The following is a 53,755-nucleotide window of genomic DNA, read 5'->3' as shown; positions in this document are numbered from 1 at the left end:
CTTCCGTCCGCAGCCGTGCCCGCCGGCGCAGGTAGCCGGCAACGAGCAGGCCCTGCCCGGCGCAGTAGGTCAGCATCACCAGGGCGCTGGTCCAGGCCGGCATGGCCCCGGGAGTAAAGATGCGAAAGGCCAGCACGGTGTCCGATGCCAGGAAGAGCAGCCCGCCGACGGCGACCAGCGGCCCGCAGCGCGCCGCCGTCGCCGCCGTGCCGCCCAGCACCAGGCCGTAGAGGGCCACCGCAGCGGTCAGGGAACCCAGCGAGGGCCACAGCGCCGCAAGCATGCCCGCCCACCAGACCGGAAACACCAGCGCCCAGCGCGGCAACGGCCCCGGCGCCGCATGTTTGAACAGCAGGCGGATCCAGCAGAGATGGGCGACGCCGAAGGCGGCGATCATCACCGGCACCTCCGGCGCCTGCGGGAAGAAGGCCCCGGCGCCGTCGCCGATCCAGGAGAAGGTCAGGGCACCGAGCAGCAGCACCGACGCGCCGTCGACCTTCCGCCCGCGCAGGGTCCAGAGCGCCGCGCCGGCCAGCAGCGGCATCAGCACCAGTTTGGTGGGGCCGGCGACGTCGTCGGCTTCCACGAAGCGGGCCGTGACGTGGACCGCGGAGGCGGCCGCGAACGGGGCGAAACCCCACCACGGGTTCGTCGGCGGGTCCGCCGGCACCTCACGGGCAGGCACTGAGCTCACGGCACTCCTTCGGGTCGGTTGTGCCCCATCCTAGGCCGGGCGTCGCGCACGCGCAGTGAGGATCGTGGCGGGACACGCCACGGGCGCGCCGCTGTGATCGTTCCCACCTGTAGAGACGTTCCCATCTGCAGACACAAGGAATGAAACCGGCAGGTGCCCGCGTTACGGTTGAGGAGCCTGGGCCGGAACGGTCCCTGAGCCGTCACGACGGTCCCGCCGCCCAGCCGGCGCCCGCCCGCCATTTTCGACCCTGAGAAGGACAGTTCCCCCTTTGAGTACCGATACACATCCCGACGCTTCGCCCGTGCCCGGAGCCGCGGCGCCGGCGCCGGCCCCTGCGCCGGACACCATGGACGCCCGCACCAAGACCGTCATCGGCCTGCTGCTGGTCTCCTCCTTCGTGGTGATCCTCAACGAGACCATCATGAGCGTGGCGCTGCCCCGGCTGATGGCTGACCTGCAGATCACCGCCGCAACGGCCCAGTGGCTCACCACCGGCTTCATGCTGACCATGGCCGTGGTGATTCCGGCCACCGGCTTCCTGCTGCAGCGCTTCACCATGCGTGCCCTGTTCATCGCCGCGATGTCCCTGTTCAGCGCGGGCACCCTGCTCGCCGCCCTGGCCCCGGGCTTCGAGACGCTGCTGGCGGGCCGGATCATCCAGGCCAGCGGCACCGCCATCATGATTCCGCTGCTGATGACCACCGTGCTCAACACGGTGCCGGCACACAAACGCGGCCGCATCATGGGCACCATCTCCATCGTCATCGCCGTGGCTCCGGCCATCGGCCCCACCGTCTCCGGGCTGATCCTGAACGTGCTGGACTGGCGCTGGATGTTCTGGCTGGTGCTCCCGATCGCGCTGGCCTCCCTGGTCCTCGGGGCCCTGAAGGTGCAGAACCTGACCGACACCAAGCGGGTGCCCTTCGACATCCTCTCGATCGTGCTCTCCACGTTCGCCTTCGGCGGGCTGATCTTCGGGCTGAGCAGCATCGGCGAGGCCGCCGCCGGCGAGGCCCCGATGCCGCTGTGGATCCCGCTGTCGGTCGGCGCTGCCGCACTGGCCGCCTTCGTTGTCCGCCAGCTGGTGCTGCAGCGCGCCGACCGGGCCCTGATGGACCTGCGCACCTTTGCCAGCCGCCCCTTCGTGGTGGCCATCCTCATGGTGCTGATCAGCATGATGGCGCTCTTCGGCTCGCTGATCGTCCTCCCGCTCTACCTGCAGAACGTCCTGGGCCTGAGCACGCTGAACACCGGCCTGCTCCTGCTGCCCGGCGGAGTCGTCATGGCGATCCTGTCGCCGATCGTCGGCGGCCTGTTCGACCGGTTCGGTCCCCGCCCGCTGGTCGTCCCCGGTGCGCTGCTGCTCAGCGCCTCGCTGTGGGGGATGACCCTGCTGGACCAGGACAGCCCCGTCGGCCTGGTCATCGCCCTGCACTGCGTGCTGAACTCCGGACTTGGATTCATCTTCACGCCGCTGTTCACCTCGGCGCTCGGCTCGCTGGACCGTTCCCTGTACTCGCACGGCAGCGCAATCCTGAACACGCTGCAGCAGCTGGCCGGCGCCGCCGGTACGGCTGTCTTCATCACCCTGATGACCGCCGGTACGACGGCGGCGGCGAACAGCGGCGCCGATGCCGTCAGCGCGGCCGCCGACGGCGTGCACACGGCGTTCTTCTGGGGCGCCGTCGTCTCGCTGCTGGCCCTGGCCGCATCGTTCCTGGTGCGCCGGCCCACCAATGAGCTGCCCGAGGGTGCCCTCGCGCACTAGCTTCAGCCGCCGGACGCGGCCATGACGGCGACGCGTCGGACGGCAGGACGGCGGTGCCCGGGTTTCCCGGGCCCCGCCGTCTGTGTCTTCGGTGTCGCTTCGGTGCCGGGCGGAGACCCTGCGTGCGAGGATCCCAAGCGCTCCGGCCCGGCCCTTGACCCCGGGTGTGACGGTCGTCATACTAACTAAGCGATCAGTTACCTTAGCCGGCAGGAGCCTTCGATGACCGTCACCCAGACCGCCCGCCCAGTCTTCGATCCCGCCGCCGCCGGCGACGTCGACTCCGACCTCTACCTGCTCGATGACCAGCTCGATGACGAGACCCGGGCGCTTCAGGCCAAGGTGCGGGCCTTCGTGGACAACGAGCTGCTGCCGGTGATCAACGGCTACTGGGAGCGGGCCGAGTTCCCCGCCGAACTGGTGCCTAAGCTCGCGGCCCTGAACATCACCGGCGGCACCATCAGCGGCTACGGCTGCCCCGGCCTGAGCCGGCTGGCGACGGCGGTGACCGCGGCCGAGCTGGCCCGTGGAGACGGGTCCATCTACACCTTCTTCGGCGTCCACTCCGGCCTGGCCATGGGCAGCATCGACATGCTCGGCAGCGAAGAGCAGAAGCAGCGCTGGCTGCCGGCCATGGCGCGGCTGGAGAAAATCGGAGCCTTTGCCCTCACCGAGCCGGACCACGGATCCGACTCCGTGTCGCTGGAGACGACCGCCCGACGGGACGGGGACGAGTATGTCCTCAACGGACGCAAACGCTGGATCGGCAACTCCAGCTTCGCCGACGTCGTCATCATCTATGCCCGGGACGAGGCCGACGGCGCGGTCAAGGGCTTCGTCATGGAAAAGGAGGCGGACGGCAGCCACCCCGCGGGATTCTCGCCCACGGTGATCACCGGCAAGATGGGCAAGCGGGCTGTGCTGCAGCCGGACATCGTGATTGAGGACCTGCGGATTCCGGCCGGGAACCGGCTCGAAAACAGCAACAGCTTCAAGGACGTCAACACCGTGCTGACCTCCACCCGCGGGGGAGTGGCGTGGGAGGCGCTGGGCCACGCCCAGGCCGCCTACGAGCTGGCCGTGGCCTACGCCAAGCAGCGCACCCAGTTCGGCGCCCCGATCGCCGGCTTCCAGCTGGTGCAGAACAAGCTGGCGAACATGCTGGCGCAGCTGACGGCGATCAAGCTCACCTGCTTCCGGCTCAACGACCTCGCCGAGCAGGGAAAGCTGACCTCTCCCATGGCGTCCATGGCCAAGATGTTCGCCGCCCGCCAGGGCCGCTGGATCTGTTCCGAAGCCCGCGACATCATGGGCGGCAACGGGCTGCTCTTGGAAAACCACGTGGCCCGGCACCTGACCGACATGGAGGTCGTCTACACCTACGAGGGAACCGATTCCATGCAGTCGCTGATCCTGGGCCGGCACATCACCGGGCTCTCCGCCTTCGCCTGACGCCGGGCCGGCCGGGGCCCGGGAGCTGCCGGGCCGCGCCCGGGTTCCCGGGCGCGGCTGCCCCCCGGGGCCCGGGGCGGTCAGTCCGTCAGCCCACCCGCAGACCGAGCACCCGCCCGGTGTTCTCCGCCGCGGGGTCCAGCACGTCGGGCCACTGCGCCGTGGTCATGAACAGTACGGCGCCGTCCTCGCCGCCGACGGCGCAGGAAAAGCAGCCCTGCTCCAGCTGCACCGTCTCCAGCACCCGCCCGCCCTGCTCGATCCGCACGCAGCGCTCACCCGGCACCTCGGCGAACCAGATGCCTCCGTTTCCGTCCCAGCAGATGCCGTCGGGCGCACTGCTCTCCAGGGCTGCCCAGTCCCCGGCCGGGCTCAGCGTGCCGTCCGGGGCGATGGTGAAGGACGTGAGCCGCCCGGCGTAGGACTCCGCCACCACCAGCGTGGAGCCGTCCGCGGAGACCAGCATGCCGTTGGGAAAGGCGAGTCCCTCCGCCACCTGCCGCGTCGATCCGTCGGGGCGGACCAGGGCGATGACTCCGCTGTGCTCCGGTTCGCCGGCGTAGTCGTGACCGATGCCGTTGACGTAGATGTTGCCGCCCGGGTGGACCGCGATCTCGTTCCAGGGGTGCTCGGAGATGGGCGTCAGGTCGGCCAGGGGCAGCAGGCCGGCGCGCGGCAGCTCAACGAGCACGTGCCCCTCAGCGCCGGAGACAACGGCCATCCGCCCGTCGGGCAGCCAGTCGAAGCTGATCGGAAAGGACGGCACGGCCGTCACCCGGCGGAGATTCCCGACGGCGTCCAGCGCCGAAATGGTGCCGGCCCGCCAGTCCGCGAACCACAGTTCTCCGCTGTGCCAGCGTGCGGACTCGCCCATGCCGATGCCGGTCAGCAGGGTGGTCGGTCCCGTCATGATGCGCCTCGTTTCCTCGGGCAATGCGTCCTCTCCACTATGCCGCCGAAACGGAGCCGGAAACAGGGAGAACCGCAGGAGAAACAGAGGACGGCGCGACGGGGCGACGGCAGGACGCCGACGGCGCCGGCAGCGGCGGCTACGCGCCGTCGACGCCCAGCATGCGCAGCGCCAGAATGCTGTGGTGCCTGCCGATCTCCGCGGCGCTGAGCCGGCCGCCGCCCTGGAACCAGCGGGCCACATCGATGCAGAGCGACAGCAGGGCCAGGGAAGCCAGCGCGGTATCCTCGACGGCGAAGCGTTCCTGCTGCCGGCCGCGCTCGATGACGTTGCGGAACTCGGCGTCGACCGCGCGCCGGAATTCGAGGACCTCCCGGCGGTGCTCCTCCGAGAGGGCCGCGAGCTCGAAGTTCACCACCGAGGACTTGGTCCGGTTGACGGCCTGCCACTCGACCAGGTCGCGCACCATGGCGCGGATCTGCTCAACGGGGTCGGTGCCGGCGGCCGCGCTTGCCCGTACCAGCTCGAGGGTCCGTTCGTGGCCTTCGCGGGAGATGGTGTAGAGCAGTTCTTCCTTCGAGCTGTGGTGCACGTACACCGCGCCGGGGGTCACGCCGGCGGCGGTGGCAATATCCCGGGTGGTGGTTCCATGGAACCCCTTGGCCGCGAAGGCCTCCGTGGCCGAATCCAGCAGCCGCTGGCCTGTGGCTGGTGCAGGCACCGATACCTCCGGGGAGTAGGTGAATGAGCGTTCAGCAATCAGGGTAGCCGAAGTCCCCTTGCCTGCGGGGCGGCTACGGACCGAGCACCCTGTCCAGATAGCCGTTGCTGAACATCCGGTCGGGATCCAGGCGGTCCCGCAGCGCCTGGAACTGCCCGAACCGCGGATACCGCTGGGCCAGGGCCGCGCTGTCCAGAGAATGCAGTTTGCCCCAGTGCGGCCGTCCGCCGTGCGCCAGCATTATCTGCTCCACCGCCGCGAAATAGTCGGCGGGATCCTCCCGCCAGTACCGGTGCACGGCGAGATACCCGGTGTCCTGTCCGTATGCGGTCGACAGCCAGCGGTCATCAGCCGCGGCCCAACGCACCTCGACGGGGAACGAAATGCGCCAGCGGCGGTCGTCGATGAGTGTCCGGAGGGCCTCGAACGCGGCCGGCAGATGCTCGGCGGGCACCGCGTACTCCATCTCCTGGAAGCGGACCGTCCGCCGCTGCGTAAAGACCCGCCAGGAGGCGTCCGTGTACTCCCGGCCGCCGAGCAGCCCCGCCGCCGCCCGGTTCACGGCCGGTACCGCCGCGGGCAGGGCAAGGCCGGCGGCGCACGTGGCGCGGAAGAGGCCGTTGGCGAGCAGTGTATCGTCCACCCAGCCCCGCAGTGCGGGCAGCTGCCGGCGCGGGGAGGACGCCGGCAGCCGGGTGTTGGTTTTGGTGGCTGCCCGGTCGGTGTGCGGAAACCAGTAGAACTCAAAATGGTCGGCGGACTTCACCCGGTCCGGCAGATCGGCCAGTACCGCGGCCAGCGGCTCGGAGCGTTCCTCCGCCCGCAGCAGGAACGCCGGGACGCACTGCAGCGTCACATCGGCGATGATGCCGAGGGCGCCCAGGCCCAGGGCCACCGCCGGCAGCAGGGGGTCGTCCCCGCCCACGGTGAGCAGGCCGCCGTCGGGCTGGACCAGGGTCACGCCGCAGACCTGGGTTGCCAGGCCGCCAAAAGCCGCACCGGTGCCGTGCGTTCCGGTGGACACCGCCCCCGCAATGGACTGCCGGTCAATGTCGCCCAGATTGGGCATCGCCAGCCCGTAGGGCGCCAGCAGTGCGGGAATCCGGTACAGCCGCGTGCCCGCGTGCAGGGTGGCCCGGCCTCGGCCCGCGTCCACCCGCACCAGCCCCTGCAGCCGGTCCAGGTCCAGCCGCACCCCGGGCGCCGCCGCGATGCCGGTGAAGCTGTGCCCGGCCCCCACCGCCTTGATCCTGCGCCCGGCTGCGGCGGCGGAGGCGACGGCGCGCTGCAGCTCGCTGCGGCTGCGCGGCCGCAGCACCTGTTCCGGTGTCACCGCCACGGTTCGGGCCCAGTTGTGCCAGGTCCGGGGATGCCGGTCGTTCCGGGCGGGCACCGCCTGCGGCGTCCGGTGGCTGTCCGGGATCACAGGAAGGCCTTTCCCTCGCCGCGGTAGGTCGGCAGGACGGCCGTGACGTGCCCGCCGTCCACCACCTGGAACTCATTGAGCCGTTCGGCCGGTTCCCCGCTCTTGGCATGGCGCAGCCAGACCCGGTCGCCGACGGCGAGGCCCGCGGCCGCCCGCCCGGCCAGCGGTGTCTGGACTTCGCCTGCGCCCTCGCGCGGCAGCAGCCGCAGGCCGCGCGGCCAGGCTGCCTGCGGCACCCTGCTCCTGCCGGGCGGCCCGGAGGCGATCCAGCCTCCACCGAGGATGGTGGCGATCCGCGGAGCCGGCCGCCGGACGACGTCGAAGCCGACGGCGGCTGCCGGGGCGGGAGAGAACGCGCGGTAGGTGTCGAACAGGTGCCCGGCAAAGACCCCCGAGCCGGCGGTGATCTCGGTGACGGCGCCGTCCCGGCGGGTGGCCTCCACGGACCCGGTGCCGCCGCCGTTGACGAACTCCAGGTCAGCCAGCCCGCGCAGTTCCTTCACGATCCCTGCCCGGCGTTCCCGCAGCTCGTCCATGGAGCGTCGCTGCACCTGCCGCATCAGCGCGTTCATCCCCGCCGAACCCGGCACCGCGTCTCCGACACCGGCGACCTGGCCCTCGTACATCATCAGTCCGACCAGGCGGTAGCCGGGCCGGGCCGTGATGCGCCGGCCCAGGCGGACGGCGTCGGCCGTGGCGTGGACGGGGGAGCGGCGGGTTCCGATGAACCCGAGCAGCGGGGACCGCCACGAGGCGTCGACATCCAGGCAGATCCGCAGCGCGGGCCGCCGGGCGGGCGGCACCAGGGAATCGATGAGGTCCAGCTGGGCCTCGTCGTCCACCATCAGCGTCACCCGTGAGGCCAGCTGCGCGTCTGCGGCCAGCTGCGCGAGCGCGGATCGGTCCGTGCTGGGGTAGCCGACGACGACGTCGGGGCAGGTGCGTGCCAGCCAGAGCGCCTCGGCGAGGGTGAAGGCCAGGATGCCGTGGAAGCCCGGCAGGGCGAGCAGCGCGTCAATGACCCCGCGCACCCGCAGCGACTTGCTGGCCACCCGCAGCGGCACGCCGTCCGCCCGGCGGAGCAGGTCGGCGGCGTTCCAGCGCAGCGCCGGCAGGCTCAGGACGCCCACCGGCGCCGGCAGGTGGGCGGTGGCCCGGGCCAGCGCCGTCCAGTAGCCGGCCGGATCCCGCCAGGGCTGCGCGGCGGCGCCGGCTGCCTCCGGGCTGAGGTCCAGGACGCGGGAGGGCGGGTCAGCGGTGTGGGTCATGCCGGTTCTCCTTTCACCTGCCCGGATCGTAGCGGGCCGCGCGGAGACGGTGCCGGCGGCACGCGGGCGTCCGGGCGCCGGTGGCGGGGCAGCCGGCGCCCGGCATCCGGTGGCGGGGCCATCCGGGGCCTGCGGGCCAGGCCGGCTGCGTCCGTCTCAGCGCCGCGGCAGTGCGAGCAGGGCAGCGAGCCGCTGCAGTTCGGCCTCGCCGTCCTGCACCATCTGCTCGGCCGCGGCCAGCAGCCCGCGCAGGTTTTCCGGGCGGGCGTCGTCGAGCGCGGCGTCCACATGGCGGCAGCTGGGCCTGCACCCGGACGTACCGGTTCCCCAGGGCGATCCGCAGCTGCCGCCGCATCAGCCGCCAGGTGGTCGGGAGGACGCCGCGGATGCCTCCGCCGTCGATGGAAAGGATGCGCTGCATGGCCCTCCCGCCGGGCAGGCGGCGCCCGAAGAGCCGCGTGTCCTGCCATGGTCGGGGATGGGCACCCCGGGTCAAGACTGTGCCGTTTTAGGGCTGCCAGGGGCGACAGGCCCGTGAATCCGGGTTAGGCTGGGGACATCTTCAGGGCAGCAGGTGCCCGTTATGTCGGCTGGGAAGTCGCAAAGACCAAGAAGGCCGAATGACCCTAACCGCATCCACCCGTACCCAGCGCACGCGCCGGGAGGGACTGCCCGCCATCCGCGAGAACTCCATCGTCAACAGCTACTCCAAGCTGCTGAAGACCGTCCGCGATGAGGGCCTGCTGAAGAAGCGCCCCGGTTTCTACATCACCGTCTCCGTACTGCTGCTCGCCGCCATCGCCGCGGCCGGTACGGGATTCGTGCTGCTGGGGGAGAGCTGGTTCCAGCTGCTGATCGCCGCCGCGCTTGGCATCCTGCTGACCCAGGCCGCTTTCATCGCCCACGAGGCCTCGCACCGCCAGGTGTTCGAGTCCGGGCCGGCCAATGACCGCGCGGGGCGCTTCCTGGCCAACGCCGTGGTCGGCATCAGCTACCAGTGGTGGATGAACAAGCACACCCGGCACCACGCCAATCCGAACACGGTGGGCAAGGATCCGGACATCGACATGGACACGATCTCTTTCCAGGAGGAGCACGCTGCGGGCCGCCGCGGCTTCGGCGCCTGGTTTACCCGCCGGCAGGGATGGCTGTTCTTTCCGCTGCTGACCCTCGAGGGCCTGAACCTCCACGCAACATCCATCAAGTACCTCTTCACGCGCCGCACCGTCAAGGGCCGCTTCCGCGAACTCTCGGTCATTGCGCTGCGTCTGGGCCTTTACCTCGGCGCCGTGTTCTACTTCCTGCCGGTCGGCATGGCGTTCGCGTTCATCGGCGTGCAGCTGGCGGTCTTCGGCATCTACATGGGCGCCTCGTTCGCTCCGAACCACAAGGGCATGCCGATCATCGCCAAAGACGTGAAGGTCGACTTCCTCTCCCGCCAGGTGCTGACCAGCCGCAACATCGTCGGTCGGGGCATGAACACCCTGATGGGCGGGCTGAACTACCAGGTGGAGCATCACCTGTTCCCGTCCATGCCGCGCCCGCATCTGCGCCGGGCCAGCCAGATCGTCAAGGCGCACTGCGCCGAGCACGACATCAAGTACACCGAGACCACGCTGATGCGCTCCTACGGCATCGTGGTCCGCTATCTGAACCGGGTGGGCCTCGCGGCCCGCGACCCCTTCGACTGCCCGGCCGCGTCCGCCTACGGGCGCTGAGCCGCCGCGCATCCGCCGGAACCCTCCGGTTCGCCGTCCCCTGCCAAGGTGGGCGGCGAACCGCGTTAAGGGGACCGGAAACCCGCATCTGACAGACTGGACCCATGGCTGATTCCACCGACACCCCGCCCGCCGTCGACCCCGCCGCCGCCGGGCAGGGCGGGCACTTCGGCATGTACCTCGAAGACACGCTGCACAGCCTGCGGGTGGATCGGGCACGCCGCCGGGGTGAGGTGCAGACCGTGCTGGCCTTCACCGGATACGGCTCCACTGACTGGGTCCGGGTGCTGGGCCGGGTCATCCTGGCCAAGCCCGGCTACTTCGACGGCGAGGACCAGTCCCGGGCCGCCAAGGCCATCCGGGACGGCTGGCGCGGATGGCGGAACTTCATCAGCCCGCCGGTGAACAACGCCGTGGTCACCGTGGAAGTCGGCGGAGAGCGGCACGAGGTGCAGGCCGACCGCGGCGGCGTCGTGGACGCCGTCCTGCCGGCCAGCCTGGAGCCGGGCTGGACCACGGTGACGCTGCATTCCCAGGACGGTGAGTCCATGGCCTCGCCGGTGTACATCGTGGACCCGGCGGCCACCGTCGGGGTGCTCTCGGATATTGACGACACCATCATGGTCACCGCCCTGCCCCGGCCCATGCTGGCCGCGTGGAACACGTTCGTCCTGGACGAGCATGCCCGCACGCCCACCCCTGGGATGGCCGTGCTCTATGACCGGCTGTCCAGGGCCCACGCCGGCCCCGTCATCTACCTCTCCACCGGGGCCTGGAACGTGGCTCCGACGCTGACCCGCTTCATCACCCGGAACCTGTATCCGGCCGGGCCGCTGCTGCTGACCGACTGGGGGCCCACCCGGGACCGCTGGTTCCGCAGCGGCCCCGACCACAAGCGCAGCCAGCTCGAACGCCTGGCCAAGGACTTCCCCAACATCAAGTGGCTGCTGATCGGCGACGACGGCCAGCATGACGAGGCGATCTACGCCGCCTTCGCGCAGCGCTACCCGGAGAACGTCCAGGCCGTGGCCATCCGCCAGCTGTCCACCGGCGAGGCGGTGCTGGCCGGCGGCCGCTCGACGTCGCACCGGGATGCGGTGCCCAGCAGCATTCCGTGGATCTACGCGGCCGACGGCGCCGGCATGTCCCGTCAGCTCGCCGAACTGGGGCTGCTGCCCGACGCCGGATAGCGGCGTCAGCCGTCGGCTTCGGCGGAGATGATGCGCAGGATCCGGCGCAGGTCCATCGCCATGGCGGCGGTGGCATCCACCGGGTTCTCGGCCGAGGCGGAGGTGTTGACCAGCCGGACCAGGTCCAGGACGGCCTGTCGGGCCGTGGCGTGGACCTCGCCCTCGGAGTCCCACGCCTCCACGGCTTCGGCGGTGGCCTCGACGGCGTGGGCCAGCGGCTCGGTCAGGGCCGCCGGAACGGCCACGTCCCGAGGACTGCGCCAGATCGCGTCGGTCAGCACTTCGGTCATGTCCTTCACATGGCGGGTGGCCCGCTCCATCGCCCGCAGCGCCCGGTAGTCGGCGTCGAAGTCCCGCCGGTACCTGCGGCTGCGGATGTTGCCGTGGCGGCTGCTGTCGGCCAGCTCCACCGCCTCGCGGACTTCGCGGGTGAGGGAGTCGAGCTGGTTCTCCCGCTCCGACCATTCCTCGTGCTCCGGCGGCCAGGTCTCCCGCAGCGCCGCACTCATGTCCTGCAGCTGCCGCGCCAGGGAGTTGCGCAGCGACACCAGCCCGTTGACCGCTCCGTTCAGATGCAGCGGCGGAAACACGACGGCGTTGACGGTCAGTCCCACGGCAACGCCGACGAGCATCTGCACCCCGTAGCCGAAGGAGTAGCCGTCCGGGTCGTCGCCGCCGAGCACCAGGACGAACAACGCGGCGACGGGCAGGTAGTCACGTCCGGCGCCCAGTTTCGGCAGCCCGGCCAGCAGGACGCCCAGGCCGACGATCAGCGAGATGGTCCAGACGTTGGGGGTGCCGAAGACCAGTGCGATCAGGGCCAGGGCCATGCCGACCACCAGGCCGGCCAAGGTCTGCATGCCGGTGCGGAAGGAGCCCGACACCGTGGGATACATGCTCACGAGCGCGCCCAGCGGCGCGTAGTACGGATAGTGCGAGGCCACTCCGGGAACGTGCGGGGCAATGGACCAGGCGATCCCGACGGCGATCGTCGCCTTCAGCGCCAGCTGCAGCCGGGTGTAGCGCAGGAACCCGCTCACCTGGTTGGTCACGGCGTGCAGGGCCCGCTTGGGGGCGGTCATCTCACCGGTGCTCATCGGGCCAGTATTGCCCGATCCGGGTGCGGGAGTCGATTCGGGTGAAGTGCGCCTCAGGCGCTGCGGCGGGTGATCGAGGCCGACTTGAGCACCCGGGAGAGCAGGTCAAGGAAGACCCTGACGCGGGCGTTTTCCCGGTCGGTCGGCACCAGGGCAAAGATGTTCCGTGCCAGCCGGATTTCCGGCACCTCGATGACGACGACGCCGTCCTGCGCGCCGGCCCCCTCCGGCTCCGCGAGCATCGCGAGTTCCGGGACCAGCGCGGCGCCGACGCCGGCGCGCACCATGGCCAGCGAGGCGTTGAAGTCGTCGCAGTAGGCGCTGATCCGCGGATGCAGGCTGCACCCGGCCAGCAGGCGTTCGATCACGACGGCGTCGGGAGTGCCCGGATGGTGCATGATCCACGGCATGCCGGAGAGCTGCTCGGGGCTGACCTCGGCGCCGCTGCGGATGCCCCAGGAGGCCGGCAGCACGACCCGGAAATCGTCGTCGCCCACCCACTGCCGGTTGATGGTGGCCGGCCAGGCCAGTCCGCTCTGGCCCACCTGGTAGATCAGGGCGACGTCCAGCTCCCCGCCGCCGCGCAGCCCGTGGATGGTCTGCGCGGGTTCGGCGACGAAGGTCCGCAGGTCGATGCCCAGGCCCTTCCACTCCGGGGCGCCGAGCAGGCGGGGGAGGGCGAAGGTGGCCAGGGACGGGAAGATGCCCAGGCGCAGCTCGTGCGCTTCGGCGGCATCGGCGCGGGCCGCGGCCGCCATCAGCGCATCCATGTCCGTCAGGACCTTGGCGGCGTGCCGGGCGATGACCTCCGCGGCCTCGGTGGCGACGGCGGTGCGGGCGGTGCGGACGAAGAGGCGGGTGCCGGTTTCGCGCTCCAGGGCGGACATCTGCTGGGACACCGCCGACGGCGTGTAGCCCAGCCGGGCGGCGGCGCCGGCGAAGGAGCCGACCCGGATGACCTCCAGCAGGGTCTTGAGATGGACGGGGTTGAGCACCGGGAGCCTTTCGGGACGGCCGCGGACTGTGCCGCCTGACGGCAGCCAGCCTACCGGGGGCGGCCGGCCGGCGGCTGGAATGACGACGTCGAATGGTCGGGAGCGGTCGCGGCAGCGGGGCCCGCGGCCCACCCGGTCAGGTCCAGGAGGACGCCGGCGACCTCGCGGACGCTGCGGCCGTCGGTGTCGAGCCGGGGAATCCGGTTCGGTGTCAGCTCCTCCAGTTCCAGGGCCGCTGACCTGCTTCTGTCCTGGTGCTCGTGCAGGTCGCTGCCTTGGATCCGGGTTGCCAGCCGGTCCGCCGCGGTGCGGTCGGAGGAGGTCAGCAGGGCGGCGGTGACCACCGGGTCATCGCCCATGGCCGCGGCCAGCTGCTCCGTGAAGCGGACGCTGACCGTATTGGTGTAGATCAGCCTGCGGTAGCCCAGGCTGCGGTAGTTCGCCCAGACGGCGGCCAGGTTCCGCTCCGCGAGGTTGTGCTCCCACGGCGGCGGGAAGGCCAGGTCCAGGTTGTCTCCCTCGATCACGGCGTGGGCGATGCCCAGGGAGCTCAGCAGGGCGTGAAGCTCGAACGCCGCCGCGCTCTTGCCGACGCCGGACCGGCCTCCGATGAACAGGACCTCGCTGCGGATAGGCATGCCCCAGTATCACCGCGCAGCGACACGCCGTGGCGGGGCGACACGCGGGCAGTTTTCCGAGGTCCCGGAGCGGTGGAAACCTGTGCGTCCGGTTCTCCCCAGCCTGTGGAGAACCGAGCCAAAAACGCGTCAATCCGCGGCACTCTCCTGTGCATGAACTGTGGACGACGCCTGTGTCTAATGACATACTTGTAATACATCATCTTGGGGTCGCGGGCGTGGCTGCGCACTAGATGTAGTGGCTGGATGTAGGATCAGTGGACAGACTTCGAGCAAGACCCAGGGGAGAACCAACCATGACCGTCACGGTTTACACCAAGCCTGCGTGCGTCCAGTGCAACGCGACCTACCGCGCCCTCGACAAGAAGGGCATCACCTACCAGGTTGTGGACATGTCCCAGGATGCCGAGGCCCTGGAGCGGGTCCGTGCGCTGGGCTACATGCAGGCCCCCGTCGTCATCACCGATTCGGATTCCTGGTCCGGCTTCCGCCCGGACAAGATCAACGAGCTGGCCGAGTCCGCCGTCACCTCGGTGGCCTGACCGCTCCGTCAAGGCAACGTCCAGCCTCCGGGCGGACATCCGCCGCGGCGCGGAGCAGGCCCGCAGCCTGTTCCGCCGCCGACGGCACCCAGCCAGCGCCGCCGCCGGCGGCCGCATCGAGGAGCAGCACCATGAGCCTGGGCCTGAAGGAACGCGTCGCCGAGGCGGGCGCTCCGGCGCAGCCGGAGCATCCGGAAACGGACGCCGACCTGGTCTACTTCACCTCCGCTTCCGGCTACACCGGCCGGTTCGTGGAAAAACTTGGCCGGCCCGCCGGCCGCATCCCGCTCCACACCGCTTCACCCACTCTCCTGGCCACCCGCCCCTTCGTCCTCGTCCTGCCGACCTACGGCGGCACGGCGGCGCAGCCCGGGGCCGCTGCCAGGGGAGCAGTGCCAAAGCAGGTCATCAAGTTCCTCAACGTGGAGGCCAACCGCAGGCTCCTGCGGGGGGTCATCGGAGCGGGCAACACAAACTTCGGGGAGAACTACTGCCTGGCGGCGGACATCGTCGCCCAAAAGTGCAGGGTCCCCGTGCTGTATCGATTTGAACTTATGGGCACGTCCGAGGACGTCGCCACGGTCAACGAAGGATTGGAAGAGTTTTGGACACATCAGTCGCAGCAGTGACGGACTCCAAGGAAATGCCCGAGGAGTACAAGGGCCTGGGCTATCACGAGCTCAACGCGATGCTGAACCTCTACGGCAAGAACGGGGAGATCCAGTTCGACGCCGACCGCGCTGCTGCGCGCCAGTACTTCCTCCAGCACGTGAACAACAACACCGTCTTCTTCCATGACCTGGAGGAGAAGCTGGAGTACCTGGTCGCCAACCAGTACTACGAGCCCGAGACGCTCGAGCAGTACTCGATGGAGTTCATCAAGGACCTGTACAACCGGGCCTACAAGAAGAAGTTCCGGTTCGAGACCTTCCTCGGCGCGTTCAAGTTCTACACCTCGTACACGCTGAAGACCTTTGACGGCAAGCGGTACCTGGAGCGCTACGAGGACCGTGTGTGCATGGTCGCCCTGCACCTGGCCCGCGGCGACGAGCAGCTGGCCCAGCAGATGGTCGACGAGATCATGGACGGCCGCTTCCAGCCGGCCACCCCCACCTTCCTGAACGCGGGCAAGAAGCAGCGCGGCGAGCTGGTCTCCTGCTTCCTGCTGCGCATCGAAGACAACATGGAGTCCATCGGGCGTTCCATCAACTCCGCCCTGCAGCTGTCCAAGCGCGGCGGCGGCGTGGCCTTCGCGCTGACCAACATCCGCGAGGTGGGCGCGCCCATCAAGCAGATCGAGAACCAGTCCTCCGGCGTCATCCCGATCATGAAGCTGCTCGAAGACTCCTTCTCCTACGCCAACCAGCTCGGCGCCCGCCAGGGCGCCGGCGCGGTGTACCTGCACGCCCACCACCCGGACATCAACCGCTTCCTCGACACCAAGCGGGAGAACGCCGACGAGAAGATCCGCATCAAGACCCTCTCCCTCGGCGTCGTCGTTCCGGACATCACCTTCGAGCTGGCCAAGCGCGACGAGGAAATGTACCTGTTCTCCCCGTACGACGTCGAGAAGGTCTACGGCATGCCCTTCTCCGACATCTCGGTCACCGAGAAGTACTACGAGATGGTCGACGACGCGCGGATCAAGAAGACCAAGATCCGGGCCCGCGACTTCTTCCAGACCCTCGCGGAGATCCAGTTCGAGTCCGGCTACCCGTACATCATGTTCGAGGACACGGTGAACCGGGCCAACCCGATCGACGGCAAGATCATCATGTCCAACCTGTGCTCCGAGATCCTGCAGGTCTCCGAGCCGACGTCGTACCAGGAGGACCTCTCCTACGACGTCACCGGCAAGGACATCTCCTGCAACCTGGGTTCGATGAACATCGCCAAGACGATGGACTCCCCGGACTTCGGCCGCAGCGTGGAGACCGCCATCCGTGCGCTCACCGCCGTCTCGGACATGAGCCACATTGCCTCGGTGCCCTCGATCGCCAAGGGCAACGACCAGTCGCACGCGATCGGCCTGGGCCAGATGAACCTGCACGGCTACCTGGCCCGTGAGCGGGTGCATTACGGCTCCGAAGAGGGCCTGGACTTCACGAACATCTACTTCTACACGGTTGCCTACCACGCTGTGCGGGCGTCGAACCTGCTGGCCATCGAGACCGGCCGCAAGTTCGCCGGCTTCGACCGCTCCAAGTACGCCTCGGGGGAGTACTTCGACAAGTACACCCAGCGGGAGTGGGCGCCGAAGACGCAGCGGGTCCGTGAGCTGTTCGAGGGCGTGCACATCCCCACCCAGGCCGACTGGGAGGCGCTGAAGGCTTCGGTCATGGAGCACGGCATCTACAACCAGAACCTGCAGGCCGTTCCGCCGACCGGCTCGATCTCCTACATCAACAACTCGACCTCCTCGATCCACCCGGTGGCGTCGAAGATCGAGATCCGCAAGGAAGGCAAGATCGGCCGCGTCTACTACCCGGCGCCGTACCTGACGAACGACAACCTGGAGTACTACCAGGATGCGTACGAGATCGGCTACGAGAAGATCATCGACACCTACGCCGAGGCCACGCAGCACGTGGACCAGGGCCTGTCGCTGACGCTGTTCTTCAAGGACACCGCTACCACCCGCGACATCAACAAGGCGCAGATTTACGCCTGGCGCAAGGGCATCAAGACGATCTACTACATCCGCCTGCGCCAGCTCGCGCTCGAGGGCACCGAGGTTGAGGGCTGCGTCAGCTGCATGCTGTAACGCTCCGCTCCATCCCCTCGACGCAACAGATATTCAGACAAGGAAGACAATGACCGACAAGCTCAAGCTGATCGACCACGTGCAGGCGATCAACTGGAACCGGATCCAGGACGACAAGGACGTCGAGGTCTGGAACCGCCTGGTGAACAACTTCTGGCTGCCGGAGAAGGTGCCGCTGTCCAACGACGTGCAGTCGTGGAACACGCTCACCCCGGAGGAGCAGCAGCTCACCATGCGCGTGTTCACCGGCCTGACCCTGCTGGACACCGTGCAGGCCACGGTGGGCGCCGTGTCCCTGATCCCGGACGCCATCACTCCGCATGAGGAGGCCGTGTACACCAACATCGCCTTCATGGAGTCGGTGCACGCCAAGAGCTACTCCTCGATCTTCTCCACCCTGTGCTCCACCAAGGAGATCGACGAGGCGTTCCGCTGGTCGGTTGAGAACGAGAACCTGCAGAAGAAGGCGCAGATCGTCACGGACTACTACCGCGGCGACGATCCGCTCAAGCGCAAGGTGGCCTCCACCCTGCTCGAGTCCTTCCTCTTCTATTCCGGCTTCTACCTGCCGATGTACTGGTCCTCCCGGGCCAAGCTGACGAACACGGCCGACCTGATCCGCCTGATCATCCGCGACGAGGCCGTGCACGGCTACTACATCGGCTACAAGTTCCAGCGCGCCCTGGAGACCGTGTCCGAGGAGCGCCGCCAGGAGATCAAGGACTACACCTACGAGCTGCTGTTCGAGCTCTACGAGAACGAGGTCCAGTACACCCACTCGCTGTACGACGGGGTGGGCCTGGCCGAGGACGTCAAGAAGTTCCTGCACTACAACGCCAACAAGGCGCTGATGAACCTGGGCTACGAGGCGATGTTCCCGAGCACCGTCACCGACGTGAACCCGGCGATCCTCTCCGCGCTGTCCCCGAACGCCGACGAGAACCACGACTTCTTCTCCGGCTCCGGCTCCTCCTACGTGATCGGCAAGGCCGTGAACACGGAAGACGAAGACTGGGACTTCTAGTTCCTGCAGCAACACCATAAGTGCCGCCGCAGCGGGCCTCCGGGCCTGCCGCGGCGGCACTTTTGTGCCTGGCGGTGCGAGGATGGACCGCGACAGGCGCCGCAAGGGCGCCGCTTCGGGGGAAGTTGGGTCTCATGCCTTACGAAATCATCTCGGCGCTGGACCAGGGCAGCGGAGAAAGCGGCGGGTTTGTCGTCTGGATCGGCGTCGGCGCCGCAATCGCTGTGGTCCTGCTGATCGCTTTGACGCTCAAGACGAGGACTGGTGCCGGCAACGGCAACAGGAACGGCAGCAGCAGGCACCAGGTGCCGAGGAAACGGGCCTTTACCGCGGACAACGTGGTCACCCAGCGCTTCACCGCCGCCAGGTTCCAGGAAGGCTACGAGATGACGCAGGTGGACGATCTGCTCGCGAAGGCGGCTGCTGAACTGCGACGTCTGGAAGACGAAAACAACAGCCTGCAGCGGCAACCGGCGGCGCCCGGGAGAGGCGCTGCTCCTGCTGCCGCCCCGATCATCACTGCCGAAGACATCGTCAAGCACAAGTTCAATCCGACGCGGATGCGGCCCGGGTACGCCCAGGACGAGGTGGATGACTTCCTGGACGAGCTGGTGTTAGCCCTCAGAACCTGGACCTCAGAAAACGAGGAGCTCCGCGCCCGGTCCCTCGGCGGCGGTCAAAGCGGCCGCTGAGGAGGCGCCGGCGCCGGATCTCTAGGCCGGGGCGGGCCGCCACCCGTCCGCGTCGATGTCCAGCACCGCGGGCAGCCGGGCCGCCAAGCCCAGCCGCCCCAGGAGTTCCACGAGGTCGGCACGCGCAGCGGACACCACGACGGTCTCGCCCCGGTACTCATCTGCGATGCCGTCGAGCGTCGACCGGAGGTCCGTGCCGCCGGCCGCGTCGAACCTGCCGGCGGTCCTGTACCGGGAGAGCCAGTCCGGATCCGGCATGCCCCGCTCCATCAGCACCACGGTGGCCGGGCACTGCAGGTCGCTCACGGCGGGAAAGCGGCTCCGGCGGCCGCCGTCGGACGTCTCACTGAAAGTGCTCCGTGCCCACGAGCCGCTGCGTGGGCAGCGGAACCTCTATCGCGGCGGACATGTCGGCCGACTTCGCGATCGCGCCGGCCACCTCGAACGACACCGACACCCGGTCCCGGTGCACCTCTCGGATCAGTACCTTGTGGTGCTCCCCGTCAATCTCCAGCCACCAGTCCTGAAGCAGGAAGCGCAGACCCAGATCGTTCAGCAGCTGCTCCGCCTCGTCCAGCTCCAGGCCGGCGGCGCGGCGCCGCTGCAGCAGGTCGTACGGGACAAACTTTCCGTCGCTGTCCAGATGCAGATAGCCGACGTGTTCGCCGTCGACGTCGCGCAGATGGTCGAAGGTGTTCTCGGCAGGCATCGGCTCGGTCATGGCAGGAGCGTAGCCGCAGGCGGGGAGCTTCGGCGCTTCTACCCGGAAAACGGCTAGTCCCTCGGAGGCTTCTGCCGCTGCTGTTTGGTGGCGGAGCGCTGCTTCTTGGCCGTGAGCCGCCGGGCGTTGGAGCCGCGGGTCGGCTTGGTCCGGCGGCGCGCGGGCGGCCCGGGGGCGAGCGCCTGCGCGAGGAGGGCGGCAAGCTTGCCCAGTGCGATCTCCCGGTTGCGCAGCTGCGACCGCTGTTCGGAGGCCGTCACGGTCAGCACTCCGGCCGCCAGGCGGCCGGACAGGCGGCGCAGCAGTTCGGCGCGTTGCCCGTCCGTGAGGGCCGCCGAGTCCGCAACGTTCCAGGACACAGCGACCCGGCTGTCCGTAGTGTTCACATGCTGGCCGCCCGGGCCGGACGAGCGGGAAAAACGCCACTGGAGCTCCCCGTCGGGAATCGTCAGGGCGGGATTTACCACGAGGTCCATGACATACAGCCTTGCACAGGGAGCGTTTACCCTAGGCCTATGAATCCGTCCCCGTCGCCGGCTGTGTGGACCGCCGGCCTGCGCAAGGACTTCGGCAGCACGTCGGCCCTGGCCGGCATTGACCTGGAGGTCCCCGCCGGCAGCGTCTATGGCGTCATCGGACCCAACGGCGCCGGCAAGACGACCCTGCTGCGCCTGCTGCTGGACCTGCTGCGCCCCACCGGCGGGCAGATTCGAGTCCTCGGCGTCGATCCGCGCCGCGGCGGCCCAGGCCTGCGACGCCGAATCGGGTACCTGCCCGGCGAACTGAACGTGGAGCCGCGCGTGACCGGCAGGGAGCTGCTGCGCTTCTACGCGCGGATCAGCGGCCCGGTCGACCCAGTGACGGTTGCCGCGCTGGCTGAGCGGCTCGACGTCGACCTCTCCCGCCCGGTCCGGAACCTGTCCAAGGGCAACAAACAGAAACTTGGCCTTCTCCAGGCCTTCATGCACCGGCCGCCGCTGCTCATCCTTGACGAACCCACCAGCGGGCTGGATCCGCTGGTCCAGCAGGAGTTCCTCGCCCTGCTGAACGAGGCGCGCGACGCCGGGCAGACCGTCCTGCTCAGCTCGCACGTCCTCAGCGAAATCGAGCAGGCAGCCGACCGGGTTGCGATCCTGCGCTCGGGCCGGGTGGTCGCCGCGGCCACCACCGAAGCCGTCCGCGCCTCGGCCAGCCGCCGGGTGCGGGTCACGGCGCCGCCCGGAAGCGCGGACACGCTCCGAAGCCGGCTGGCCGCGGTGCCGGGGTACGACGCCGGGCAGGTGGCCGGCGGCACCGCGGAGGAGGAACAGACGACGATCCACGGCCGGTTTGACGGGGAGATCCCGGCGCTGGTCGCGGCGCTGGCCGGGCAGCCGATCACCGACCTGGTGCTTGAGGAGCCGGACCTGGAGGACGCCGTCCTGCGTTTCTACGCCGACCCTGTGGGGGAGCCGGGGATCTCCGGCACCATCGAGGGGACGGCCGACACATCCAGGGAGTCCCGGTGAACGGGGCACCGGTGTTCGCGCGGTCCCTGGCCCGCTCTTGGCGGGGCCTCCTGGGCTGGGCGGCAGCCATCCTGGCCGTGCTCGCGCTGTACCTGCCGCTGTACTCCTCGCTGGCCGGAGACCAGCTGCAGCAGCTGGTGCAGGGCCTGCCGCCTGAGCTGGTCTCGGCGCTGGGCTACGACGAGATCACCTCCGGGGCCGGCTACACCCAGTCCACGTTCTTTGGCCTGATCGGCTTCGTGCTCTTCACCATCGCGGCGGTGGCGTGGGGGACCCGGGCCCTCGCCGGTGACGAGGAGGCCGGCACCATGGAGCTGACGCTGGCCCACGCGGTGAGCCGGGTGCGGCTGGTGGTCGACCGCGCGGCGGCTGTCACCGCACGCCTGCTCGCCCTGGGCGTGTTCGCCGGGCTGGCGGTCCTGGCCTTCAACCGCCCGGCCGCCCTGGATCTGAAGCCGGCGCATGTCTGGGCTGCCAGCGCCGCGCTCACGGGGCTGGCGCTGCTCATCGCCGCCGTCGCGATGGCGGCAGGCGCTCTCACCGGCCGCCGGATCGCCGCAATGGGTGCGGCGGCAGGCGTTGCAGTGGCCGGCTACGCCCTCAACGCGGTGGCAAACCAGAACCCTGACCTGGCGGGCCTGCACCGGTTCTCGCCGTACCACTGGGCGTTCGGCGCCCGCCCGCTGGCCGACGGCGCCGACTGGGCCGGGCTCGCCGGCCTGTTTGGCGCGGCGCTGCTGCTGTTCGTGGTGGCCGGGCTGGCCCTGGACCGCCGGGACATCGGGAGGTAGGCCGCGGAGGATCGCCGCAGTCCCCGAGGCGCCTAGGGCAGCCGGTGAGGCCACAGCAGCGACGGGTGTCCGGCGTGTGCCGCATCCAGCGGAACCGGACTGACCAGCACCGCCAGGCCGCGGGCCAGCGTGCCGCTCGTCGTCGGCCGGCAGCGGAGCCCGCCCCGGCCGCGCATTGCCTTGTGCGCTCCCGGAGCCAGCACGGCGTCCATCCAGGCGCAGGGGTGGGCGTGCCGGCCGGCATGGAAGGTAACCGACCCGCCGGCGGTTTCCAGGGTGAACTCGTGGCCGATCAGCGGCACCAGCTCCGCGCCCCGAAGCACCAGGTTGCGGCGGGGGAGCAGCGGATCGAACGGCCCGGCGTCGAGCTCCGCCGCGATCGCCTCCAGCGATTCGACGGCGAACAGTGTGACGGCCGCGTCCATGTGCGCGGCCTTGCCGAAGAACCGGTCACCCACGATGCCCTTGCCGGCGACCACCTCCACCTGATCCGCATCGGTGGTGGCGACGTCGGCGGCGCCGTCCCGCGCCCGGCCGAAGTAGGCATGTCCCGGGGACACCAGCAGGTGCAGGATTTCGACGTCGTACCGGTACTGCTCGCTCATGCTTTCACGCTAACGCCTCGCCGCTCCCGGCCGGCAACTGCGCCCGCGGGACCTTGGGGTGCGGCGGACCTGTCCTGCCGGGTCCGGCCGCCGCCGTCGACGCCGCGGTGAACCGCCGCGCGAGCTCACCGAACGCCGCCGCCAGGTCGGGCGGGGACACCTCCTCGATCGCCGCGTCGAACCGGCCCAGGGAAGAGGCCAGGGCAATCCAGGACCAGGACCCGGCGTCCAGTCGGCACCGGGTGGGGCCCAGGTCCTCGACGGTCCCGTCCGCCGCGAACGGCTGCACCGCCGACGCCGGAAGGCTCAGCACCACCGTGCCCCGGCACGGCCAGTCATCCGTCGTCTCGGAGCCCTTGAACCGGGCGGCGAGGAACCGTCCGGCGTCACCGCCGGGGATGTCACGGGGCGTGAAGGGCGGGCCGGTGGGGGAGCGCGGGTGCATCCGGTCCGCACGGAAGATCCGCCAGTCCTGGCGCTGCAGGTCCCAGGCCACCAGATACCAGCGTCCTGCCACGTTCAGCAGATGATGCGGCTCCACCCGCCGCGGCCCGGCGTCCAGCGCCCGATCCGAGCGCGGTGGTTCATCGGCTCCGGCCGGGGGCTCCTGTGCCGGGGCATAGTCGAACCGCAGCACCTGCCGGGCGCGGACCGCCGCCGACAGGCTGAGCAGCACGTCCGGGGAGACCGCCGGTGCGGCGGCACCTCCGGTGCGGGGCACGGCCGAGAACTGCAGCGCATCCAGCCGATGCCGCAGCCTGGCGGGCAGCACCTGCCGTACGGTGGCCAGCGCCCGGGCGGCGCCCTCTTCGATGCCCGCCCCGGTGCTTCCGGCGGCCTGCAGGGCGACGGCGAGCGCGAGGGCCTGCTCGTCGTCGAACAGCAGCGGCGGCAGTTCCGCGCCGGCTTCCAGGCGGTATCCGCCGTCCGGTCCCTTGACCGACCGGACCCGGTAGCCCAGCTCCCGCAGCCGGTCCACGTCGCGGCGCACCGTGCGGTGACTGATCTCCAGCCGGCCCGCCAGCTCGTCTCCGGACCAGGTGCGATGCACCTGCAGCAGGGACAGCAGCTGGAGCATCCGGGAGGTCGTGGCCATAAAGGTCATCCTAGGTTTCAGTAGCGGCCATGTCCTGACCTCTACTGCTGTGAGAGTGAAGGAAGCCCGGAACGTCCGGGAATCCGTCCCAAGGAGCAGCCATGTCAGTCACCACCACACCCCACCTGAACTTCCGCGGCGATGCCGCAGTGGCGTTGGAGTTCTACCACTCAGTGTTCGGCGGCCGGCTTGTCCTCATCACCAATGAGGACGCCGGTGCCGTCGAGACGCAGGAGGAGGCCAAGCAGGTCAAGTTCGGGCAGGTCGTAGGCGAGAACGGGTTCTCCGTCATGGCCTACGACGTCCCGGCGAGCCAGACATACGACCAGGGCGACAAGTCCGCCTTCGTTTCCGTGCGCGGCGATTCGGCGGACGAGATCAGCGACCTGTGGACGCGGATGGCGGAGTCCTCCACGGTCCTTCAGCCCCTCGCCGCCTCGGCGTTCGCACCCCTCTACGGCATGCTGAAGGATCCCTTCGGCGTCGTCTGGGTGCTGGATGTTGCCGCGGCCTGGGAGGGCTGACCGCGTTCCACTGCGGAGCAGCAGCACGGAAGGACGTGCCGGCGGGCGGAATGTCCGCCGGCACCGGCCTGTTAACACAAATGAGGCCGCCGCAGGCAGCCTGAAAGCGTAACTGCAGGAAGGACACATGCAGACTCTCGAACAGAACGTCATCGACTACGTGCGCCGCTGGGGCAGGGTCCGCCCGCAGGATATTGCCGAGGAATTCGACCTCGGCGGAGTGGAGACCCTGAACGAGCTGACGAAGCTCGAAGACCGCGGCGCCCTCCGCCTGGTCGAGGGCGGCGACGGCACCTTCGCCGTCCCCACCGGCCAGTCCCTCTGTGATCCCTACACCGGGACCTGCATCTAGGCACGCAGCCCGCCGACGCCGTCGCGCCGCTACCGCGCCTTCACTACCGGCAGCTCAGCCCACTCGGTGGTGTAGCGCGGCGAGGAGTAGCGCCGCGCCATGGTCCACTCCGGTTTCGCCGTCGTGATCCCGCCGAGTCCCAGCCCGATGCTGGCCGCTCCGTACTTCCCGGTGACCTTGCCCAGCAGTTCGCCGAGGTTCCGCTGCTCCTGCTCGGGAACGAACACGTCCAGCAGCGGCTGCGCTCCCGCGGGGCTGAGCCCGGTGAGCATGACTCCCGCCTTCGTGTAGGCGACCCCTTCGACGACCTGCCCCTCCAACGCCCCGATGGCCGCCCGGCTGAGCACCACCGGATCCGCCGTCGGCGCCGGGAGCCGCACCGTCACGGACGGGAACGACGCCGCCCGCTCGCTGAAGCGCGAGGTGCCGGCGTAGGCGGTGATCACGCTGGCCAGCTGGCCCTCGCGCTCCAGTCGGGCTGCGGCCTGCTGCGCGTAGATGCTCATGACCTGCCGCATTTCGGCGGCGGTGGTGACCGGGGCCGCGAAGGACCGGGAAAAGATCAGCTGTTTGCGGTCCGCCCGCTCGTCCTCCATCGGAATGCATGGCGTCCCGTTCAGCTCCAGGACCGTGCGCTGCAGGATCACCGAGAACTTCCGGCGGATCAGCGCCGGGTCCGCCGCCTTCAGGTCGGCGACGGTCTCGATGCCCATGGCCGCCAGCTTGGCCCCCAGTCGTGAGCCGACGCCCCACAGCCCGGTCACCGGCACCCGCGCCATGATGGTGTCCACCACGGCCGGGTCCATGGTGTCCAGGTTGCAGACGCCGCCCAGATGCCGGTTCTGCTTGGCGATCCGGTTGGCGAACTTCGCCAGGGTCTTGGTGGGGCCGATGCCCACGCAGACCGGCAGGCCGGTGTTCCGGGCAACGGCGGCGCGGATCTCCGCACCCTGGCTCTGCAGCTCCGCGGGCGTGCCGGCCAGCCCGAGGAAGGACTCGTCGATGGAGTACACCTCCTGCCACAGCCCGTATCGGCCCAGCAGCTGCATCACCCGTGAGCTCATGTCCCCGTACAGCTCGTAGTTGCTGGAGCGCTGCACCAGGCCTGCCCGCGCGGCGCCGGCCGCCAGCTGGAACCAGGGGGTGCCGGTTTTGATGCCCAGGGCCTTCGCCTCATCCGAGCGGGCGACCACGCAGCCGTCATTGTTGGACAGCACGACGACGGGAATCCCCGCCAGCTTCGGATCGAAGGCGCGCTCGCAGGAGACGTAGAAGCTGTTGACGTCGACCAGGGCGATCCGTTCGGCGCGTGCCTCAGTCCGTTCCTCAGACATGGTGCAGGCACCGGGTGACGACGCCCCACACCGTCAGCTCCGCGGCGTCGGCCAGTTCCAGGTCCGGCGTGCCCCGGCTTTCGGCCCGCAGCAGCACCGCGTCTCCGCGCAGCAGCAGCCGGCGCACCAGCAGCTCGCCGTCGACCACCGCGACGACGACGGCGCCGTCGTGCGGGGTGCGGGAACGGTCCACGATCAGCTCGTCACCGCTGCTGATGCCAGCGTCGGCCATGGAATTCCCGTCCACGCGGACCACGTAGGTGGAGGTGGGGTCGCTGATCAGGTGTCGGTTCAGGTCGATCCGGCCGTCGAAGTAATCACGCGCCGGGCTGGGAAACCCTGCGGCGGTGGCGGCGTCGGCCTCCGCCGGCCCGGCCACGCGCCGGGAACGGTCCGCTGAGAACACCGCCATGCTCCGCCCCTCCCACAGTTCCGCACGATCGCGTATCGAACACACTTTCGAATACTAAGGCTAGCACCACGCTGCTACTCTGGCCCGCGACGACGGTGGGCGGGGACGGGAGCAGGCATGCGGACTCTGCGGGGATTCGGCCGGCTGCTGACCGAGCTGCCGCAGCCCGCCCGCAGCGGACTGCAGCTGGGCTACCTCCTGTTCCTTGCAGGTCTCCCGTTCGGAATCGCGAGCGGCCAGCTTCACTTCGGCGCCCTCGGGGCCGCTGCCTCCGGTGTGTGCTTCGCCGTCGCGGGCTGGTGCGTCTTCCGGAACGTCCGGGGTGCGGCGGCGGTTTGGTCGGCGATCTACCGGGAGTCCAAGGGCATTCCTCCGGAGGGGTTCACCATTGCGGACGTGCCCACGGTCAGGACGCTGGGCTTTTTCTACCTGCTGCTGGGGATGTGCTTCACCATCGGCGGCGTGGCCGGATTCCTCCAGGGCTGACGCCGGTTACCGGCCCAGCCGCTCCGCCAGCTGCTCGCGGGTGAAGGGCAGGTCCAGCAGGCTGAGCTTGAGCATCCCGCGCTGCGCGTGGCCTTCCTTGTCGAGGCGGATGACCTGTCCTGCGTGCGGGCGCAGCTTCATCAGCACCCGGGTGCCCGGGCGGGCCTCGCCCAGCAGGACGCCGTCGGCCTCCATCGCCACGGTTCCGCCTGCCTCGTCCAAGGCGATGGACAACCCGTCCTCGTGTCCGAGCACGAACGGGTGGCTGAACCCGGCCATCGGCGCCACCGGGGTGACGGCGACGGCGGGCAGCGCGGGGGAGACCACCGGACCGCCGGCGGCATAGCTGTACGCGGTGGAGCCGGCCGGGGTGGCGGTGATCAGACCGTCGGCCTTCACAAAGCCGTAGGGGATGCCGGCCACATCCAGATGGGCGTGGACCATGCCCTTGCCGGGCTGGCGGGTGAAGACAAAGTCGTTGAACACCAGATGCTGGGTCGCCACCCCGTCCGGCGAGGACACCGCGACGTCCAGGGCATGGTGGCCCTCAACGGAGAAGTCGCCGGCGGCCACCCGGTCCAGGGCCGCGTCCAGCTCGTCCGGCTGCAGCTCGATGAGGAAGCCAAGGTTGCCGTAGTTGGTGCCGAGCACCGGGACCGGCCGGTCCGCCACCAGGCGCATGGCGCCCAGCATGGTGCCGTCCCCGCCCAGGCTGACAATCACGTCCACCGCGGAGCGGAAACCGTCGTCATCCAGCAGCTGAACCCCCTCCGGAAGCCTGCCCTGAGCTGATGACAGGCCGACGATCCGGGCTTCGTGGGCGGCGGCCCAGCGGGTCAGCGATTCGACGGCGTCGGCGGTGGGTTTGGTGGGATGGACGATGAGTCCCACGGTGCGCATGGCAGGTCCTTTCAAACAGGGGGTGACCGCATCGTATCGACGGCGCCTGAAAGGTTGCCGGGGGTGCCGGCCGGGCGGAAGGAGTTTGGTCCGGGCCGCAGTGATCCGCCGCATGCGCGTCTACGGGCGGGGTGCCGGGGCGCTACGATTAAGCCCATGAACGTCGAGCTCCAGATCCCGCCCAAACTGGCCCGGGAACTCCAGGAGCTCGCCGACGAGCAGGGCGTCCCCATGGAGACGCTGCTGCTCAACGGCGCCCGGCTGCTGCTTGAGCACCGCTACCGGCGCAACATGCAGGCGTAGCCCGCCGCTTCCCGCTGCCGCTTTGCGCAGTTGCTGCCACCGCGCGCAGGCAGCGGCCGCCCAAACCGGCAGCGGCTAAGCGTCCTCCAACGCACGGCCCACACCCTGCAGCACGGCCAGCTGGGCCGGATTCAGCACATCGGCGGCATAGTCGTTGAACAGGGACAGCGACCGTCCGTCCAGCTCCGCCCCGTCATGGGCGGCGAGCGCTGCGCTCGCCGGTGCCAGCGCCGTCGCCAGGTCCGCGGCGAGGGCCTCAACCGCGGACGACGGCGCGTCCGCCGGCAGGGCGTCGAAGCGCTCCATCAGCACGGTCAGCGGCTCCAGGAGCCCCGGCGCGGCGATCATGTCGAACAGCTGCCCGATGGCAGCCCTGACGTTCTCCGACCCCAGATGCCCCAGCAGCACCAGCTGTTCACGATCCATCTTGGCGACCCGTGGCGGCAAGGTCCCGGCGGAGACCTGCAGGAACCGGGCCAGCTCGGGCGGCACGTCGGGCGGGTTGCGGTCGGCGCGGATCCGGGCGATCAGCCGACGCTGTTCGGTCAGCCGCTCCACCGCGGCGGCCAGCTCCCGGTCCAGCTCCTCCAGCGTCTGATCCACGGCGTCGGGGCCGGCCTCGCTTTCACCGGCGGGCCCTGCCCCGGGCTCCGGCTCGTCGAGGATGGGCGGCATCTGCTCCAGGGGCAGGCCCAGCGCGGCAAGTCTGCGGATCCGCAGGACCCGGATCAGGGCATGGACGTCGTACTCGCGGTACCCGTTGCTGCTGCGGGCAGGCTCGGCGAGCAGGCCGGTCTGGTGGTAGTGGCGCAGGGCGCGGACGGAGACGCCTGCCAGCTGCGCCAGTTCACTGCTCCTCAACGGCCATCGCCCTTTCCTGGTTCGTCCTGCCCTGGTCATCATTCCCCGGTTGCTCCTCGGGATCCGGCTCCAGCCTACGCAGCGGACGGCAGATCAGCGCGGCCGCTGCCGCGGCCAGCCAGAGTCCTGCCACCGCAGCGGCCGCCGCCGTCGGCCCCGCTGCTTCGATGCTCAGCGCACCGCCGAGGACCCCCAGGGGTCCGGCGACCATGAGGATCGCGTTCTGGGTGCCCATGACCCGCCCGCGCACGGCGTCCGGCACGACATCCAGGGTCAGCACGCCCGTCACGGCTCCGAGGATCCCGCTGCCGATGCCGACGACGACCGCGGCTGCGATGATCAGGCCGGGTGTCGGCAGCGGGGCGATCAGCACGACGCCGACGGCGGCCCCCGCCGTGCCCGCCGTGAACCAGCCGCGCCGGCCGCCGCGTGAGCCCAGCCCGGCGTACAGCCCAGCCCCGACCAGGGTTCCCGCCGCGAGCGCGCTGAGGACGAAACCGAGCAGCCCGGCGTTCCCGGCCAGATGGAAGTGCACCGGCAGGATCACGCCCTGCAGGGCGGACAACACCGCCACGGAGGCCAGGGAGACCAGCGTCAGCGCAGCCATCACCGGATTGGTCCGCAGGAACCGCCACCCGGCCAGCACCTCCAGCGGTCCCGCCGGAACCGTGCCTGCCGGTCCCGACGAATCCCCTGCCGGGCGCGCCTGGGCATCGACGCGGTCTCCGGCTCCGGCCTCGATCTGCCGGTTCTCCGCACGGCCGGCACTGCGCGGCAGCAGCAGGGTCAGCAGCGCGGCGGCCAGGGAGGTCGCCGCCGTGACCCATAGGACCACCGACCCGCTGAACACGCTCATCAGGGTTCCCGCCGCAGCCGGGCCGATGACGATCATCAGGGCCGTCAGGGCCTCCCGCAGGCCGACCAGCCGTTCGGCGGCCACTCCCGAGTGACGGACGACGGCGGGCAGCAGCGCCTCCCGGGCGGTCATGCCCGGCACGTCTCCCAGGGCCCCGACGATGCCGAGCAGCACGAACCAGCCCAGCTGCAGACCCCACAGCAGATCCACCAGCGGCAGGGCGGCGACGGCGGTCGCCGAGATCAGATCCGCAGCGACGGAGGCGGTGCGCCGGTTGAACCGGTCGATCAGCGCTCCGCCGAACACTCCGGCCAGGACGGCCGGCACGGCGGCGGACGCTGCGACCACACCGGTGTCGAGTGCGCTGCCGGTGGCCTGCAGGATGATCAGCGGCAACGCGACCGCAGCGATCGAGTTGCCCAGGATGGACAGTGCGTGTGAGCCGAGGTAGGCGGCTGAAATCGTTGACATGCTCCGAGCCAAAACCATGACGCAGGGGCGGGGTCAAGGGGGGATAACCCCCGCCCACGACGGCGCCCGGCCCCATACCGGCGGGCCCGGCCTGCGTAGGATGCTGAGTGACATGATCAACACCACCCCGGCGTCATCCGCCCGCCAGCTGCCGCCGGACGCCGACCAGACCGCCGACCACACCGCCGTTCTCGACGCCTTCTCCGACCGGCCCGGCCAAACGGATGCTGAATACCCTGACCCCGGCTACCCGGATCCGGCTCAGGGCCGCAGGCCCCGTCCGGCCTTCTTGCGCCCCGCAACCTGGCGGGCGTTCGGCTACCACTGGATCTCGCTGCTGCTGGCCCCGTTCGGCCTCGCCTACGCCGTCGCGGCGCTCACGCTGGGAGCCACGCTGGCTCCGACCTTCGGCGGGCTGGCGGTCGGTGCGGCGCTGGTGGCGGCCGCCCGTGTCCAGGGCCCGATCCACCGCCCGCTGGTCTTCCGCCTGCTCGGCCGCCGGGTGCCCGAACCGCCGCCCTTCCGGGCCCGGCCCGGCTTCCGCGGCTATGTCCGCTCCGGGCTGGCAGATGCCACCGGCTGGCGCGCGCTGGCCCACATGGTCCTGAGCTTCATCACTTCCACGGTGTCGGCCGTGCTGAGCATTACCCTGCTGGCCACCGGCCTGGGCTGCCTCACCTACTGGTTCTGGTACCGCTTCCTGCCTGCCCAGCAGGCCACCGACGGCTCCTGGCACCGCGGCACCCTGCTGGGGGCGGACACCTACATGGAAGGTCCGCTCTGGAACCTCGCCTACGTCGGCGTCGGGCTGCTGCTGACCTTCCTGATCTGGCCCGCCGTGAACAACGGTGCCGCCCGACTGCAGGCCGCGCTGGCGTCTGCGCTCCTGGGCCCGACGGCGGCGCAGCGCAGGATGGGTGAGCTCGAGGCCAGCCGCGGCGTGTCGGTCCAGGACGCAGACGCCCGCCTGCAGCGGATCGAACGTGACCTGCATGACGGCACCCAGGCCCAGCTGGTGGCCATCGCCATGAAGCTCGGTGACGCCCGCGAGCGCCTGGCGGCGCAGGACGTGCCGGAGGAGCTGCGGAACCTGCTGGACTCCGCCCACGGAACCGCGAAGGAGGCCCTGGTGGACCTGCGCGGCCTGGCCGCCGGCATCCGGCCCGCGGCCCTGAACGACGGGCTGGATACCGCCCTCGAATCGCTGGCCGCAGCCTCGCCGCAACCGGTCAGCCTCACTTATCTGCTGCCCGGCCGGCCGGCTCCTGCCGTGGAGGCCATCGCCTACTTCAGCGCTGCGGAGTTGCTGAACAACGTCGCCAAACACGCCGCAGCCTCCCGTGCGTGGCTGCGGGTGGAGCCGGGCGCCGAGCCCGGAACGCTGGTCCTGACCGTCCGCGACGACGGGCGCGGCGGTGCCGATCCGGCGTCGGGCACGGGCCTGGCGGGCCTGGCCGAGCGGGTGCGGACCGTGGACGGGGAACTGCGCGTCTCCTCTCCGGCTGGCGGCCCGACGACTGTCACGGTTCTGCTGCCGTTTTCCTGATACCTGCCCCGGTGGGGCAAGCTGCAGGAATGAGGATCGCGATTGCCGAGGATTCCGCCCTGCTCCGGGCCGGGCTGAGCGAGTTGCTGGCCGGGCGCGGGCATGAGGTCACGGCCGCCGTCGACAACGCGGAGGACCTGCTGGCCGCGGTGAACCGGACGGCGCCCGACGTCGTCGTCCTGGACAACCGGATGCCGCCCACGCACACCCATGAAGGCGTCCGGGGGGCGCTGGCCCTGCGCAGCAGCCATCCCACGGTTGGTGTGCTGCTGCTGTCCCAGTACGTCGAGACCCGCTACGCCGCCCGGCTCTTCGCCGGCCACCCCGCAGGCACCGGCTACCTGCTCAAGGACCGGGTGGCCGACGTCGCCAGCTTCCTGCAGTCCCTGGAACGCATCGCCGCCGGCGAGACAGTGCTGGATCCGGAGGTGGTGCGGCAGCTGATGGGAGCCTCCGGCCGGCACGCGGAACTGGCCGCGCTCACGCCGCGGGAGCAGGACGTGCTGGCCCTGATGGCCCAGGGCCGGACGAACGCCGGCATCTGCGCGGACCTGTTCCTCTCCGCCGGGGCGGTGGAGAAGAACATCACCGCCATCTTCGCCAAGCTTGGGCTGCATCCGGACGCGGGGGACCACCGGCGGGTACTGGCCGTGCTGAAGTACCTGGAGGGTGCGCAGTGAGCGCCGGGGGCGTTCCGGCCCTGTTCACCGGACTCAGCGCGTTCCCGCTGACCCCGCTGGCCGGCGACGCCGTCGACGAGGCGGCGTTCGCGGCCCTGGTGGCCCGGGCTGCGGGCGCCGGCGTGGACTCCGTCACCGTGCTGGGCTCCACCGGCTCCTACGCCTACCTGGACGCCGCGGAGCGGGCATTCGTGTCCCGCATCGCCGTCGACGCCGCCGCAGGAGTTCCCGTCTTCGTCGGCGTCGGGGCGCTGCGCACCTCCCAGGTGCTGGCCAACGTGGCCGCTGCCGAGGACGCCGGCGCCGCGGGCGTGCTGCTGGCCCCGGTGAGCTACCAGCCGCTGACCGACGACGACGTCTTCGGCCTCTTCGCCGACGTCACCGCCCGGACCAGCCTGCCGGTGATCGTCTACGACAACCCCGGCACCACCCGGTTCCGCTTCAGCGTGGACCTGTACGGGCGGATTGCCGAACTGCCCGGCATCGCGTCGATCAAGATTCCGGGCGTGCCCACCGATCCGGAACAGGCCCGGGGCCACGTCAGCGCCATCCGCGCCGCCGTTCCGGCGCATGTGGGCATCGGCGTCTCCGGCGACGCGCGGGCAGCGGACGGGCTCGCCGCCGGCTGTGACGCCTGGTATTCGGTGGTCGGCGGGCTGTTCCCGTCTCCGGCGATGCGTCTGGTGCGTGCCGCGCAGGCCGGGCACCACGACGTCGCGGCCGCCGAATCGGACCGGCTCGCCCCGCTCTGGGGCCTTTTTGCGGAGTTCGGCAGCGTCCGGGTGATTGCCGCGGCAGCCGAGCAGCTGGGCCTGGCCCGGCGCTCCTGCCTGCCGCTGCCGCTGCGGGGGCTGGACGACGCGCAGCGCTCACGGCTGGCAGACGTGCTCCGGGAGATCGGACTGGACAGCTAGGGGAAGGGTCTAGGCCTGGCCCTCCGTGGCCTGGCGCCGGCCGGTTGCCAGCGCCGCAACGACGCCGCCGTCCACCAGCAGGTCGGTGCCGGTGATGAAGGAGGCATCCGCGCTGAGCAGGAACGCCGTCGCGTTGGCAATGTCTTCCGGGGTGCCGAGCCGGCCGGTGCCGGACGCCTCGATCATCGCCCGCATCTGCGCTCCGGAGCTTCCGGCGAGTTCCTGCTGTCCCATCGCCGTCGAGATCACCCCGGGGCTGATGCTGTTGACCCGGGCGCTCCGCAGGCCCCAGGTGCGGCTGGCGGCCTGGACCCGCAGCTGGTTACCGCGCTTGGCAATGCTGTAGGCCGTCCCGGGGTCGTCGAGCCCGGCGATGAACGGCAGGGTCAGGAGCTGCTCCACCGGGGCGGTGGCGAGCGCGGCCTCCGCCTCGGCCGGGAGGCTGCCGGCGGCCATCTGTCCGGACATGCTGGAGATGAACACGCCGGCTCCGCCGGGGGCGATGATCTGCCCGAACTCCTCCAGCACCAGGGCGAAGCCGAGCAGGTCCACCCGGCGGATGGCCTCAACGGGCGCCTGGACCGGGGACACACCGGCGGTATGCACCACGTGTTCCACCATGCCCATGGACTGCGCCCGGGCGGCGAGCGCGGCCACGGACTCCGGGGCGGACACATCCACGTGCTGGGCGGTCACCTCGTAGCCGTCAGCGGCCGCGGCGGCTGCGACGTCGGTGAGCGTGCCCTCGTGGAAGTCGGCCAGCAGCACCTTCCGGCCCGCTCCCAGCCGGCGGAGCACCGCCTGGCCCATGCCGCCGACGCCGATGATCACCAGTGATCCGAATGCCATGGAACTCTCCCGGGTAGACGCCGCTTTTGTTTCTGACCCTAGTCCAGGCGCGGAGGCCTGTCAGCGCTCCGCGGCCGGGTTGGTCGGGCAGTCGGCCGACAGCCGTTCACCACGCGAAACACGACCGGTCCGGAAACCTCAGCCGCCAAGCGCACTTTGGATGCTGGACCTCATTGAGCAAACGGTGGGAATAACGGTCGAAGCGAGTAGAGCAAGTAAACCGGTGCTGACCACTGCGGCCCAGGGGATCCAGCTGACCACAAAGAGTGTGCCCGGAACGACGCTGTTCATGGCCGTCCAGACGGTTGCCAGTGTGGGGATGAGGACAAGCAGACTGAGTATGGCCGCAGTGGCTGTGTAGATAACAGCTTCCAGAACGGCGGTGATCACGATAGTCGACGGAGTGCCTCCAGCAGCAAGGACCAGGGCATTCTCACGCTCCCGGGACCGTCCGGACATGTACACGGTGACTGCTGCCGCCAGAGTGGCCAGGACCATGGGCGCCCCGTAGATCAGGAGGTTTCCCGCAGTGTCCACGGGTGAGCCTGGGGCCCCGGAGGTGAGGCTGAGTGCCTGCTGGAACATCGCGTAAACGCTGGTAAAGGAACATACAAGAATGAGCCCCAGCGTCAATGGCACTACGGAGCTCGCGCTTTGCCTGACCCGGTAGCGGCTGGCGTTGCGGGCCAGGAACCAGGCTGGTGAAAGTCCGGGCGGAAAGGCAGCTGTCCAGCTCCTCAGGACAAGCGGGACAACGGCGGGGCCGGCGCAGGCGGCAGCGCATCCAAATACGAAAGGGATGAGGAAACCGTTGGAACCGATCCCGGACAGGGGGATCGATTGAATCCCCATGCACAGACCCGCTCCTGCAACGACCAAAAGGACGAACCATATCCAACGCATTGTGCTCATGGCACCCCTGGGGGTTTCAGGGGAACGCAACGCCACGATCGGCGGGGTCTTCCCCGCATCCCGGGCCGGCCTGAGGCCCGCAGCAAGAGTCAGCAGAACGGAGAGAGCAACTACGATGGCGCCGGCTGCCGGCGGTAGGGAGGAATCCAGTTCGGCAAGAGAGGGGACCCGTCCGCCTAACCAATCGAACAGCGGGTTGATCAATGGCTGCCCCGCAAAGACGCCCCCGGTACCTGCAAGCAGCGCAATTGTGGCCAACTGACGCCTCACGACACGAGCCACTCCTCCAGGCGATACCCCTGCCAGCTGCCACAGGGCGTATGACCGGCGCTGTTCGCTGACAGTGAGCTGGGCAACCGACGTAATGACCACTGCCGTAGTTACGGCAGTCAGCGCCGCCGGTGTGACCGCAAATCCTACGATTCCCTCAAAGTCTCCCGCACTGATCTGACCTGCTCTCCACAGACTCAGTCCGGTGGAAATGATGCCCGCGGACACGGTCAGGAAGATAGCTGCAGCAGCGATGACGATGAACGTGCCGAGCCAGAGTCTGAGGTTGTGCCGCAGTTCGGCAAGCACGAGATGGACCATGGTCACGGCCTCGGTTCTGAACTGCCGGACGCCAGCTTGGCCCTCTCCACGGATTCGAGTATGTCCCTGGGCGTCGGGTTACGGAGTTCCTCATGGAGGGTGCCGTCACGCAGCACCAGGACCCGCTCTGCACACGCCGCAGCTTCCAAATCATGCGTGACAAGGACAACTGAACGTTCACCGGCCGCCACGTCGCGCAGCAAACCCAGCACAGCGGCGCCGGCCTGTGAATCCAAAGCACCGGTAGGTTCGTCGGCGAATACGATCCTGGGTGCCATGACCAATACGCGGGCGATTGCGACTCTCTGCTGTTGCCCGCCCGATAGCTGGGCCGGTGCATGTCTTCCCCGGTCGGTCAGGCCGACGGCGGATAAGGCCCAATCAACCCGTGATAACGCTTCTTTGTCCCCAGCCAGTCGAGCGGGAAGCGCCACGTTGTCCCGTGCACTCAGCGAAGGGACCAGATTGTAATTCTGGAAGACGAAGCCAACGGATTTCCGGCGAACGGCAGCCAGCTGGCTGTTGGACATCCTGTTGATCGGGCGACCGAAGAGATTCACGGTTCCTGACGTGCAGGATTCCAGGCCCGCCAAACAATACAGGAGCGTTGATTTACCTGATCCCGAGGGCCCCACTATGGCGACAAGTTCACCAGGCATTACCTGCAGACTAATCCCGTGCAGCACGGGAGTCATGGGTGCGCTGCGTTGACCGCGGAAAGACTTGAAGACGTCGAAGGCTTCCAGCAGTTGTTTCCCCATGCCCTCACACTAGCGTCGGTCCGCCGCAGATGAGGCGCATCAACGATGGTTGGGCGTATTCGACATACCCGGACCGATCCCGGGCAAGGACCTACGCCGTGTCCCGGGGCGCTTTCGCGCTGAAGGGACGCGAGCTAATCCGACGACCGGTGAAGGACGAACATCCCGCCGTACGCCGGCTGGTCTGCGCGCTCCTGGTCGCTCTCGGTGTATTCGTTCACCACGGCCTGTATGCGCGTAATGAAATCCTCGGCGTCTGTCTTGGACAGGTGCAGCACGAAGCGTGAGAGGTTGGTGAGGGCCTCGGGCCCTGCCTCGGTGACCTCTTCCCTGAAGGCCTCGATCGGTGCCAGGGGGCCGCCCGGCCCGGCTTCACCCAAGGCGGTGTCCAGATTCAGGGACCGCCCCGTGGAACGGTACGGCTTCTCCAGCGCACCGCTTTCTCCGGTGCGGACCGCCGCCGGTTCCAGGAATCCCGTGGAGAGCAGCTGGCGCACGTGATAGAGCATTGTCCCTGGATCCTGGCCCAGCCGGTCAGCGAGTTGCTTATTGGTCAGCTCGTGGAGCCCGCACAGGCGCAGGATGCGCAGCCGCAGCGGATGGGCCAGCGCCTTGATCTCCCGGGCAGTGGCGAGGGGCTTGTCGTCGCCCTCGCCCGTGTGCGTCTTCATGAAACCACCCTACAAATTGATGTAGTAGATTCCAACCCCCTTGAGTTTTCTACATCACTGCGCGATGGTGTCCCTATGACCGATCACACGCCGTCCGTGCAGGAACGGAACAGAGCCCCGCTGGGTGCGCCCTACTGGAAGCTCTGGACCGCAACCGGACTGTCCAATCTCGCGGACGGCGTCTTCAAGATCGCCCTGCCGCTGCTGGCCATTCAGCTCACGCAGTCACCCACGCTCATTGCCGGGCTCAGCGTCCTGGCGACCTTGCCCTGGCTCCTCTTTGCCCTGACCGCCGGCGCACTGGCTGACCGGCTGGACCGACGCAGGATCATGCTCTGGGCCAATCTCACCCGCGCGCTGTTCCCCGCCGCGCTAGCAGCCGTGATCCTGCTGGATCTGGGCTCCATCTGGGCCCTGTACGTTGTCGCCCTCATGGTGGGTGTGGCCGAAACGCTCTATGACACATCCGCGCAGTCGATCCTGCCCCAGGTGGTGAACAGGGATCAGCTCTCGCGCGCCAACGGCCGGTTCTACGCGGTGGAGCTTACCGCCAACCAGTTCATCGGCCCTCCGCTGGGAGGGCTGCTCGTGGCCCTCGGCGTCGTCGCCGGCCTTGCGGTGCCGGCGGCACTGTGGCTCGCCGCCGTCGGGGGACTGCTTCTGGTTCGGGGGAGATACCGAATCGAACGGAACCAGGCCACAACACTGCGCTTCGACATCGGTGAGGGCCTGCGGTTCCTCTGGAACCAGAAAATCCTGCGTGCACTTGCGCTGATGACGGGCGTGTTCAACTTCGCGTCCAGTGCGGCCTTCGCGCTCCTGGTGCTGTTTGCCGTCGGACCGGCGTCAGCCATGAAACTGTCCGATCCGGGGTTCGGGCTGCTCCTGACGGCCTCGGCTGTCGGAGCCATCGTCGGCTCCTTCATCGCCGACCGGGCCGAAGCGAGGCTGGGCCGGTCGAAGGCACTGGCGCTCGCCGTTCTTGGGGTCGCGCTGTTCGTCGGGGCGCCCGCCGTGACCAGCAACCCCTACGTTCTCGGTCCCGTCCTCTTTGTGGGCGGCATGCTGACCGTGCTGTGGAACGTCATCACCGTGTCCCTGCGCCAGCGGATCACTCCCGACAGACTGCTCGGCAGAGTCAACAGCGCCTACCGCCTCCTGGCCTGGGGAACCATGCCCCTCGGAGCAGCGGCTGGAGGCCTTCTGGCCGAGTGGCTGGGTCTGCAGGCCATGTTCGCCATCATGGGAGTGCTGACCCTCACCCTGCTGTCGCTGATGCCCGTCCTCACTGACAGGGCCATAGATACGGCCGACGTCGAAGTCCCGACCGGTTCGTGAGAGGGCGCCCGATCGACGGGAGTTTCCGGAAGGTGTCCTGCAGCCGTCTCGACGCCGGCGGCACGCACCGGGAGACTTAAAACCGGTTCTCGACCGGAAGGGACTCCATGCTCGGCCTGGAACTCGTCGTCATCCTGGCGGCGGCGGTGCTGGCCTGTAACCTGGCCGCGCCCAGGCTGCGCATCGCTCCGCCGCTGCTGCTGGTGGCCGCCGGAACCCTCCTGGGCTTCATTCCCGCTCTGCGCGAGGTGCAGCTGCCCAGCGAGGTGGTGCTGCTGCTGTTCCTGCCGGCCCTGCTCTACCGGGAATCGCTCACCATCTCACTGCGGGAAATCCGCAGCAACCTGCGCGGCATCGCGCTGATGAGTACCGTGCTGGTGATCGCGACGGCGGCCGGCGTGGCCGCCGTCGGGCATGCCCTGGGCATGTCCTGGGGTGCGGCGTGGGTGCTGGGCGCCGCCGTGGCGCCCACGGACGCGACCGCGGTGGCGGCGCTGGCCAAGTCCATGCCGGCCCGCAGCGTGACCCTGCTGCGGGCCGAATCCCTGGTCAACGACGGCACGGCGCTGGTGCTCTACGCCCTGGCCGTGTCGCTGACCGTGGGGGAGCAGGACTTCAGCGCGCCGGTGGTGTTCTGGCTGTTCGTCCTCTCCTATGCCGGCGGCGCGGCAGCGGGCATTGTCGTCGCGCGGGCGGGCATTCTGCTGCGCCGGCGGATACAGGATCCGCTGCTCGGCAACGTGGTCACTTTCCTGACCCCGTTCACGGCCTTCCTGCTGGCCGAACTGATCGGCGCCTCCGGAGTGCTGGCCGTGGTGGTCGGCGGCCTGATCATCAGTCAGGCCGGCCCGCGGGTGGTGTCGGCGCAGACCCGGCGCCAGGCGGACGCCTTCTGGTCCTTCTCCACCTTCCTGCTCAACGGCGCCCTGTTCGTGCTGATCGGCATCGAACTGCACGCCGTGGCCCGGGGGCTGACTCGCGGGGAGCTCGGCCTGGGCCTGCTGGCCGTGGCCCTGGTGTCGGCGGCCATCATCGGCGTGCGGTTCGGGTGTCTCTTTGCGGCCGATCTGCTCCTCCGCGTCGTCGCCCGCCTGCGCGGCCGGCGGCGCGGAAGCCTGCGCGGGCAGGTCGTCAGCGCGCTGGCCGGTTTCCGCGGAGCGGTCTCCCTTGCCGCCGCGCTCGGCGTACCGCTGCTGACGACCTCCGGCGCGGCGTTTCCGGACCGGAACCTGATCATCTTCGTGACTGCCGGGGTGATCGTGGTGACCCTGGTGCTGCAGGCACCCCTGCTGCCGCTGGCTGCGGCCTGGGCGCGGCTGCCCTCTGACGTGCACCTGAAGCACGAGCGCACCATGGCTGAGATCAGGGCGGGGGAGGAGGCCCTGGAGGTCCTTCCCCGGCTCGTGGCCGAGCTCGGGACGGACCCGCTCGTCGCCGCGCGGGCGCAGCGCGAGCTTCAGGTCCACCTGCAGGTGCTCAGGGCAGGGCAGGACGGCGCAGATGGGCAGCGGATCCTGCGCCAGGACCGTGACTACACCGACCTCCGCCTGTCCCTGGTTGCCCGGAAACGGATGACGGTGGTGCGCCTGCGCGATGAAGGCCTCATCGACGACCAGGTGCTTCGCCGCATTCAGGGCCGCCTGGACCTGGAGGAGCTGCGCCTGTCCGGCCAGGATCCGCCGGAGTGAGGCTCAGTCCCCGTATCGGGCGACCAGCCGCCCGACCACCTCGCCCCTGCTCAGCTTCTCCAGCCCGCCGGGAATGTCCTCCCAGGCGATCTCGGTGATGGTCGGATTGAGCTTGCCGGTGGCGAAGTAGTCATACACCCCGGCGACGTCCTCCCGGGTGCCGCCCTGGGATCCGACCAGCGTGACTTCGCTAAGGATCATGGTCTTGGTGCTGATGGTCGCTTCCAGCCGCCCCATGCCGACCTGGACCACCCGTCCGCCGTAACCGACGGTTTCGATGGCCTCGGCAGTGGTGGTGCCGAATCCGGCGAAGTCGACGATGACGTCCAGGTTGCGGTCCTTGAACTCGGCGATCGACTTTGCCACCTCCGTGGCACCGATGTCGCGGGCCAGCTGCCAGACCTTTTCATTGATTTCGGCGACATAGACCTCCGCGCCGGCCAGCACGGCCACCCGCGCACCGATCTGGCCCAGGCCGCCGAACCCGATGATGCCCACCTTGCTGCCGGCCTTGACCTGCCCGTTGGCGATGACGGCATGGTGGCTGGTCATCCCCGCATCCGTGCCGGCCGCGCCCAGGACGAAGGAGACGTTGTCCGGAATGCGCACCAGTGCCGCCTGGTCCACAGCCACCTTCGCGGAGAAGCCGCCGTCATACGCGTAGCCGGGAGCGCCGGCCGAGGTGGTGGGGCACAGGCCCACCCGGTCGCCGACCTTCCAGTCCGTGACACCCTCACCCACCTCGGTGATCACCCCGGCCACTTCGTGGCCCAACGTGATGGGGCGCTTGGCGAGGGTGGAGAGCCAGCCTTCGTCTTCCAGCATTCCGACGTCGGAGTGGCAAAGCCCTGCTGCCTTCACTTCGATCACGACGCCGCCGGCCGCGGCGCGCGGCTCCTCAACCTCAGCCTCCACCAGGGGTTCATGCGTGTTGGTGAACTGCCATGCCTTCATGAAACGGTGCTCCTTGCCTAGGCACATTTCGCGGCTCGGCGTGGCTCCGGGTTGGGGCGGCAGGGCCGCGGGACGGCCGTCAGGATCCCCGGTGGGGGTGCCGTCCACTGTCCAGATTACGCCCGGAATCCAAGCGGCCCGGACATCGCCGGCGGGCCCCCCGTGGACATCGCGGGGGTCGCCGGCGACGGCGGATGTGAGGTTCGGCGGTTACCAGGCGTAGTCCTGCGGAGCGGGCTTGTGGCCGGGGAAGATCTCGTCCAGCTGCGCCAGGACGGAGTCCTCGAGCTCGATGTCCAGCACCTTCAGCTGGTCCTCGAACTGTGCCATGGTGCGCGGGCCCACAATGGGGGCCGTGACGCCGGGACGGTGCAGCAGCCAGGCCAGGCCCAGCTGCGCCGGGTCGATCCCCAGTTCCGCGGCCAGGTCCTCGTATCGGCGGATCTGGTCCTCATGCTTCTTCAGCAGTTCCAGGGTCCGTCCGGAGGTCCGTCGGCCCTCCTGCTCGGTTTTGCGCAGGATCCCGCCGAGCAGGCCGCCCTGGAGCGGGGACCACGGCAGGATGCCCAGCCCGTAGTGCTGTGCCGCGGGAATGACCTCGAGTTCGATGCTGCGGTTGAGCAGGTTGTAGATGCTCTGCTCGGAGATGAGCCCGTTGAAGTTCCGGCGCCGGGCCGCCTCCTGGGCCTGGGCGATGTTCCAGCCGGCGAAATTGCTGGACCCGTTGTAGATGATCTTCCCCTGCGTCACGGCCGTTTCCATGGCCTGCCAGATTTCCTCCCACGGGGTGTCGAGGTCGATGTGGTGGAACTGGTACAGGTCGATGTGATCCGTCTGCAGGCGCCGCAGCGACGCGTCCAGCGCCTGGCGGATGTTCAGCGCGGACAGGAACGTGGCGTTCGGCCATTCCCGCATGCTGCCGTACAGCTTGGTGGCAATCACCGTGTCCTCCCGGCGGCCGCCGCCCTTGGCGAACCAGTTGCCGATGATCTGCTCCGTGCGGCCCTTGTTCTCGCCCCAGCCGTAGACGTTGGCCGTGTCGAAGAAGTTCAGCCCGGCATCCCGGGCGGCGTCCATGATGGCGTGGGCGTCGGCCTCGTCAGTCTCGGGGCCGAAGTTCATGGTGCCCAGGCACAGGCGGGAAACGGAGAGGCCGGAGCGGCCCAGGTGCGTGTACTGCATGGTGCTCCTTCGCAATCGGGAGGCGGCCCGTCCGGCGCGCCGACCTGCCCCATTGTTCTCGCGGATATGCGCATTGGCCACCCGTGCGATTACCCGTGCCGAGGCGCGCCTCAGCCCGGTCCCTCTCCGTTCCCGCCGCCGGTGCGCTCGCCGAGCCCCTGCCTGCCGCCGCTGCGCCGCGTCACCGCCGAGGCCCAGACCCAGGTGCTCCGCCGGACGCCGGCGTCGGTCCACGTGACCTGGACGGCCTTGGCGGACCATGTGGTGGCGACGCCCGCCACCCGTTCCGCGCAGCTCGGAAAGCGGATCCAGGCCCAGACCGGCACGCCCGGCGCCACGGTGGTCACCGGGTTGTGGGCGAAGTCCAGCTCCTCCACCGTCAGTTCAATGGGCTCGGCCCGCCGGGCGTACCGGGCGGCAAGCCGCGCCGCCGCTTCCTGGTCCATACCTTTAAAAATAGAACATATCTTCGAAGACTGCTGCGCTCCCGGAAGGCTGCAAACGATCCGGCCTGCGAGCCTGATCCCAGGCCGGCCCGCAGTCGGCAAGGCGTCCGCGGCGGCGGGAAACCGGGCTTTGCCGGCCTGATGACGGGCGGTCGATCGTGTGGCACTCTGGTGACCGACGGCCTGAAACGGCGGGTAACGACCTGGGCTACCGCGTCGGCCGTGTTGGACGCGTGTCTGTTCCAGTCATACCAGTGGCTCAGGTGGCCGTCATCGACGTCGGGGGGGGGGGGGGGGCAGTGGAAGGAAACCGGTTCCTGCGGCGATTCCTGGACGCGCTGCCCTCGCTCAGCGGCCTGGGTGTCCTGGCCTGGCTCCTGCTCGAAGGGTCCGATGCCCCGGAGGTCGGGTTGACCGCCACCGTCATGACCGCCCTGGCGGCCGCGGTTGCGGTGGGGGTGCTGGTTCGTATCTTCGGCCCCCAGCGGGGAGCGCGGCCGGTCCGCGACGCCCTGCGGATTCCGGCCGAGGCCGCGGCGATCTACAGCGAACTGCTCACCTCCCGTCCGCCGGGCAGCCCGCCGGGGCTGGCCGATGCCGTCGAACCGCCGACGCCGTCGGGCCTTCCCGAAGGAACCGGAGCGGACGGCCCGCGGCCCTGACCGCCGCCGCGCTGACCGCCGCCCCGCGGGCTGGGGCACAATATGCACATGTGCGGACGGTATGTGATGGCCAAGGCAACGGCGGACCTGGTGGCGGCCTTCGCCACCGAACAGACGATGGGCGCCGAGGTGCCTCCGTCGTGGAATGTTGCTCCCACGGATGACGTGCGGATCGTTACCGAGCGGCTGCAGCCTGCCGCCGGCGGCAGCGAAGCGGGCCCGCCGTCCGGGCGGGAGCCGGTCCGCCGGCTCGCCACCGCCAAGTGGGGCCTGATCCCCTCCTGGGCGAAGGACCGGAAGATCGGGGCGCGGATGATCAACGCCCGCCGCGAAACTCTCCTGGAAAAGCCCGCGTTCCGCAAGGCCGCGGTGAAGCGGCGCGCCCTGGTTCCCGCCGACGGCTACTACGAGTGGGAAAAGGCCGACGGGCGCAAGATCCCCACCTACCTGCATTCCGCCGCCGAGGATCCGCTGGCCTTCGCCGGGCTCTACGAGTTCTGGCCCGATCCCTCCCTGCCGGATGACCACGAACACAAGTGGCTGCTCAGCTTCACCATCATCACCACCGAAGCCAGCGACACACTCGGGCACATCCACGACCGCACTCCGCTGATCGTTCCCGCCGATCTGTGGGGCGACTGGCTGGACCCTGCACTGACGGAGCGCAGCGACATCGCCGGGCTGCTGGAGGCCATTCCGGAACCCGCGCTCACGCCGCGGGTGGTCAGCAACCGCGTAAACTCGGTGCGCAACAACGGCCCCGAGCTGATAGAACCCGCTGCTCCGGTAGCGTAGGACACCTGACATCGACATTCAGCAGGGGGAGAACACACGTGCCTGATGCCTACTACCGGCCGCTCGGCGAGGGAAGCTTCGAGTCCACCTTCCACGCGCAGGGCGCCTGGAATCCGGATGAACAGCACATGGCGCCGATCTCCGGCCTGCTGGCGCACTGCCTGGAGCAGTGCAGCCCCCGCACCGACCTGCGGATGGCCAGGATCAGCTACGAGATCCTGGGCCTGATTCCCGGCGGCACCTTCGATGTCACCGCCAAGGTCATCCGCCCCGGCCGGACCATCGAACTGGTCGAGGCCGAGATGGTGGCGGACGGGCGCACCGCCGTCCGTGCCACCGCCTGGCGCCTTGCCACACGGCCCACCGACTCGGTTGCCGCCGTCGAGGACGAGCCCATGCCCGGCCCCGACCAGGCCGGCGGCCAGGAGGGAATGACGCAGTGGCCCGGCGGCTTCATCGCTTCGCTGGAGCTGAGGGCGCTGCCCGGACTGCGGCCGGGCCGGGGGCGGGTCTGGGTGCGCACGCCGCATCCTCTGGTCGAAGACACCGGCGTTTCCGACCTGGCCCGCCTGATCGGGCTGGTGGACACCGCCAACGGGATTGCCACCCGGGTTCCGCCGGGCGGAGACAGCTGGATGTACCCGAACGTCGACCTGCAGGTGCACCTGCACCGCCAGCCCGCCGGCGAATGGCTGGGACTGGACACCCGGGTGACGTTCAGCGCAGACGGCGTCGGCCTCACCTCCTCGGTGCTGCATGACCTGGACGGACCCTTCGGGCGCAGCGAGCAGATCCTCACGGTCCGCCCGCTGGGACCGGCGGCCGGGCAAAAATGAGCATGGAAGCACCGCTGCCGGCAGCTGCGCCGGCTTCGGCCGATGCCGCCGGTTTCCCCGCACTGTCCCTGGTCCGCCAGGACCGTTCACTCGGCGCGGAAGCGGATCTCGCCTTCGCCCTGGAGATGCTCGACGCCGCCCGGCACGGCCGCATCGGCCCCACGCTGCGCATTTACCGGCCCGTGCCCACCGTGGCCCTGGGCCAGCGCGATGCCAGGCTGCCCGGATTCGAAGCGGCAGTCGACGCCTGCCGTGCCTTCGGCTTCGAACCGCTGGTCCGCCGCGCCGGCGGCCGGGCCGCCGCCTACCACCAGGGCTGCCTGGTGGTGGACCACGTCGAGCCCGACGGCGACGCCGTGGCCGGCTCGCGACACCGCTTCACCGGCTTCGGCGAGCTGTTCGCCGAGGTTCTGCGCCGCGGCGGGGTGCCTGCCGCCGTGGGCGAGATCCCGGGTGAGTACTGCCCCGGAGAGCATTCGGTCCACGGCACCGCGCTGGACCGCCGGCAGGTGAAGCTGGTCGGCACCGCCCAGCGGGTGGTCGCCGGAGCCTGGCTGTTTTCCTCCGTCATCGTGGTGCAGGACGCCGCGCCCATCCGGGCCGTGCTGGCCGCGGCCTACAGCGCGCTGGGCCTGGCCTGGCGGCCGGAGACCGCCGGAGCCGCGGAGGACCTCTCCCCGGGGCTGACCGTGGACGACGTGGAAGCCGGGCTGCTCGACGTGTACGCGGCCTCACGCACCCTGGTGCCCGCCAGCTTCACGGATCTCGCCGCCGCGCTCTGACCCGCGGCGGCCGGGGGCATTCGGCCGGGCGCACCCGGCCCGCGCCGGGCGGCGGCCGGGCCGGCGGACAGGGGACACGCCGCGCTGACCAGCGCCTCCTGCGTGCGCCGGGCCATCGATCAGTAGGCTTGGTACCAAAGCTCCGTACCTCGAAGGGAAACTCATGGCCAGGAACACCATCGCGACTACGGCTCTGCGGCTGCGCGCAGTCCTGGAGATCCTTGCCGGCGAGGAGCCGGCTGCCCCTACGAAGATCAGCCGCGACGACGTCCTGCAGGGTGCCCTGGCCCGCGTTCCGCTGCAGGGCCGCGAAGCGGAGGTCCTGGCCAGCGGCGTTGCCCGCGGCGAGCGGGCGCTGACCACGGCAACGTCCAAGCTGGTCAAGGCCGGCTGGATCATCAAGCAGGGACGCGCAGGCTGGAGCATCACCGCACAGGGCCGCAAGGCGCTGACCGAGTTCCCGGACACCGATCAGCTCATTGCCGCCCTTCAGGACGGAACGGCGAATCCCGCGGAGGACGGCGGCCAGCCGGCGGACGCGGAGCAGCAGCTCCGGCAGGCACCCACCGAAGAGGTCGTGGAGGACGCGGTGGCCGCAGCCGCCGAAACGGCTGCACCGGACGCCCGGGAGGCCCACGGGGCGCACCCGGAGCCGCACCGGCCCGAGCCCTCGTTCCCGCAGCCGGGCTCGGTTGCCGTGGCCGGATCGTTCGGGACCGCCCTGGACATCCCGGACTGGGATCCGGCCGCAGAGCAGGGCCAGCTGACCTTCGACCGCAGCGACGAACTGTGGAAGCTCACCGTCGACCTGCCGGCCGGATACTACGAGTTCAAAGTGGCGCTGGACGGCTCCTGGACCGAGAATTACGGCCGGGACGCGTTCCGGGACGGCGCGAACATCGAACTGCATCACGACGGCGGGCCGGTGACCTTCCTCTACGACCACGCTTCGCACGCCGTGGTGACCAAGCCCGACACCTCCGGCTGAACCTGCCGCTCAGGGGCCGGGATCCGGGCGGGCCACCGGATCGACCAGGATCCCGGCCGGTTCCCGGACCCACCACACGCCGTCGCGCCGTCGTTCCTGTGCGGTGGAGAACCGGTACCGGTAGACGCGGGCGCGGACCGCGTGCGGCGGCCTGCCCTGGAAGGGATCCCTGCGCAGCAGCCTCAGCACCGCCGGATCCGCCTCAAGCAGCCGGCGCAGCAAAGTGGGGAACCAGGCCCCGCCGGAGGCTCCGAGGGCCAGGAACCACATCATCCAGTCCAGCCGCAGGTGGTACGGCGCGAACTGGCGGGGCATCCGGCGGGGATCACCGGGCTTGCCGTGGAAGTCGTACTCCTGCCAGTGCGCCCGGTCCCACCGGCCATCGGGTCCCGGCCCGTCCAGGGTGCCCTCGATGATCACCTCGCTGCGGTGCCGGGTGATGCTGCCGAACGCCCCGTAGGCATTGGACAGATGCCAGCGGTTGAAGCTCGCGTTCATCAGCTGGTTCCGGCTGAACAGGTTCCGCAGCGGCCGGATGCCCCACCAGACCATGGCCGCCGTGGCCGCAAGCACCACCACCGTGAACCACAGGGGCGTGGCGGCCGGATCCGGTGACGCCGGTGCGAACCCCGGGATCACGGCGGCAACCGTGGAATCGCCCAGGGCGCTGAAGGCCAGCAGCATGGTCAGCCAGTTCAGCCAGGCGAAGTTTCCGGAGAGCACCAGCCAGCCCTGGGTGAGGATGATGATCGCTGCGGCGATTCCGGCCACCGGCTGCGGGAAGAAGAGGAAGAACGGCACCACCAGCTGGGTGAAGTGGTTGCCCAGCACCTCCGCCTTGTGCAGCGGCTTGGGCAGGTGGTGGAAGAACCGGCTGGCCGGGTTCGGCATGGGCTGCGTTTCGTGGTGGTAGTTCAGGGCGGTCAGGTCCCGCCAGACCCTGTCTCCGCGTATCTTGATCATCCCGGCGCCGAACTCCAGCCGGAACACCAGCCAGCGGAACAGGAAGATCACCGTGATCGGGGGAGCGACCTCGTCGGAGCCGAGAAACGCGGCCAGGAACCCGGCCTCGAGCAGCAGCGACTCCCAGCCGAATCCGTAGAACGTCTGGCCGATGTTCACGATCGACAGGTACAGGCCGAACAGCAGCCCGAAGGCCAGCATCGGCACCCAGGGCGGCCCCTGCTGCGGCAGGCCCACGACCAGCAGGGCGGCGACGACGGCGGCGGTCCAAGCGACCGCGCGCAGGAACCGGTCTGAGTAATGCCAGTGGAACAGGGTGGGAATGCGCCGGTCCCGAATGCGTTCGAGATAGCGTGGCGCGGGCAGCAGACCGCGTTCGCCCAGCAGCGCCGGAAACTGCCGTGCGGCGGCGATGAACGCGATCAGATAGACCGCGGCGATGCCGCGCTGCAGCACCTGCCGCGCCAGCTCGTATCCGTCCGCGCTGAAGACCTCCATGACATGTCAGCCTAGGTTTTGGCGCAGGCAGCTGTCACGGACAGGGCCGGGCAGCACCACACGCAGCGTGCGGCGGGTCCGCCGGTCGCCCGCCCGGCAGGTTGCGGGGGCCTGCTGCGGCACCGCGCCGGCGGTCCTACGCTGGAACGGTGGCTGGAACCATGGCTGGAACTGCAAGCCGGGGAAGGCGCCGGATATGACGGGATCACGCATTCTTGCCCTCGTCGTCGCCCACCCGGACGACGACGCGTACGGACTGGCGGGAACGGTGGCCCTGCACGAACACGATCCAGGGTTCCGCTTCATCCTGATCCACGCGACCGACGGAGGCGCCGGACAGATCGATCCGTCCTATCCTCCGGTCAACGAGCCGCTCGGTTTGATCCGCCGGCGGGAAACGGACGCCGCCTGGACGGCTCACGGCCGGCCGCCGGATCGGCACGAGTGGCTGGATTACGACGACGGCGCGGTCGCCCGGGTTCCCCTTGAAGAACTCGCGGAGCGGATCGGCGGCATCCTGGCGCAGGAACGCCCCGACGTCGTCGCCACCTTTGGTCCCGACGGCATCACCGGGCACCCGGACCACATCGCCGTCGGGGCGGCCACGGACGCCGCCTTCACCAACCTTCAGGCCCGGGGCGGTCCGGGGCTGCAGCGCCTGCTGCACGGCGCCGTCCGCCGTTCCACCTGGGAACGGTGGAACCGCGCCCGGAGCCGGCACGGACTCAAGCCCTGGGACGAGGAGCGCGTGTATGACATCCGTCCCGTTCCGGACGAGCTGATCGGTGTGGAGGTGGACGTCGGCAGCGTGGCGCACCGGATCGTGGCAGGGCTGATGGAGCATCGGACCCAGCGCCACGTGATGTCCCCGGGAGTGCCGCCGGGTTCCGAAGCGGACGCCGGCTGGACCCGTACGGTCTCGGTGGAGCCGCTGGTCATTGCGTGGCCGCCGCGGCGGCCGGGCGCAGCTGTCCTGGGCGACGTCTTTGAGGGACTGGACTAGAACCGGAACAGGGACGTGATGTCCTGTCGGACGTCGTCGACGTACACCTCGGTCCGCTCGTCGAAGAAGGAGACCCGATCCTTCAGCTGCGCCGAGTCCGGCAGCACCGTTTCATACGACCAGGCCAGGTCCGCTCCCGCCGGGCTGTCGATCACAGACCAGTAATTCGCCGTGCCCTTGTACGGGCAAACGGTGCGGGTGGAGGACATGCGGAGGGCATCCCAGTCCACATCCTGGCGCGGAAAGTACGTCCGCGGCGGGAGCATGGTTTCGTACACGAAGAGCGGCCGGCGGGTCTCAGCGAGCAGCTGCCCGCCCAGCAGGACCCGGACTGCACGGGAGGAGTCGCGGGCATCAACCCGGTGGAAGGGGTCCCGGGGGTGGCCTTCGACCACCTGGTCCTCCTCCAGCCACCGGTCGAAAGCGTTGAAGTCCAGCAGGACATACCCGTCCAGGTCCGCATCATGCGGACGGAAGCCCGCGCCGGGCAGCTCGTGCTGCCCGGCCCGAAGGTCCAGGGGGTCGCCGGGGGACGTGTGGGCGGAGAACGGATAGCGCGGGTCCATCAGAGCCTGCGGAGGGACGCCGGCCAGCGGGTCCTCGTCGGGCTCCGCCACCGCCGACAGTTCCGCGTCGATGTCGCCGGCCGGTACGGCGTAGATGGGGGTGACCCGCCTCGGCTCGTAGGCCAGGACCGCGTTGACGGAATCCACCACGGTGCTGTCGCCGAGTTGCGCACGGATGCGCCGCGGCGTTGGTTCGTACCGCAGCTGCGGCAGAAGCTTCCAGAATTCCGGGCTGATTTGCAGGGCCATGCCTCCAGTTTCCGGCTCCGTCGGGGCGGCCTCAAGACATTCGGAAGACCGCCGGGAACGCCGGAACCCGCCGGCCCCCTTTGGCGGAAGCGAAAGGGGCCCGGCGGGTTCCGTCAGAGCGTCGAGCCTAGTGCCCCCGGGCGATCCACTCATCCAGGAACGGAGCCTCGGCGCCGACCGTCGTCGAATCCCCGTGCCCGGTGTTGACCACGGTGCCCGGAGGCAGGATCAGCAGCTTCGTCCGGATGGATTCGATGATGGTGCCGAAGTCGCTGTAGGAGCGCCCCGTGGCGCCGGGACCGCCGGCGAACAGGGTGTCGCCGGTGAACAGCACCGGGTAGCCGAGCTCCGGATCACCGGTCAGCAGGAACGTCACCGAGCCGGGGGAGTGCCCCGGGGTGTGCAGGGCGCGCAGCTGCGCCTTGCCCAGGGGAAACACGTCACCGTCGGCAATCTCGACGTCGGGCGCCCGGTCCGGGTAGACCGCGTCCCAGAGCATCCGGTCCGCCGGGTGCAGGTGCAGCGGAGCCTCCAGCAGCTTGGCGGTTTCGACGGCGGCGCGGATGTGGTCATCGTGCCCGTGCGTGAGCAAAATGCCCTTGACCTTGCGTCCGGCGACGGCGGCCACGACGGCGGCCGGATCGTGGGCAGGATCAATGACCCACACCTTGGTGTCGTTGCCGATGATCCACACGTTGTTGTCGACGTCCCAGGTGCCGCCGTCCAGGCTGAAGGTGCCCGAGGTGACAACCCGCTCAATGGTCAGTGCCATTTACAGCTCCACCACCGAACGCAGGACCAAGCCCCCATGCATCTTTTCAAACGCGGCTTCGATGTCGCCCAGGCCAATCCGCTCGGTGACGAAAGCGTCCAGGTCCAGCCGGCCCAGCTTGTACTGCTCCACCAGCATCGGGAAGTCGCGGGAGGGCAGGCAGTCGCCGTACCAGGAGGACTTCAGGGACCCGCCGCGGCCGAAGACCTCGGCCAGCGGCAGCTCGATCTTCATCTCCGGGGTCGGCACGCCCACCAGCACCACGCGGCCGGCGAGGTCGCGGGCGTAGAAGGCCTGCTCGTAGGTCTCGGGGCGGCCCACGGCCTCGATCACGACGTCGGCGCCGAAGCCGTTGGTGGCGGCGCGGATGGCCTCCACCGGGTCCTCCTCGCGGGAGTTCACCCCGTGGGTGGCGCCCATGGACTTGGCCATTTCCACCTTGGCGGGGTCGATGTCGACGGCGATGATCGTCGTCGCGCCGGCCAGCTTGGCGCCCGCAACGGCGGCGATGCCCACGCCGCCGCAGCCGATCACGGCCACGGACTCTCCGCGCTTGACTTCGCCGGTGTTGATGGCGGCGCCGATGCCGGCCATCACGCCGCAGCCGAGCAGGCCCACCGCGGCGGGATCGACGTCGTCGTCCACCTTGGTGCACTGGCCGGCCGCGACCAGGGTCTTCTCGGCGAACGCGCCGATGCCCAGGGCCGGGGTCAGCTCGGTGCCGTCCTCCAGGGTCATCTTCTGGGTGGCGTTGGCGGTGTTGAAGCAGTACTGCGGCTCGCCCTTGCGGCAGGCCCGGCACTCGCCGCAGACAGCGCGCCAGTTCAGGACCACGCGGTCCCCGGGGGCCACCTCGGTGACGCCTTCGCCGACGGCGGAGACCACGCCGGTGGCCTCATGGCCCAGCAGGAACGGGTAGTCGTTGTTGATGCCGCCCTGCTTGTAGTGCAGGTCGGTGTGGCAGACGCCGCAGGTGAGGATGTCGACCAGGGCCTCGCCGGGCCCGGGATCCGGAACCAGGATGGTTTCCAGGGAGACGGGGGCGTCCTTTTCCTTGACGACGACGGCTTGGACCTTGTGAACCATGGGGGTGTGCCTCCGGTGACGTTGGGTGCCGGCCGCCTTGAACGAAGGGGCCTTGGGTCCCATCCTAGGGACAGCACCGGGCCCGAACCGAATGCGGGCGGCCCGGGGCGAAACACGGTCCGCCCGCCCCGGAACGCCGACGGCCCGCCGCATCCGTTGAGGACGCGGCGGGCCGCAGCGGGCGACGCCGGAGCTACAGGCCCAGGCGGGACTTGACCTCGGCGGCGGACGGGTTGGTGGCCGAGGACCCGTCCGGGAAGATCACGGTGGGTACGGTCTGGTTGCCGCCGTTGACCGACTCCACCAGTTCGGCGGTGCCCGCGACCTCCTCGATGTTCACCTCGTTGTAGCCGATGCCGGCGGAATCCAGCTGGGACTTCAGCCGGCGGCAGTAGCCGCACCAGCTGGTCGAGAACATGGTGATGGTGCCGGCGGCGGGGGTGAACTCTTCAACGGTGACGGTCATGGGGACTCCTTGGACTGTGTCAAAAAACGCGGACTGTCTTGCCCGGTTCAACAGTGCGGGGGACGCAGGCATTCCCGGCCCGCCGTCCTGCCCTCCCCGGTGCGTTCTGCCCCGGCAGGAAGCGGAGGAGCGGCGCCATGTGGAGGGGTTTTGCCCGAAGCGGAGGAAGAATGGAGGCATGTGCGGACGATACGTGATGACCCGCGCCGTCGGAGACCTGGTCGCGGAGGCCGAGGCGGAGGCGGACGATGCGCTGCAGCTGCGCGCCTCGTGGAACGTGGCACCGAGCACGGGTGTGCCGATCGTCCTGGAGCGGCTGGTCGACGGTGCGGTGCGCCGCCAGGTGCATGTGGCCCGCTGGGGTCTGGTGCCGCGCTGGGCGGAGGATCCCGCCGTCGGAAACCGGGCCTTCAACGCCCGTACCGAAACCGTGCTGGAAAAGCCGACCTTCCGGGACGCGGTGCCGCAGCGGCGCTGCGCCGTTCCTGTGGAGGGCTACTACGAGTGGACGGCCGGGCCCGACGGCGGGCGCGTGCCGATGTTCGTCCGGCCCGGACAGGGCGGACTGATCTGGCTGGCGGGCCTGTACGAGTGGTGGCGGGACCCGCAGCGCCCGCCGGCGGACCCCGGCCGGTGGCTGCTGAGCACCACCGTGCTTACCGTCGCCGCGCCGGAGCCTGAGGACGCCCACCCGGCGCTGGCCGCCCTGGGTCGGCTGCACGATCGCCTGCCGCTGGCCCTGGGGGCCGGCATGCTGGAACAGTGGCTGGACCCGGCCCGCCGGGACGCGCCGGCCCTGGTGGCGGCCGCCCACGCCCAGGCCTTCACCGCGGCCGCCGGCTGGCGGCTTCGGCCCGCCAACCCCGCCGTCGGCAACGTGCGCAATGACGGACCGCAGATGCTGCAGCCGGGACCGGAGGGGGCGCTGCCGCGGGCCGCGGGCGAGGCCCTGTTCTAGCGGAGCCGAATCCGATCAGGCGTCGGCCGGCAGCTCGGCTTTGGCCGGCAGCTCGACCGGCGGCTGAGGAGCGGCAAGCGCCACGGTGCCGTCCGCGTCCACCGTCAGCCCAGGGTTCCAGCAGACCTCCCAGCGGAAGCCCTCCGGGTCGGCAAAGTAGCCGGAGTAGCCGCCCCAGCTCATCTGCGTGCCCGGCGCGACGATCATGCCGCCGGCGGCTGCGGCCTCCGCCAGGACGGCGTCCACCTCGCCGGCGGAGCCGACATTGTGGGCCAGCGTCAAGGGCGCCGTTTCCGCCGGTCCCACCGCTCCGGCCTCGGCGGCCAGCTGGTCCGCACGGAAGAACGCCAGCAGCAGCCCGTGGTTGATCTGGAAGAAGGCCACTTCCTCCGGAACATACTGCACGGGCTTCCAACCGAGGCGGCCGGCGTAGAACCCGTACGTCTGGTCGAGGTCCCGCACGCCGAGGGTGATCAC

Annotated in this window: 59 protein-coding genes (2 of these 59 cut by a window edge); 27 read left to right on the top strand and 32 right to left on the bottom strand. The window is 69.7% G+C overall.

Annotated elements, in window-relative coordinates; all coding sequences use genetic code 11:
• Positions 1–694: the 5' portion of a lysoplasmalogenase gene (locus AC5RV6_RS10320; RefSeq protein WP_494007212.1), read on the bottom strand. Its footprint begins 74 nt before the window's first position; the window shows 694 of its 768 coding nt (coding positions 1–694); its start codon is at positions 692–694; its stop codon lies beyond the left edge, outside the window.
• A gap of 349 nt (positions 695–1,043) precedes the next feature.
• Between AC5RV6_RS10320 and AC5RV6_RS10315 the strand changes: the two genes are divergently transcribed.
• On the top strand, positions 1,044–2,465 hold the full coding sequence (locus AC5RV6_RS10315; protein ID WP_494007401.1) for an MDR family MFS transporter: 1,422 nt from the start codon (positions 1,044–1,046) through the stop codon (positions 2,463–2,465).
• A gap of 222 nt (positions 2,466–2,687) precedes the next feature.
• The gene (locus AC5RV6_RS10310; RefSeq protein ID WP_494007211.1) at positions 2,688–3,917 is read left to right on the top strand and encodes an acyl-CoA dehydrogenase family protein; all 1,230 of its coding nucleotides are present in this window, start codon (positions 2,688–2,690) and stop codon (positions 3,915–3,917) included.
• Positions 3,918–4,005: 88 nt separating this feature from the next.
• Here the strand turns inward: AC5RV6_RS10310 and AC5RV6_RS10305 are convergent, their stop codons facing one another.
• From AC5RV6_RS10305 to AC5RV6_RS10285, 5 genes are all read right to left on the bottom strand, one after another.
• A complete protein-coding gene (locus AC5RV6_RS10305) occupies positions 4,006–4,827 on the bottom strand; it encodes an SMP-30/gluconolactonase/LRE family protein (protein WP_494007210.1) in 822 nt (273 codons plus the stop codon).
• Between the two features lie 139 nt (positions 4,828–4,966).
• Entirely contained in the window at positions 4,967–5,548 is a 582-nt protein-coding gene (locus AC5RV6_RS10300; protein ID WP_494007209.1) for a TetR/AcrR family transcriptional regulator, read from the bottom strand.
• A gap of 73 nt (positions 5,549–5,621) precedes the next feature.
• Positions 5,622–6,941, bottom strand: a complete 1,320-nt coding sequence (locus AC5RV6_RS10295) for a D-arabinono-1,4-lactone oxidase (RefSeq protein WP_494007400.1) — start codon at positions 6,939–6,941, stop codon at positions 5,622–5,624.
• Positions 6,942–6,970: 29 nt separating this feature from the next.
• A complete protein-coding gene (locus AC5RV6_RS10290; RefSeq protein ID WP_494007208.1) occupies positions 6,971–8,242 on the bottom strand; it encodes an alanine racemase in 1,272 nt (423 codons plus the stop codon).
• Positions 8,243–8,398: 156 nt separating this feature from the next.
• Positions 8,399–8,530, bottom strand: coding sequence for a hypothetical protein (locus AC5RV6_RS10285; protein ID WP_494007207.1), 132 nt, complete (start codon positions 8,528–8,530; stop codon positions 8,399–8,401).
• A 332-nt stretch (positions 8,531–8,862) separates the two neighbouring features.
• Here AC5RV6_RS10285 and AC5RV6_RS10280 point away from each other — a divergent pair, with 332 nt between their 5' ends.
• Both AC5RV6_RS10280 and AC5RV6_RS10275 read left to right on the top strand, forming a co-directional pair.
• A complete protein-coding gene (locus AC5RV6_RS10280; protein WP_494007206.1) occupies positions 8,863–9,960 on the top strand; it encodes a fatty acid desaturase family protein in 1,098 nt (365 codons plus the stop codon).
• Positions 9,961–10,064: 104 nt separating this feature from the next.
• Positions 10,065–11,150 (top strand): App1 family protein phosphatidate phosphatase, encoded by a 1,086-nt coding sequence (locus AC5RV6_RS10275; protein ID WP_494007205.1) that lies wholly within the window; start codon positions 10,065–10,067, stop codon positions 11,148–11,150.
• A gap of 5 nt (positions 11,151–11,155) precedes the next feature.
• Here the strand turns inward: AC5RV6_RS10275 and AC5RV6_RS10270 are convergent, their stop codons facing one another.
• The 3 genes from AC5RV6_RS10270 to AC5RV6_RS10260 are packed head-to-tail and all read right to left on the bottom strand — an operon-like array spanning position 11,156 to position 13,880.
• Positions 11,156–12,247: an FUSC family protein gene (locus AC5RV6_RS10270; RefSeq protein ID WP_494007204.1), complete on the bottom strand. Its 1,092-nt coding sequence runs from the start codon at positions 12,245–12,247 to the stop codon at positions 11,156–11,158.
• Positions 12,248–12,300: 53 nt separating this feature from the next.
• A complete protein-coding gene (locus AC5RV6_RS10265; protein WP_494007203.1) occupies positions 12,301–13,242 on the bottom strand; it encodes a LysR family transcriptional regulator in 942 nt (313 codons plus the stop codon).
• 50 nt (positions 13,243–13,292) lie between these two features.
• Positions 13,293–13,880 (bottom strand): ATPase, encoded by a 588-nt coding sequence (locus AC5RV6_RS10260; protein ID WP_494007202.1) that lies wholly within the window; start codon positions 13,878–13,880, stop codon positions 13,293–13,295.
• 296 nt (positions 13,881–14,176) lie between these two features.
• Here AC5RV6_RS10260 and nrdH point away from each other — a divergent pair, with 296 nt between their 5' ends.
• The 5 genes from nrdH (at position 14,177) to AC5RV6_RS10235 (ending at position 18,902) form a co-directional block, all read left to right on the top strand.
• Positions 14,177–14,422: a glutaredoxin-like protein NrdH gene (nrdH, locus tag AC5RV6_RS10255; RefSeq protein WP_494007201.1), complete on the top strand. Its 246-nt coding sequence runs from the start codon at positions 14,177–14,179 to the stop codon at positions 14,420–14,422.
• A 131-nt stretch (positions 14,423–14,553) separates the two neighbouring features.
• Complete coding sequence (nrdI, locus tag AC5RV6_RS10250; protein ID WP_494007200.1) at positions 14,554–15,051, top strand: class Ib ribonucleoside-diphosphate reductase assembly flavoprotein NrdI; 498 nt, start codon at positions 14,554–14,556, stop codon at positions 15,049–15,051.
• 14 nt (positions 15,052–15,065) lie between these two features.
• Entirely contained in the window at positions 15,066–17,186 is a 2,121-nt protein-coding gene (gene nrdE / locus AC5RV6_RS10245; RefSeq protein ID WP_494007399.1) for a class 1b ribonucleoside-diphosphate reductase subunit alpha, read from the top strand.
• 49 nt (positions 17,187–17,235) lie between these two features.
• On the top strand, positions 17,236–18,210 hold the full coding sequence (nrdF, locus tag AC5RV6_RS10240; protein WP_494007199.1) for a class 1b ribonucleoside-diphosphate reductase subunit beta: 975 nt from the start codon (positions 17,236–17,238) through the stop codon (positions 18,208–18,210).
• Between the two features lie 134 nt (positions 18,211–18,344).
• The gene (locus tag AC5RV6_RS10235) at positions 18,345–18,902 is read left to right on the top strand and encodes a DivIVA domain-containing protein (protein ID WP_494007198.1); all 558 of its coding nucleotides are present in this window, start codon (positions 18,345–18,347) and stop codon (positions 18,900–18,902) included.
• 21 nt (positions 18,903–18,923) lie between these two features.
• On the opposite strand, the gene AC5RV6_RS10230 is transcribed toward AC5RV6_RS10235, so the two are convergent.
• From AC5RV6_RS10230 to arfB, 3 genes are read right to left on the bottom strand one after another with little or no spacing between them, the layout of a single operon-like run.
• Entirely contained in the window at positions 18,924–19,208 is a 285-nt protein-coding gene (locus tag AC5RV6_RS10230) for a hypothetical protein (protein WP_494007197.1), read from the bottom strand.
• A gap of 37 nt (positions 19,209–19,245) precedes the next feature.
• The gene (locus AC5RV6_RS10225) at positions 19,246–19,623 is read right to left on the bottom strand and encodes a serine/threonine protein phosphatase (protein ID WP_494007196.1); all 378 of its coding nucleotides are present in this window, start codon (positions 19,621–19,623) and stop codon (positions 19,246–19,248) included.
• Positions 19,624–19,676: 53 nt separating this feature from the next.
• Positions 19,677–20,099, bottom strand: coding sequence for an alternative ribosome rescue aminoacyl-tRNA hydrolase ArfB (gene arfB, locus AC5RV6_RS10220; RefSeq protein ID WP_494007195.1), 423 nt, complete (start codon positions 20,097–20,099; stop codon positions 19,677–19,679).
• Between the two features lie 39 nt (positions 20,100–20,138).
• Between arfB and AC5RV6_RS10215 the strand changes: the two genes are divergently transcribed.
• Positions 20,139–21,131, top strand: a complete 993-nt coding sequence (locus AC5RV6_RS10215; RefSeq protein ID WP_494007194.1) for an ABC transporter ATP-binding protein — start codon at positions 20,139–20,141, stop codon at positions 21,129–21,131.
• A complete protein-coding gene (locus AC5RV6_RS10210) occupies positions 21,128–21,922 on the top strand; it encodes an ABC transporter permease subunit (protein WP_494007193.1) in 795 nt (264 codons plus the stop codon). Before AC5RV6_RS10215 ends, AC5RV6_RS10210 begins: the two co-directional genes overlap by 4 nt.
• Before the next feature lie 32 nt (positions 21,923–21,954).
• On the opposite strand, the gene AC5RV6_RS10205 is transcribed toward AC5RV6_RS10210, so the two are convergent.
• Both AC5RV6_RS10205 and AC5RV6_RS10200 read right to left on the bottom strand, forming a co-directional pair.
• Positions 21,955–22,527 (bottom strand): MOSC domain-containing protein, encoded by a 573-nt coding sequence (locus tag AC5RV6_RS10205; protein WP_494007192.1) that lies wholly within the window; start codon positions 22,525–22,527, stop codon positions 21,955–21,957.
• Between the two features lie 4 nt (positions 22,528–22,531).
• Positions 22,532–23,623 (bottom strand): helix-turn-helix transcriptional regulator, encoded by a 1,092-nt coding sequence (locus tag AC5RV6_RS10200; RefSeq protein WP_494007191.1) that lies wholly within the window; start codon positions 23,621–23,623, stop codon positions 22,532–22,534.
• Between the two features lie 101 nt (positions 23,624–23,724).
• Here AC5RV6_RS10200 and AC5RV6_RS10195 point away from each other — a divergent pair, with 101 nt between their 5' ends.
• Together AC5RV6_RS10195 and AC5RV6_RS10190 are read left to right on the top strand one after the other, a co-directional pair.
• On the top strand, positions 23,725–24,147 hold the full coding sequence (locus tag AC5RV6_RS10195; RefSeq protein WP_494007190.1) for a VOC family protein: 423 nt from the start codon (positions 23,725–23,727) through the stop codon (positions 24,145–24,147).
• 127 nt (positions 24,148–24,274) lie between these two features.
• A complete protein-coding gene (locus AC5RV6_RS10190) occupies positions 24,275–24,499 on the top strand; it encodes a hypothetical protein (RefSeq protein WP_494007189.1) in 225 nt (74 codons plus the stop codon).
• A 29-nt stretch (positions 24,500–24,528) separates the two neighbouring features.
• Here AC5RV6_RS10190 and AC5RV6_RS10185 read toward each other — a convergent pair whose 3' ends face one another.
• Together AC5RV6_RS10185 and umuD are read right to left on the bottom strand one after the other, a co-directional pair.
• Complete coding sequence (locus AC5RV6_RS10185) at positions 24,529–25,833, bottom strand: Y-family DNA polymerase (RefSeq protein ID WP_494007188.1); 1,305 nt, start codon at positions 25,831–25,833, stop codon at positions 24,529–24,531.
• Positions 25,826–26,245: a translesion error-prone DNA polymerase V autoproteolytic subunit gene (gene umuD, locus AC5RV6_RS10180; protein WP_494007187.1), complete on the bottom strand. Its 420-nt coding sequence runs from the start codon at positions 26,243–26,245 to the stop codon at positions 25,826–25,828. The genes AC5RV6_RS10185 and umuD overlap by 8 nt, the downstream gene beginning before the upstream one ends.
• Before the next feature lie 117 nt (positions 26,246–26,362).
• On the opposite strand from umuD, the gene AC5RV6_RS10175 reads away from it, so the two are divergent.
• Positions 26,363–26,731, top strand: coding sequence for a hypothetical protein (locus tag AC5RV6_RS10175; protein ID WP_494007186.1), 369 nt, complete (start codon positions 26,363–26,365; stop codon positions 26,729–26,731).
• A 6-nt stretch (positions 26,732–26,737) separates the two neighbouring features.
• Here AC5RV6_RS10175 and AC5RV6_RS10170 read toward each other — a convergent pair whose 3' ends face one another.
• Positions 26,738–27,631 (bottom strand): NAD(+)/NADH kinase, encoded by an 894-nt coding sequence (locus tag AC5RV6_RS10170; RefSeq protein ID WP_494007185.1) that lies wholly within the window; start codon positions 27,629–27,631, stop codon positions 26,738–26,740.
• Between the two features lie 156 nt (positions 27,632–27,787).
• On the opposite strand from AC5RV6_RS10170, the gene AC5RV6_RS10165 reads away from it, so the two are divergent.
• On the top strand, positions 27,788–27,934 hold the full coding sequence (locus tag AC5RV6_RS10165) for a hypothetical protein (protein WP_494007184.1): 147 nt from the start codon (positions 27,788–27,790) through the stop codon (positions 27,932–27,934).
• Positions 27,935–28,009: 75 nt separating this feature from the next.
• Here AC5RV6_RS10165 and AC5RV6_RS10160 read toward each other — a convergent pair whose 3' ends face one another.
• The gene (locus tag AC5RV6_RS10160; protein ID WP_494007183.1) at positions 28,010–28,795 is read right to left on the bottom strand and encodes a MerR family transcriptional regulator; all 786 of its coding nucleotides are present in this window, start codon (positions 28,793–28,795) and stop codon (positions 28,010–28,012) included.
• Positions 28,782–30,122: an MFS transporter gene (locus AC5RV6_RS10155; protein ID WP_494007182.1), complete on the bottom strand. Its 1,341-nt coding sequence runs from the start codon at positions 30,120–30,122 to the stop codon at positions 28,782–28,784. The genes AC5RV6_RS10160 and AC5RV6_RS10155 overlap by 14 nt, the downstream gene beginning before the upstream one ends.
• A 112-nt stretch (positions 30,123–30,234) precedes the next feature.
• Between AC5RV6_RS10155 and AC5RV6_RS10150 the strand changes: the two genes are divergently transcribed.
• From AC5RV6_RS10150 to AC5RV6_RS10140, 3 genes are read left to right on the top strand one after another with little or no spacing between them, the layout of a single operon-like run.
• Positions 30,235–31,668, top strand: coding sequence for a sensor histidine kinase (locus tag AC5RV6_RS10150; protein ID WP_494007181.1), 1,434 nt, complete (start codon positions 30,235–30,237; stop codon positions 31,666–31,668).
• Positions 31,669–31,697: 29 nt separating this feature from the next.
• Positions 31,698–32,348, top strand: a complete 651-nt coding sequence (locus AC5RV6_RS10145) for a response regulator transcription factor (protein WP_494007180.1) — start codon at positions 31,698–31,700, stop codon at positions 32,346–32,348.
• Between the two features lie 20 nt (positions 32,349–32,368).
• Complete coding sequence (locus tag AC5RV6_RS10140) at positions 32,369–33,262, top strand: dihydrodipicolinate synthase family protein (RefSeq protein WP_494007398.1); 894 nt, start codon at positions 32,369–32,371, stop codon at positions 33,260–33,262.
• Between the two features lie 9 nt (positions 33,263–33,271).
• Here the strand turns inward: AC5RV6_RS10140 and AC5RV6_RS10135 are convergent, their stop codons facing one another.
• The 4 genes from AC5RV6_RS10135 to AC5RV6_RS10120 all read right to left on the bottom strand — a co-directional run bounded on the left by AC5RV6_RS10135 (position 33,272) and on the right by AC5RV6_RS10120 (position 37,046).
• A complete protein-coding gene (locus AC5RV6_RS10135) occupies positions 33,272–34,111 on the bottom strand; it encodes an SDR family oxidoreductase (RefSeq protein WP_494007179.1) in 840 nt (279 codons plus the stop codon).
• Positions 34,112–34,249: 138 nt separating this feature from the next.
• Complete coding sequence (locus AC5RV6_RS10130) at positions 34,250–35,614, bottom strand: FtsX-like permease family protein (RefSeq protein WP_494007178.1); 1,365 nt, start codon at positions 35,612–35,614, stop codon at positions 34,250–34,252.
• A 2-nt stretch (positions 35,615–35,616) separates the two neighbouring features.
• Complete coding sequence (locus AC5RV6_RS10125; RefSeq protein WP_494007177.1) at positions 35,617–36,375, bottom strand: ABC transporter ATP-binding protein; 759 nt, start codon at positions 36,373–36,375, stop codon at positions 35,617–35,619.
• Between the two features lie 134 nt (positions 36,376–36,509).
• Entirely contained in the window at positions 36,510–37,046 is a 537-nt protein-coding gene (locus AC5RV6_RS10120) for an ArsR/SmtB family transcription factor (RefSeq protein WP_494007176.1), read from the bottom strand.
• 75 nt (positions 37,047–37,121) lie between these two features.
• Here AC5RV6_RS10120 and AC5RV6_RS10115 point away from each other — a divergent pair, with 75 nt between their 5' ends.
• Both AC5RV6_RS10115 and AC5RV6_RS10110 read left to right on the top strand, forming a co-directional pair.
• Positions 37,122–38,384 (top strand): MFS transporter, encoded by a 1,263-nt coding sequence (locus AC5RV6_RS10115; RefSeq protein WP_494007175.1) that lies wholly within the window; start codon positions 37,122–37,124, stop codon positions 38,382–38,384.
• A 107-nt stretch (positions 38,385–38,491) separates the two neighbouring features.
• On the top strand, positions 38,492–40,072 hold the full coding sequence (locus tag AC5RV6_RS10110) for a Na+/H+ antiporter (RefSeq protein ID WP_494007174.1): 1,581 nt from the start codon (positions 38,492–38,494) through the stop codon (positions 40,070–40,072).
• Between the two features lie 3 nt (positions 40,073–40,075).
• On the opposite strand, the gene AC5RV6_RS10105 is transcribed toward AC5RV6_RS10110, so the two are convergent.
• The 3 genes from AC5RV6_RS10105 to AC5RV6_RS10095 all read right to left on the bottom strand — a co-directional run bounded on the left by AC5RV6_RS10105 (position 40,076) and on the right by AC5RV6_RS10095 (position 42,654).
• Entirely contained in the window at positions 40,076–41,026 is a 951-nt protein-coding gene (locus AC5RV6_RS10105; RefSeq protein WP_494007173.1) for a zinc-binding dehydrogenase, read from the bottom strand.
• 210 nt (positions 41,027–41,236) lie between these two features.
• A complete protein-coding gene (locus AC5RV6_RS10100; protein WP_494007172.1) occupies positions 41,237–42,208 on the bottom strand; it encodes an aldo/keto reductase in 972 nt (323 codons plus the stop codon).
• 110 nt (positions 42,209–42,318) lie between these two features.
• A complete protein-coding gene (locus AC5RV6_RS10095; protein ID WP_494007171.1) occupies positions 42,319–42,654 on the bottom strand; it encodes a hypothetical protein in 336 nt (111 codons plus the stop codon).
• 299 nt (positions 42,655–42,953) lie between these two features.
• Between AC5RV6_RS10095 and AC5RV6_RS10090 the strand changes: the two genes are divergently transcribed.
• The 5 genes from AC5RV6_RS10090 to AC5RV6_RS10070 all read left to right on the top strand — a co-directional run bounded on the left by AC5RV6_RS10090 (position 42,954) and on the right by AC5RV6_RS10070 (position 46,717).
• Positions 42,954–43,316 (top strand): hypothetical protein, encoded by a 363-nt coding sequence (locus AC5RV6_RS10090; protein WP_494007170.1) that lies wholly within the window; start codon positions 42,954–42,956, stop codon positions 43,314–43,316.
• Positions 43,317–43,364: 48 nt separating this feature from the next.
• The gene (locus AC5RV6_RS10085; RefSeq protein ID WP_494007169.1) at positions 43,365–44,111 is read left to right on the top strand and encodes an SOS response-associated peptidase; all 747 of its coding nucleotides are present in this window, start codon (positions 43,365–43,367) and stop codon (positions 44,109–44,111) included.
• Between the two features lie 38 nt (positions 44,112–44,149).
• Complete coding sequence (locus AC5RV6_RS10080; RefSeq protein ID WP_494007168.1) at positions 44,150–44,947, top strand: thioesterase family protein; 798 nt, start codon at positions 44,150–44,152, stop codon at positions 44,945–44,947.
• Positions 44,948–44,949: 2 nt separating this feature from the next.
• Positions 44,950–45,729 carry a lipoate--protein ligase family protein gene (locus AC5RV6_RS10075; protein WP_494007167.1) on the top strand — a complete coding sequence of 260 codons (780 nt, stop codon included), beginning with the start codon at positions 44,950–44,952 and terminating at the stop codon, positions 45,727–45,729.
• 163 nt (positions 45,730–45,892) lie between these two features.
• Positions 45,893–46,717, top strand: coding sequence for a pullulanase X25 domain-containing protein (locus AC5RV6_RS10070; protein WP_494007166.1), 825 nt, complete (start codon positions 45,893–45,895; stop codon positions 46,715–46,717).
• A gap of 9 nt (positions 46,718–46,726) precedes the next feature.
• On the opposite strand, the gene AC5RV6_RS10065 is transcribed toward AC5RV6_RS10070, so the two are convergent.
• Positions 46,727–48,178 carry a lipase maturation factor family protein gene (locus tag AC5RV6_RS10065; protein WP_494007165.1) on the bottom strand — a complete coding sequence of 484 codons (1,452 nt, stop codon included), beginning with the start codon at positions 48,176–48,178 and terminating at the stop codon, positions 46,727–46,729.
• A gap of 196 nt (positions 48,179–48,374) precedes the next feature.
• On the opposite strand from AC5RV6_RS10065, the gene AC5RV6_RS10060 reads away from it, so the two are divergent.
• Complete coding sequence (locus AC5RV6_RS10060; RefSeq protein ID WP_494007164.1) at positions 48,375–49,181, top strand: PIG-L deacetylase family protein; 807 nt, start codon at positions 48,375–48,377, stop codon at positions 49,179–49,181.
• Here the strand turns inward: AC5RV6_RS10060 and AC5RV6_RS10055 are convergent.
• From AC5RV6_RS10055 to AC5RV6_RS10040, 4 genes are all read right to left on the bottom strand, one after another.
• Positions 49,178–49,996 (bottom strand): DUF427 domain-containing protein, encoded by an 819-nt coding sequence (locus tag AC5RV6_RS10055; RefSeq protein ID WP_494007163.1) that lies wholly within the window; start codon positions 49,994–49,996, stop codon positions 49,178–49,180. The two genes, AC5RV6_RS10060 and AC5RV6_RS10055, sit on opposite strands and share 4 nt — an antisense overlap.
• Positions 49,997–50,123: 127 nt before the next feature.
• Positions 50,124–50,768, bottom strand: a complete 645-nt coding sequence (locus AC5RV6_RS10050) for an MBL fold metallo-hydrolase (RefSeq protein WP_494007162.1) — start codon at positions 50,766–50,768, stop codon at positions 50,124–50,126.
• The gene (locus tag AC5RV6_RS10045) at positions 50,769–51,854 is read right to left on the bottom strand and encodes an S-(hydroxymethyl)mycothiol dehydrogenase (RefSeq protein ID WP_494007161.1); all 1,086 of its coding nucleotides are present in this window, start codon (positions 51,852–51,854) and stop codon (positions 50,769–50,771) included.
• 193 nt (positions 51,855–52,047) lie between these two features.
• On the bottom strand, positions 52,048–52,320 hold the full coding sequence (locus AC5RV6_RS10040; protein ID WP_494007160.1) for a mycoredoxin: 273 nt from the start codon (positions 52,318–52,320) through the stop codon (positions 52,048–52,050).
• Positions 52,321–52,498: 178 nt separating this feature from the next.
• Here AC5RV6_RS10040 and AC5RV6_RS10035 point away from each other — a divergent pair, with 178 nt between their 5' ends.
• Positions 52,499–53,278, top strand: coding sequence for an SOS response-associated peptidase (locus AC5RV6_RS10035; protein ID WP_494007159.1), 780 nt, complete (start codon positions 52,499–52,501; stop codon positions 53,276–53,278).
• 15 nt (positions 53,279–53,293) lie between these two features.
• On the opposite strand, the gene AC5RV6_RS10030 is transcribed toward AC5RV6_RS10035, so the two are convergent.
• Positions 53,294–53,755, bottom strand: partial view of a VOC family protein gene (locus AC5RV6_RS10030; protein ID WP_494007158.1) — the 3' portion only. It continues 18 nt past the right edge of the window; the window shows 462 of its 480 coding nt (coding positions 19–480); its start codon lies beyond the right edge, outside the window; its stop codon occupies positions 53,294–53,296.

This window comes from Arthrobacter saudimassiliensis (assembly GCF_059090665.1).
The sequence above is the reverse complement of the archived record's forward strand: the minus strand, read 5'-3'. Positions and strand labels throughout refer to the sequence as shown.

Bases quoted from the DNA above. Each gene is read 5' to 3' on its own strand.
- AC5RV6_RS10105 (WP_494007173.1), bottom strand. From the start codon at position 41,026: ATGAAGGCATGGCAGTTCACCAACACGCATGAACCCCTGGTGGAGGCT.
- AC5RV6_RS10305 (WP_494007210.1), bottom strand. From the start codon at position 4,827: ATGACGGGACCGACCACCCTGCTGACCGGCATCGGCATGGGCGAGTCC.
- AC5RV6_RS10185 (WP_494007188.1), bottom strand. From the start codon at position 25,833: ATGTCTGAGGAACGGACTGAGGCACGCGCCGAACGGATCGCCCTGGTC.
- nrdF (WP_494007199.1), top strand. From the start codon at position 17,236: ATGACCGACAAGCTCAAGCTGATCGACCACGTGCAGGCGATCAACTGG.
- nrdH (WP_494007201.1), top strand. From the start codon at position 14,177: ATGACCGTCACGGTTTACACCAAGCCTGCGTGCGTCCAGTGCAACGCG.
- AC5RV6_RS10165 (WP_494007184.1), top strand. From the start codon at position 27,788: ATGAACGTCGAGCTCCAGATCCCGCCCAAACTGGCCCGGGAACTCCAG.
- AC5RV6_RS10120 (WP_494007176.1), bottom strand. From the start codon at position 37,046: ATGAAGACGCACACGGGCGAGGGCGACGACAAGCCCCTCGCCACTGCC.
- AC5RV6_RS10130 (WP_494007178.1), bottom strand. From the start codon at position 35,614: ATGGTCCATCTCGTGCTTGCCGAACTGCGGCACAACCTCAGACTCTGG.
- AC5RV6_RS10290 (WP_494007208.1), bottom strand. From the start codon at position 8,242: ATGACCCACACCGCTGACCCGCCCTCCCGCGTCCTGGACCTCAGCCCG.
- AC5RV6_RS10315 (WP_494007401.1), top strand. From the start codon at position 1,044: ATGGACGCCCGCACCAAGACCGTCATCGGCCTGCTGCTGGTCTCCTCC.
- AC5RV6_RS10040 (WP_494007160.1), bottom strand. From the start codon at position 52,320: ATGACCGTCACCGTTGAAGAGTTCACCCCCGCCGCCGGCACCATCACC.
- AC5RV6_RS10045 (WP_494007161.1), bottom strand. From the start codon at position 51,854: ATGGTTCACAAGGTCCAAGCCGTCGTCGTCAAGGAAAAGGACGCCCCC.
- arfB (WP_494007195.1), bottom strand. From the start codon at position 20,099: ATGGACCTCGTGGTAAATCCCGCCCTGACGATTCCCGACGGGGAGCTC.
- AC5RV6_RS10205 (WP_494007192.1), bottom strand. From the start codon at position 22,527: ATGAGCGAGCAGTACCGGTACGACGTCGAAATCCTGCACCTGCTGGTG.
- AC5RV6_RS10075 (WP_494007167.1), top strand. From the start codon at position 44,950: ATGGAAGCACCGCTGCCGGCAGCTGCGCCGGCTTCGGCCGATGCCGCC.
- AC5RV6_RS10115 (WP_494007175.1), top strand. From the start codon at position 37,122: ATGACCGATCACACGCCGTCCGTGCAGGAACGGAACAGAGCCCCGCTG.
- AC5RV6_RS10070 (WP_494007166.1), top strand. From the start codon at position 45,893: ATGGCCAGGAACACCATCGCGACTACGGCTCTGCGGCTGCGCGCAGTC.
- AC5RV6_RS10060 (WP_494007164.1), top strand. From the start codon at position 48,375: ATGACGGGATCACGCATTCTTGCCCTCGTCGTCGCCCACCCGGACGAC.
- AC5RV6_RS10145 (WP_494007180.1), top strand. From the start codon at position 31,698: ATGAGGATCGCGATTGCCGAGGATTCCGCCCTGCTCCGGGCCGGGCTG.
- AC5RV6_RS10215 (WP_494007194.1), top strand. From the start codon at position 20,139: ATGAATCCGTCCCCGTCGCCGGCTGTGTGGACCGCCGGCCTGCGCAAG.
- AC5RV6_RS10280 (WP_494007206.1), top strand. From the start codon at position 8,863: ATGACCCTAACCGCATCCACCCGTACCCAGCGCACGCGCCGGGAGGGA.
- AC5RV6_RS10225 (WP_494007196.1), bottom strand. From the start codon at position 19,623: ATGACCGAGCCGATGCCTGCCGAGAACACCTTCGACCATCTGCGCGAC.
- nrdI (WP_494007200.1), top strand. From the start codon at position 14,554: ATGAGCCTGGGCCTGAAGGAACGCGTCGCCGAGGCGGGCGCTCCGGCG.
- AC5RV6_RS10125 (WP_494007177.1), bottom strand. From the start codon at position 36,375: ATGGGGAAACAACTGCTGGAAGCCTTCGACGTCTTCAAGTCTTTCCGC.
- AC5RV6_RS10190 (WP_494007189.1), top strand. From the start codon at position 24,275: ATGCAGACTCTCGAACAGAACGTCATCGACTACGTGCGCCGCTGGGGC.
- AC5RV6_RS10110 (WP_494007174.1), top strand. From the start codon at position 38,492: ATGCTCGGCCTGGAACTCGTCGTCATCCTGGCGGCGGCGGTGCTGGCC.
- AC5RV6_RS10150 (WP_494007181.1), top strand. From the start codon at position 30,235: ATGATCAACACCACCCCGGCGTCATCCGCCCGCCAGCTGCCGCCGGAC.
- AC5RV6_RS10100 (WP_494007172.1), bottom strand. From the start codon at position 42,208: ATGCAGTACACGCACCTGGGCCGCTCCGGCCTCTCCGTTTCCCGCCTG.
- AC5RV6_RS10050 (WP_494007162.1), bottom strand. From the start codon at position 50,768: ATGGCACTGACCATTGAGCGGGTTGTCACCTCGGGCACCTTCAGCCTG.
- AC5RV6_RS10135 (WP_494007179.1), bottom strand. From the start codon at position 34,111: ATGGCATTCGGATCACTGGTGATCATCGGCGTCGGCGGCATGGGCCAG.
- AC5RV6_RS10155 (WP_494007182.1), bottom strand. From the start codon at position 30,122: ATGTCAACGATTTCAGCCGCCTACCTCGGCTCACACGCACTGTCCATC.
- AC5RV6_RS10195 (WP_494007190.1), top strand. From the start codon at position 23,725: ATGTCAGTCACCACCACACCCCACCTGAACTTCCGCGGCGATGCCGCA.
- nrdE (WP_494007399.1), top strand. From the start codon at position 15,066: ATGCCCGAGGAGTACAAGGGCCTGGGCTATCACGAGCTCAACGCGATG.
- AC5RV6_RS10065 (WP_494007165.1), bottom strand. From the start codon at position 48,178: ATGGAGGTCTTCAGCGCGGACGGATACGAGCTGGCGCGGCAGGTGCTG.
- AC5RV6_RS10260 (WP_494007202.1), bottom strand. From the start codon at position 13,880: ATGCCTATCCGCAGCGAGGTCCTGTTCATCGGAGGCCGGTCCGGCGTC.
- AC5RV6_RS10095 (WP_494007171.1), bottom strand. From the start codon at position 42,654: ATGGACCAGGAAGCGGCGGCGCGGCTTGCCGCCCGGTACGCCCGGCGG.
- AC5RV6_RS10275 (WP_494007205.1), top strand. From the start codon at position 10,065: ATGGCTGATTCCACCGACACCCCGCCCGCCGTCGACCCCGCCGCCGCC.
- AC5RV6_RS10270 (WP_494007204.1), bottom strand. From the start codon at position 12,247: ATGAGCACCGGTGAGATGACCGCCCCCAAGCGGGCCCTGCACGCCGTG.
- AC5RV6_RS10200 (WP_494007191.1), bottom strand. From the start codon at position 23,623: ATGGCCACGACCTCCCGGATGCTCCAGCTGCTGTCCCTGCTGCAGGTG.
- AC5RV6_RS10235 (WP_494007198.1), top strand. From the start codon at position 18,345: ATGCCTTACGAAATCATCTCGGCGCTGGACCAGGGCAGCGGAGAAAGC.
- AC5RV6_RS10175 (WP_494007186.1), top strand. From the start codon at position 26,363: ATGCGGACTCTGCGGGGATTCGGCCGGCTGCTGACCGAGCTGCCGCAG.
- umuD (WP_494007187.1), bottom strand. From the start codon at position 26,245: ATGGCGGTGTTCTCAGCGGACCGTTCCCGGCGCGTGGCCGGGCCGGCG.
- AC5RV6_RS10055 (WP_494007163.1), bottom strand. From the start codon at position 49,996: ATGGCCCTGCAAATCAGCCCGGAATTCTGGAAGCTTCTGCCGCAGCTG.
- AC5RV6_RS10310 (WP_494007211.1), top strand. From the start codon at position 2,688: ATGACCGTCACCCAGACCGCCCGCCCAGTCTTCGATCCCGCCGCCGCC.
- AC5RV6_RS10085 (WP_494007169.1), top strand. From the start codon at position 43,365: ATGTGCGGACGGTATGTGATGGCCAAGGCAACGGCGGACCTGGTGGCG.
- AC5RV6_RS10170 (WP_494007185.1), bottom strand. From the start codon at position 27,631: ATGCGCACCGTGGGACTCATCGTCCATCCCACCAAACCCACCGCCGAC.
- AC5RV6_RS10035 (WP_494007159.1), top strand. From the start codon at position 52,499: ATGTGCGGACGATACGTGATGACCCGCGCCGTCGGAGACCTGGTCGCG.